Here is a 56,834-nt window from a genome sequence, read left to right on the forward strand (position 1 = left end):
AGGCCGCCGGCATCGACTGCACGGTCCACGGCGCAGGCGACGAACTGGACACCGCGCTTCCCGGAGACGTCCAGTCCGCCCTGGGATGGGTGGTGCGGGAAGCGACGACGAACGTACTGCGGCACGGTGATCCCCACAGCTGTGCCATCCGCCTCTCGACGGCGGAGCTGCCCGGGGGGACTCAGGAGGTGGTTCTGATGGTGCAGAACGACGGTGTGCCCGAACCGGCCGGCTCCCCGGACGCGGGCACCGGTTCCCGCCCGGCGCCAGGAACGGGGCTGGCCGGTCTGCGGGAGCGGCTGGCCGCGCACGACGGCACGCTGGAGGCGGGCCCGGTCCCCGGCTCGGACCGCTTCCGGCTCACGGCGCGGGTGCCGCTGCCGGACCGTGACCACTCCCCCGCTGGTCCCGCTGGTCCCGCTCGTCCCGCTGGTCCCACTCGTCCCGCCGGCCGTGAGGATGTCACCGCATGACCACCGGACGGGGCCCCGTGCGGGTCCTCCTCGCCGACGACGAGCACCTGATCCGCGGCGCGCTGGCCGCGCTGCTCGCCCTGGAGGACGACATCGTGCTGGTCGCCGAGGCCGCGACCGGGCCCGAGGCGCTCGCGATGGCCCTGACGCACCGGCCCGATGTGGCGGTCCTCGACCTGGAGATGCCCGGGGCGGACGGTGTGAAGGTCGCCACATCGCTGCGGACCGGACTGCCCGGCTGCCGGACCATGATCGTGACGAGTCACGGCAGGCCCGGCCACCTGAAGCGGGCCCTCGAAGCGGGCGTCCGGGCGTTCGTGCCGAAGACGCTCAGTGCCCGGCGGCTGGCCGAGATCATCCGTACCGTGCATGCGGGAAACCGCTATGTCGACCCGGAGTTGGCCGCCGACGCCATCTCCGCCGGGGACTCCCCGCTGACGGCCCGGGAGGCCGAGGTGCTGGAGCTGGCGGCGGACGGGGCGCCCGTGGCCGAGATCGCCGAGCGCGCCTCGCTGTCCCAGGGCACGGTGCGCAACTACCTGTCGGCTGCGGTCTCCAAACTGGGTGTGGAGAACCGTCATGCGGCAGTGCGTCTCGCACGGGAGAGAGGTTGGGTATAGTAGGCATCGCGCTTCGGCGCAGTGCGAACGTAGCTCAGCTGGTAGAGCGCAACCTTGCCAAGGTTGAGGTCGCGAGTTCGAACCTCGTCGTTCGCTCCACTCAGGAAGGCCCCGGTCCCCAGGACCGGGGCCTTCCGCCGTCACACGCCCTGGGCCGGCCAGCCGGTGCCGGTCAGAAGCTCGTACGCGTCCAGGTACTTGGCCCGGGTCGCGTCGACGATCTCCTGCGGGAGCGCCGGGGGCGGCTGCTCGCTGTGGCGGTCCCAGCCGGAGGCCGCCGAGGTCAGCCAGTCACGCACGAACTGCTTGTCGTACGAGGGCTGCTGCTTGCCCGGCTCCCAGGTCTCGGCCGGCCAGAAGCGCGAGGAGTCCGGGGTCAGCACCTCGTCCGCGATGATCAGCTCCTCGCCGCCGTCGGCGGTGGGCGCGAAGCCGAACTCGAACTTCGTGTCGGCCAGGATGATCCCGCGCTCACGGGCGATGTCCCGGGCCCGCCCGTAGACGTCCAGCGTCGTCCGGCGCAGCAGGGCCGCGGTCTCGGGGCCGACCTCACGGGCGACCTCCTCGTACGACACGTTCTCGTCGTGATCGCCGACCGCGGCCTTGGTGGCCGGGGTGAAGATCGGTGCCGGGAGCTCGGAGCCGTCGAGAAGGCCCTCGGGGAGAGCGAGGCCGCAGACCGTGCGGCTCGCGTCGTACTCGATCAGGCCGGAGCCGGTCAGATAACCGCGCGCCACACACTCGACCTGGACCATCCGCAGCGAACGGCAGATCAGGGTGCGGCCCGCCCAGTCGGCGGGCGCACCGGCCGGAAGCTCGGTCGACAGCACGTGGTTGGGGACGAGATCGGCGAGCTGGTCGAACCACCACAGCGACAGCTGGGTGAGCACGCGGCCCTTGTCCGGGATCTCGGTCGGCAGGACCCAGTCGTACGCGGAGATGCGGTCGCTGGCGACCATCACGAGGTCGCCCGCCTCGTTCCTGTACAGGTCGCGCACCTTGCCGGTGTGCAGATGGGTGAGCCCCGGCACCTGCACAGGCTCGGGCTTTTCTACGAAACCGGACACGCTGCCTCCGCGTAGGTTGATCCAGGAGTCGTTCCGATTGTCCCGCATGCGAAGAGGCCGCGCCGACAGGGGTCGCCAGGTGGACAGGCCGGGCGGGCCCGGAGACCCGCACGGACGGCGAGCCGCCCGTGCGTCTCGCGGTTCCGCTTGTCGGTATTCGGCGGGCTCGCGATCCGGCGGCGTGGGCTCTCGGGCACCGCTCGCCGGTCCTGGGCACCCCGGAGTCTCGGCCCCGCGCGCGGATCAGGGGCGGGCTCTTCAGTCCCGCTCGCAGATCCGGGGCCGGGCTCTTCAGTCCCGCACGCAGATCCGGTGCCGGGTTCCTCAGTCCCGCTTGCAGATCCGGGGCCGGCTCCTCAGTCCCGCTTGCAGATCCGGTCGAGCAGATTGGCCGTGGCCCGCTGGATACGGGCGTCGACATGGCCGGGCCGGTCCAGCGCCGGGGACCAGGCGAAAGTGCCCGAGGCGAAGACGAGCGCGCCCGACGGGGCGCGGTAGAGGGAGGTCTCCTGGTGCCGGGTGGCCCCGTCGCCGTCCGCGTACGGGGAGTGCGCGAGCAGCATGCGGTTCTCGTGCTCGGGCAGCGTCGTGCGCGGGAAGTAGCGGTCGGCCTCGCCGGCGACCAGCCCGTCGATCTCATCGCCCTCGCCGGCTCCGGTGGCCTCCCAGAGCCAGTGCCCGGCGTTCCGCACGACCAGGGGGTGGGGCTCGGGGACCCGCCCGGCGTACTGGATGCCCAGCAGCTGCTGCTCGGCCCGGTCGATCTCGCGCCACAGGGCGGGCTTTCCGGGGCCCCGGCGCTTGCGGCAGGTGAGCAGACGGTCGGGGACGCCCGAGGGCGACGGGCCGAGCCCGACCTGCCAGTACATGGTGTTGGCCGATAGGAAGACCAGCGAGGTGCCGGTGTCCCGGGCGAGCTCCGCGGTGCGGCGCATGGGCACCGACCAGTACTCGTCGTGGCCGGGGAAGACCAGGCCCCTGTAGCGGCTCGGGTCGACGCGGCCGGCGTGCAGGTCGCGGGCGTCGGCGTACGCGAGGTCGTAGCCGTAGCGCTCGGCCCAGCGGATGAAGTCGTAGGCGTGGCCGACGTGGAGGGGGAGGCCGGCGCCGGCGTAGGGACGGTCGAAGGAGATGGTGGCGGCGGCGTCCTCCTCGCCCAGCAGCCGGCCCTGCTCGTCCCAGGCGTGGTAGAGGCTGGCCCCCGTACGGCCGTCCTCCGGGTAGAGGTTGTACGCCTGCCAGGTGATGTCCGGGAGCAGGAGCAGCAGGTCCGCCGGGTGGTCGTCCCGCACCGTGAAGGGGACGTGCGAGCGGTATCCGTCGGCGGTGGTCAGGACGGCCACATACGCTCCGACCGACCAGTAGGTGGGAATCTGCAAGCGCCAGGAGAGCCACCAGTGGTGGCAGGAGACCGTCCGCTCGGCGGTCAGCGGCGGCGGCTGGACGATGCCGGAGAGACGCGGGCTGGTTGTGATCTTCGCGGCGCCGTCGCCCCCGTAGTGCCCGATGCGGTACACGTCCACGGAGAACTGCTGAGGCGGGTCAACGGTGATGTGGAAGTCGATGGCCTCGCCGGGGGCCGCGGCGCCGGGCGAGGCGAAGCCCTTGATCTGCTGGCGCACATCGTCAGCCGTGCGCGTGCCGCCGCCCGTTCCGCTGCGGCCCAGCTCCGGGTCGGCGTACCAGGGGACGACCTGGCCGGTGTCGTCGAAGTAGTTCTCGCTGCCGCGCAGCCAGGGCAGCGGACCCTGCCCGAAGGGGTCGCTCACGGCGTGCGCGAGGGCACCGGATTCCCATCGCCGGATCTGATCCGCCCCCATCCCGCACCCCTCCCTCGTCCCCCGACAGCTGTAGGGCGTCGGATGCCGGCGCCCTTTCACAGCACATCACATAACGCACGCGCTCCGTTACCGTTCGTCGCGAATTGACGTGAGCGGAGCGAAATCTTCCGGGTATCGGGCGCGCATCCAGGACATTTCGCCGCCTGTATGGACGCACGGTCGTGCAACCGGCCGCTCGTCCGCCCTCACCCCAGGCGTACCGGTTTGTCCGTGCGCACGCCCACCGCGGTGAGCCAGGTCCGCAGCGGCTCCGCGTCGCCGTCCTCGACGAGGCTGAGCACGGGGGCGCCCAGGTCCGACCTGCGTCCGCCGTCGACCAGCAGGGCGGGGCCGTCGAGCCAGTCGAGGCCCGGGGCGGCGCCGGCCGTGTCCACGGCCGCACAGCAGACCATCGCCACCACATGGTCGGCGAGCAGCTCGGTGCCCGTGCGCGGCGGCTGGAGGGGGAAAAGCGGAAGCGGGACGGGGCCCCAGAGGTCGAGGGGGTCGGCGGCCACGGGCGCTCCGGCCGCCGGGGCGCCCTCGGAGCCACCGGCCCGGGGACGCGGCGCCTCCTTCGCCTCGTCGCGGGCGACGGCCGCGCCGATCCCGGCCGCGAGCGCCTCACTGTTGGCGCCCGGTGCGGCGAGGTGGTCTATGACCCGTGCCAGCGTGGGCACAGCGGAGCCGTCGGCAGCCTGGGCGGGCCCGCCCACGGAGACGCTCGCGGCCACCCCCAGGGCGTCGAGCACGCGGTGCAGACGGGCGGCCTCCGTACGCCACTTCCGGTCCACGACCTCTTCCGGATACTGCTGCCAGTCGACCGGGGACCAGCCGGGGCCCGCCTCGGCCGGGCCGCCGTGGAAGAGCCGCGCGGCGAGCAGCGAGGCCGCCTCGTCGGCCGCGCCGGGCTCCTCGATCAGATCGCAGGCGGGGCGCTCCCCCAGCCGGGAGGTGAAGCCGTCGGCCAGCCGGTCGCGCCGGGAGAGCTCGGTGAGCGCGGAGACGACGCCCGCGTCGAGCCGGGACGGCCAGCGGCCCATCCGCCAGGCGGGCAGGGCGACCCGGGTCAGCAGCCGGTCCCAGCCGGCGTACGCCAGGCCGACCTGTTCCTGGGCGACGATCCGCAGCCCGTAGTCCACCTCCTGGGCGCGCCCCGAAGCCGCGGCGGCGACGCAGCGCTCCATCTCGGCGGCGTGACCGCGACAGCCCCGCAGCATCAGCCGGGCGACCCACCCCACGAAGGCCGCGGGAATCCGGCGTATGCACCCCAGGCCCGGCTGGTCGGCGTCGGCGACGGCGGCGTCCAGACCGCGGACGAAGCGGCGGGCGGCGGCTATGTCGGGGTGCGCGGAGGGGCCGGTGCCCGCGACGACCGGGGCGAGCACCGCCCGCAGCTCGGCGACCCGCATCCACCACAGGAAGGGGGAGCCGATGACGAGCACGGGGGCTGCCGGGACACGACGGCCGCGCCTGGCACCGGTCAGCCCCCGGGCCAGGTCCTGGGCCTTCGGCTGGGTCGCGGGGTGCGTGCGGTCCTCCAGCCAGCTGTCGCAGTCCGGGGTCAGCGCTATGGCGGAGGGCGCCGGGACGTCGAGCCGGTCGGCGAGATCGCGGACCAGCCGGTAGAGATCGGGGGCCGCCGCCTCCGTGAGGGGCACGGTCGGGCTGACCGCGGGCCTCGCCCGCGCCACCGCGACGGCCACCCCCGCGGCGATCAGCAGGACCACGACGGCGCAGGCCGTGACGGCCCAGCTCACCGTCGACCACACACCCCCGCCGATACGGCCCTGCGCGTGGGCGACGAGCAGCACGACGGCCGCGCCCGCCGGCAGGATCGCCAGCGCGGTGGCTCTGCTGCGGATGCGCAGCAGAGCCATGGCCCTGGCCCGCGCTGCGTGCGCACCCAGCTCCTCAACCGAACCGGTACCGGACACGGCTGGACGTCACCCCCTCTGCCCCCGCGACGGTGTTGGTCACTCCCCCACTGTGGCACCCGGCACCGACATCGCAATGCCGGTGGGCCAAGTGCCGGAATGCTTGCGCCGCACCCTAGTTGGGGCCTCGGCGGGCGTCATCCGGATGGCCGAGTCGTCACCCGATGGAATGGCTTTGGGCAAAGCTGCTGACGCGCCGGTGAACCGTGGTCCGGTGATACGGGCCACGCGCCCCGGGTCCTTCGCGAGGGCTCCGGACGCGCCTGTGCCACGCCCCTGGGCCCCTCGCGCGGCCTCACACGCCTGTGCCCGGCACCTCCGGAGGGAGGGGGCCGGGCACGGGCGGGCGGGGCGGCGGGAGGCGTCAGGCCTCCTCGGCGGCCTTGCGCGCGATGTCCGTACGGTGCTGGGAGCCGTCGAGCCGGATCCGGCCGAGCGCCGTGTAGGCCCGGTCCCGGGCCTGCGCGAGGTTCTTGCCGGTCGCCGTGACCGAGAGCACACGGCCTCCGGCGCTGACGACGGTGTCGCCGTCCTGCCGGGTACCGGCGTGCAGGACGAACGCGTGGGGTTCATCCTTGGCCGCCACATCCGCGAGGCCCTCGATCGGGTCTCCCGTCCGGGGCGTGTCCGGGTAGTTGTGCGAGGCGATGACCACGGTGACCGCCGCGTCGTCGCGCCATTTCAGCGCGGGTACGACGTCCAGGGTGCCGTTGGCCGCACCGAGCAGGACCCCGGCCAGCGGGGTCTTGAGGCGGGCCAGGACGACCTGCGTCTCCGGGTCGCCGAAGCGGGCGTTGAACTCGATGACCCGTACACCGCGCGAGGTGATCGCGAGGCCCGCGTAGAGCAGCCCGGAGAACGGCGTGCCCCGGCGGCGGAGCTCGTCCACGGTCGGCTGCAGGACGGTCTGCATGACCTCGTCGACCAGCTTCGGGTCGGCCCACGGCAGCGGGGAGTACGCGCCCATGCCGCCGGTGTTCGGACCCTCGTCGCCGTCCAGGGCGCGCTTGAAGTCCTGGGCGGGCTGGAGGGGCAGCACCGTGGTGCCGTCGGTGATCGCGAAGAGGCTCACCTCGGGGCCGTCGAGGAACTCCTCGATGACCACCCGGTCGCAGGCCAGGGCGTGGGCGCGGGCGGCTTCGACGTCGTCCGTGACGACGACGCCCTTGCCGGCGGCGAGGCCGTCGTCCTTGACGACGTACGGAGCGCCGAAGGCGTCGAGTGCCTCGTCGATCTCGGCGGGCGTCGTGCAGACGTAGCTGCGGGCGGTCGGGACGTTGGCACCGGCCATGACGTCCTTGGCGAACGCCTTGGAACCCTCCAGCTGAGCGGCCTCACGGGAGGGGCCGAAGCAGGGGATGCCGACGGCGCGCACGGCGTCGGCAACACCGGCGACGAGCGGTGCCTCCGGGCCGACGACCACCAGCTCGGCGCCCAGCTCGGTGGCGAGGCGCGCGACGGCGTCACCGTCAAGTGCGTCGACCGGGTGCAGTTCGGCCACCTCCGCGATTCCGGCGTTGCCGGGAGCGCAGTACAGGGAGGTGACATCGGGGTCGAGGGAGAGAGAGCGGCACAGGGCGTGTTCGCGGGCGCCGCCGCCGATGACGAGGACCTTCACGGGGTGCAGCCTAGCCGCCGGGGGCCCGGGGCCTCGACGCGCGCCGATCCGTGGACAGCTGGGGGGGCCGGGCCGGGCTCATCGCTCCCTGCGCGCGAGCAGGGGCTCACACCCTGTCCGCCGGCCCTCGTCACTCATTGGTGAACTCCTCGACGACCGTGGCGCCCAGCTCGCGGACGATCAGGTCGTGCCCGGAGAGCGCGGAGTCGACCAGGTCGGGATCGTCCGCCTCAGCGGTGTCGTCCTCGGGCGCGACCGAACGAGGAGGCTCCGGGGCAGCCACCCTGTCGTACGAGGACTGCTCGGGCTGCCCGCCCTGCTGGGGCGAGGACTGTCCGGGCGGCGGAGCCTGCGGGGCCGGGGCGGGCCGGGGCTCGTACGACGGAGCCGGCGGGGCGGGCGCGGGCTGGTAGGGAGTGGCCGGGGGCCTGCCTCCACCGCCGCCGCCCGTCTGCGGGGGCGCTCCGCCGCCACCGGACGGGTCGACCACCGCGTCCACCCGCCAGGTGGCGTTGAACTGCTCGGCGAGTGCCTGCTTCAGCACCTCCTCGCTACCGCTGCTGGAGAAGGTGTCGCGGGCTCCGGCGTTGAGGAAGCCGAGCTGGAGTGTGCTGCCGTCGAAGCCGGTGACCTGGGCGTTCTGGCTGAGCAGGATCCAGGTGAACCGGCGGCGGTTCTTCACGGCCTCCAGGATGTCCGGCCACATGTTCCGCACCTGGGCCGCGCCCTGGGCCATGCCCTGCCCGCCGGGGGCGGGCTCCTGCGGGGCGGGGGCCGGGGCGGCCCGGACGGGGGGAGGAGCGGGCGCCTGGGCCTGCGGTGGCGCCTGCGGGCCGCTGCCGGGCGCGGAAGCGGTCGGCCAGCCACCGGGCCGCCGCGCGGGCTCGGCCGCGCCGCTGCCGGCTCCGGCCGCCGCGGGCCACGCCCCGGGACGCTGCCCGGCGGGCTGCTGGGCGGCGGGGGCCTGGGGGGCGGGGGGCTGAGCGGCGGGGGGCTGAGCGGCGGGCGGCGCGGCTGCCTCGGCTGCCATGGGTGCGGCCCTCGGTACGTCCTCGACGGGGGCCGCCACCGGGGGCGCCTCCCCCCGGGCCGCGGCACGGGCCACTGCGGGACCTCCGACAGCGCCTCCCACGGGGCCGGTGCCGGGCAGCCCGGCACCGGCCCCGTGGGCTTCCGGCCCCGGCACGTACCCCATGGCGGGGCCCGGCCCGGCCGTGGCGAAGGACGCGCCGCGCTCCAGCCGGTCGAGCCGGGCCTGGAGCGAACGCTCGTCGTCGAACGCGGCGGGCAGCAGCACCCGGGCACAGATCAGCTCCACCTGGAGCCGCGGCGAGGTGGCCCCGCGCATCTCGGTGAGGCCCTCGTTGACCAGATCGGCGGCCCGGCTCAGCTCGGCGGCGCCGAACACGGACGCCTGGGCCTGCATCCGCTCCACCACATCGGCGGGCGCATCGATGAGCCCCTTGTCCCCGGCGTCAGGCACCGCGGCCAGGATCACCAGGTCACGCAGCCGCTCCAACAGGTCGGCGACGAAGCGCCGCGGGTCGTTGCCGCCCTCGATCACCCGGTCCACGACCTCGAAGGCCGCGGCCCCGTCGCCCGCCGCGAAGGCATCGACGACGGAGTCCAGCAGAGACCCGTCCGTATATCCGAGGAGCGAGGTCGCCATGGCGTATGTCACACCGTCGTCGCCGGCTCCGGCGAGCAGCTGGTCCATGACGGACATCGAGTCACGCACGGATCCGGCGCCGGCCCGCACCACGAGCGGCAGCACCCCGTCCTCGACGAAGCTGTTCTCCTTGCCGCACACCTCCGCGAGATACCCGCGCAGCGTCCCGGGCGGGACCAGCCGGAAGGGGTAGTGGTGCGTACGCGAGCGGATCGTCCCGATGACCTTCTCGGGCTCGGTGGTCGCGAAGATGAACTTCAGGTGCTCCGGCGGCTCCTCGACCACCTTCAGCAGGGCGTTGAACCCTGCCGGGGTGACCATGTGCGCCTCGTCGATGATGTAGATCTTGTACCGGCTGGAAGCAGGCCCGAAGAAGGCCTTCTCCCGCAGGTCACGGGCGTCGTCCACACCACCGTGCGACGCGGCGTCGATCTCGATGACATCGATCGAACCCGGCCCGTTGCGCGCCAGGTCACGGCAGGACTGGCACTCCCCGCAAGGGGTCGGCGTGGGCCCCTGCTCGCAGTTCAGACAGCGCGCGAGGATGCGCGCACTGGTCGTCTTCCCGCAGCCGCGCGGCCCGCTGAACAGGTACGCGTGATTGACCCGGTTGTTCCGCAGGGCCTGCTGCAACGGGTCAGTGACATGCTCCTGACCGATGACCTCGGCGAAGGACTCGGGGCGATAGCGGCGGTACAGCGCAAGGGACGACACACATACGAGGTTATCGGGGCGCACCGACAACCGGTCCCGCCCTGGGAGCGAGCGCCCGGTGGGAAACCACACCCCGGACACGCAAGGGCCCCCCACGCACCCGCCAGAGCCAACCTACCCTTGCTGCCTTCCGGCCCTGGGGGAGTTCAGTCAGATAGCGCCACGTGAGGGGCTGACGCCCACCTTAACCGATCCCAGCCCCCCGCCGTCCACCCTCACCCCCGCTCCGACCCTCCGGGAGGACGGTCCGGAACGATCTACGGGGAACGTGTTCGCGAGCACCCTCCAACGTCTTGTATTGTTTGCGGCGGAGGATTCGCCTAGTGGCCTAGGGCGCACGCTTGGAAAGCGTGTTGGGGGCAACCCCTCACGAGTTCGAATCTCGTATCCTCCGCCATTGCTCTCACCGGGCAATACGTCGAAGGGCCCCACCGCTTGCGGTGGGGCCCTTCGACGTTGGTGGTCTCAGTTCTGGTCTCATTTATTTCCGACATAAGAGACATTTCATTCCGCCGACTTGCCGTCGCCAGGTCGAGTCACAGGGCATCGCCCTCACTCAGAAGCGGGTTTCTGCCGACTCAGGACACAGGCTTCCCCCGCGATCCGCCATTCTGGGTCTGTGCAGGACCGATTCCGGTCGGATACCACTGGCACTCGTCCTTGTGAGGTGTCCCCGTCGGCAAGACCAGCGGATCAACTCTGGCCACGTGGCTGAGTGATCTGGAAATCGACCGGCTTGAGCGGGTCCTGGCAGCCCGCCGGGATGCCGTGTCCCCGCCGGAACCACGATCGTTCGGCGAACTCGCGGACCGCCTTCAGCGCCCGGCGTCGGTGGCCTCGGTGCTGCCCGGACTCGCGCTGCCACACCTGCAGGTAGCCGAGGCACTGGCAGCATTGGGGCCCGTTCCATGTGCCGCCCTGGCCGATCTGCTGGATGCGACCGGAACGGAGAGCACTGGCGGGCTGGACGCGGCCTTGGAGGCGCTGGCCGACCGCGCACTCGTCTGGCCGGACGGCGAAGGGCTGCTGCGCATGGCGACGCCGTTACGGCAGGCGTGGGACTCGCCGCTGGGGCTGGACGCTCCGCTCACCCGGCTACTGGCGAACACGACCTCCGAGGAACTGCGCCGCATGCTGGTGGCCCTGGGCATTCCGTCGCCCGGCACCACCAAGAAGCATCGGCTGACCGCCCTGCTGGAACACCACAGCAATCCGGAGCGGGTGGCCGCAGTGATCACTTCGGCACCTGCGTCCACCCGGAAGCTGCTCGAGCGGCGAGCGTCTCACCAGGAGGAACAGGCTCAATCACCGGCGCGTTTGATCACGTTCAGGGCTCCGTCGGGCGACTCCGAGCCGGGTGCGCGCTGGGCACTGGAGCGGGGACTGCTGGTCCAGGACCGGGACTCCGGGTACGGATCCACACGCATGCCCGCCGAGGTGGCGCTCGCACTGCGCGGAGCCGGCTGGCGCGCCCCCTTCGAGCCCGTCCCGCCCGTCGTGCGGACGGTGTCCGTCACCTCGGCGGAGGTGGGCCGGGAGGCGGCGGCCGCCGCCACGGCGTTGGCCGCACATGCCGCGTCGGTTCTGGCGACGTGCTCCGCGGCTCCACCGGTCCTGCTGAAGTCCGGCGGGGTCGGAGCACGTGAGTTGTCCCGGATCAGCAAGGCGGCACAGTGCGACGACATCGTCGTACGCCTTGTTCTGGAGACGGCATACGACGCCGGGCTGCTGGCCCGGGACGACGACCAGGTCGCGGCAACGGACGGATACGACACCTGGGCGGAACGAGAACCGGCGGAGCAGCTCACCGCGCTTCTCCGCGCCTGGCGGACGCTTCCGCTGACTCCGACCCAGGCGCGCGGCGAGGACGACAAGGCGCTGCCCGCGCTCGCTGGAACACCACCCTGCGGCGGCTGTCTACAGGCCCGGGAGGGGCTCCTCGCCGCCGCGGCGCAGCTCCCGGCGGACCGGGGAGTGCACAGCCCCGCGGAACTGGGGCCGCTGGTCGCCTGGCATCGCCCGCTCGCCGAGCAGCTCCCCCAGGACACCACGCCCTTCGCCACCGCAATCCGGGAAGCGGAACTGCTCGGGGTCGTCGCCCGCGGCTGCCTGTCCCCCATCGGTGCCGCTCTGCGGGCCGACGACACCGAAGCCGCCGAAATGCTCGCCGCCGCCTGTGAGCTGCTGCTGCCGGCAGCCACCAGGGCAGCCCGTTTCGGCGCGGACCTCACCGCCGTGGTCACCGGCACACCGTCCACCCGCCTCGCCGCACTGCTGGACACCGTCGCGGACAAAGAAGTCGGTGGCACGGCATCGGTGTGGCGGTTCAGCCCCACAACCGTTCGCCGTGCCCTGGACACGGGCCGCACGGCGGATGCCATCGCGGCCGACCTGGCGGCCGTCGCGGTCGGCGCCCTCCCCCAGCCGCTGTTGTACCTGATCAACGACTCCGCACGCACTCACGGCCGTGTGCGTATCGCCCCCGCTGCCTGTGTGATCCATGGCGAAGAAGCCGCCCTCCTCGCCGAACTCGTCACTCACAGAAAGCTCGCCGCCCTCGGCCTACGCGTGTTGGCACCGACCGTGCTGGTCAGCCGGACCCCACTCGACAAGACCCTCGCCGCGCTCCGGGCCGCCGGCTACGCCCCCGTCAACGAGAGGGCCGACGGAACCGTACGCGTCGAGAAGACCCGGCGCCGACGTGCCGCCGCCCCGTGCCCGGTCCCCCCACTCCCGGGCCAGCGGCAGCGGTCCGTGCCGACGGTGACTCAGATGACTCCGGTGACCGTCGACCTGAGCACGCTGGCCGCCAGGCTGCGGGCCGCCCCGCCGACACTCCCGGCTCCCGACCCGTTCGGCACCGGGGTCCCCTACGGCACGGACACCGAGGAGATCGTCGCCGCGTACGCGAAGAACCTGGCGTACAGCGATGTCCGCCAGCTCGCCCATGCCGTCGACGCCGGCACAGCCATCACGGTCGAGTACGTCGCCGCCTCGGGCAACCGGACCGTACGTACCCTCAGCGAGCTCGTACTCGACCCGCCCTACTTGTATGCGTGGTGCCACCTGCGCGACGACGAACGGGTCTTCACACTCTCCCGCATCCACGGCGTCATGCCCGGGTAGCCGGGAGCCGCGTCGTGGCTCGGTGTTCGGCCGGCCACTGCGGCGATGCCCCACGACCAAGCGCTGTGACGAGCCGCCACTACGATCGCCGACCATGGACTGGGTCGAGCGCACCGCGCAGTTGAGGCAGTGGACAAGGGGCGGGACGCGGGCTCCGCACAAGCCGTTGCTGTTCCTGTACGCGCTCAGCCGGTTCCAGCAGGACGCCGATGACGAGCTGCGGTACAGCGCTGTGGAGGAGGACCTGCGGGGGCTTCTCGCCGAATACGGTCCTGGTAACCGGACGACGCCCGCCTATCCCTTCCATCACTTGGTGAGTGACGGCGTGTGGGAGGTGCGCACCGAGCGCGGGCCGGGCAGCCCCGGGACCGGGGTCAGGGAACTGCGCGCAACCGGCGCCGCTGGGCGGCTGACGCCGGAGCTAAGGGCGGCGCTGCGGCGGGAGCCGTCTCTTCTCGGCCGGATGACACGGGTGCTGCTCGATCTGAACTTCCCGCCCTCCCTCCACGGCGAGCTGTGCGAAGCCGTCGGCCTGGAGCTGGAGGAGGCCGAGACCGCACTGCTCTCGGCCGCGCGCAGGCAGCGGGACCGGCGGATGCGGGAGATGGTCCTGACGGCGTACGAGTACCAGTGCTCCTTCTGCGGGTACGACGGCAGGATCGGCGCGGTGCCGGTCGGGCTTGAGGCCGCCCATGTGCGCTGGTGGGCGTTCGACGGACCGGACGACGTCGAGAACGGGCTGTGCTTGTGCTCGCTGCACCACAAGCTGTTCGACAAAGGCGTACTCGGTCTCGGCGAAGGCCATGGCAAGGGCCATCGCATCCTGGTCTCGCAGAGCTTCGTCGGCCACAGCACCGCCGCCCGCGAGCACGTCATCACGCTCGCCGGCCGTCCGCTCATCGGCCCCCAGCCGGGCGTCCGCCCCATCGCCGCCGCCCACCGTTCCTGGCACACCAGCCAGGTCTTCCAGGGCAGCCCACGTCCCGCCACGACCGCCTGAACGCCGACCTGCTGTCACGCGACGCACTGGTACGGGGTGTGGCACCAAGAGTATGGTCTCTTGTATGGCCACGAAGAAGGTAACTGTGACGATTCCGGAGGATCTCCTGGACGAGATCCGCGCGGAGGCGGCAGAACGGGGATTGTCGGCGTACGTCGCCGAGGCGCTGCGCTTCAAGCGCGACCGGGACCGGCTGCGGGAACTGTCGGACTGGCTGCAGGAGGAGCACGGTCCTCTCACCGAGGAAGAGCGCAGCACTGCGTTCGAGGAGTTGGAGGACCTCGATGCCGAGCACGAGAGCCGACGCGCCACCGGAGCGCGCGGCGCCGGAGAGGCCCCGTGAAGAACCGGTCCGGTGAGCCCGGGCAGCGACCGCTGCGCGTCTTCGTGCTCGACTGCGAAGCCCTGTCCCTCGCCGTGCGCGGCGACCGGAAGATGATCGCGTGGCTCGACCTCGCAGCCCGGGGCGAAGCCGAGGTGGTCACGTCTCCGATGACGTTGGTCGAGGCGTACGACGGCAGAACCACCGAGCAGCGCTGGGACTGGCTGCTTTCCCGGCTCGAAGTCGCCGACATCGGGAAGGACGAGGCCCGGCAGGCCCGCCGCCTGCTGGCGGACGCCAAGCTGCACGGCCACAAGTACGCGATCGACGCGATACTCGCCGTCGTCGCGCGCCGGCAGAAGGGGCAGGTCACCGTCTTCACCTCGGACGTGGACGACCTGGAGAGGCTGGTCCCGGAGTCGATCGTCGTCAAGAAGGTATGACCCGGCACTCCGGTCTCAGTTCTGGTCTCATTCACGCCTGCCCAGTGCCGTTCACCATCCGTCCGATGCCCGGCTCCGTCCCAGGTCAGAACAGCCCCGCCCCACTCTGAACCCCCGGACGAACATTTGGAAAGCGTGTTGGGGGCAACCCTGCACGTCCTTCGACCTCATCCACGGCTGAACAGGCCGCCCCGCGCCGCGTTGCTTCCCGACACAGCGTCCGCGGGTTGCTCGGGCGCCAGGCCATGCTGGCCGGGGACTGACGCGCCGCGGCCACGCTCACGTGCCGGATCCACAGCTCGGTCCTCAAGATCACTCGCTCAGGACAGCTGCCCTGGCCGAAGCCTGCTTGTCGGCGTCGGAGAAGAGGAGAGTGGGACGCAGGATGTCGAGCCACTCGGCAACGGAGACAGCGACGCCGGCAGTCGAGGACGTGTCCTACGTACATCAGGAGAGCCCGAAGGGCCCCGCAGCGGGGCCCTTCGGCGTCGGTCACACAGCCGCTCGGCGACGGCCGGACGGCAGTCCTCAGGCGGCGAGGGTGACCTGCGTGCCCGGCTCGGCGCCCGGGTAGGCGTCGACGACCAGGTTGAGCTGGCGCTGCATGTACCAGACGTTCAGGCCGAAGACGAACATCAGCCACATGCTCGCGGCGGGGCTGCACGTCACCGGCAGGCCGGCCGCGCGCTGGGCGTTCGCTATGGCCTTGCCGGTGTTCTTGAAGGAGATCAGCGGGGCGATCACGGTCCAGCCCAGGAAGAGCAGGACCAGCAGGCTGCCGCCGGGGCTGAGGGGCCGGCGGCGGTCGAACTCCTGGAGCTCATTGTGGATCTTGAAGTACCAGACCAGCTGGTAGATCCCGAGCGTGATGATCGTCAGGCCGAGCCACACGGCGACGGGGCCGCGGCGCTTCATGGCCGCCCCTGACAACTGGACGGCACCGGCGTCGCCGGTCGCGACGACACCTCCGGCTGAGGCGGAAGTCGCTTCGCCGGAAGCGGTGTTGGGCTGAGTTTCGGCCATGTGACGTGCTCCATCTGCTGGTTCTGGTTTCAGCCGGAGCAGCATGACATCAAGTGAAGGTTCTGTGTGCTTAGTTGAGCCTTACAAGGTATACCGTCATCTTTTTGTGATCAAAATGTCCCTCGCTTCCTCAAAGCGATCGGCGGCATCAGTGCCCGGACGCCACCGAGCCCTCGGCATACCTCCTGTCCGGTGGCGACGTCCGACGCCACTCCGTGGTGACGAGCGTTGACGCAGCCTCACATGCCTGCTGCGCCATGCCTGTCACAGGCATCGGTACGGACGGCAAGTCTGGCCCCCCGGCCCCGGGACCGGAACCGGGACCGGGGCCGGAACCCGGACCGGAACCACGGCCGACGCCGGCTGAGGGCAGCCTCGCCCACCCCGCCCGCCCGCCGCGACACGGCGGGCGGGCGCGGGCGGCTCAGCTCACTTCCTGGATGCGGACCAGGTTGCCCGCGGGGTCGCGGAACGCGCAGTCGCGGATGCCGTAGGGCTGTTCGGTGGGCTCCTGGACGACCTCGGCGTCGCCCGCCTGCACCCTTTCGAAGGTGGCGTCCAGGTCCTTGGTGGCCAGGAGGATCCAGCCGTACGTGCCCTTGGCCATCATCTCGGCGACCGTACGGCGCTCCGCCTCGGTGACGCCGGGGTCGACGGCCGGCGGAGCCAGCAGGATGGATGTGTCGGGCTGGCCTGCCGGGCCGACCGTGATCCACCGCATCGCGCCGTTCCCGACGTCCTTGCGGACCTCGAAGCCGAGAGTGTCGCGGTAGAAGGCCAGGGCGGCGTCCGGGTCGTCGTGCGGGAGGACGCTGGTGTGAATGGTGATGTCCATGGCGGTCACGCTAGCGGCGGCTCGGGGGTGCGTGCTTCTCGATTCCTGACCGGTCTGGTGACCTGTTTCGCCACGCATGCGGGCACTCCCGCCGCCCCGCTCTCCACCTGTCGGCGGTAGGCGCTGGGCGGCATTCCGACCAGTTCCGTGAAGCGCGTGCTGAAGGTGCCGAGCGAGGAGCAGCCCACCTCGAAGCAGGCGTCGGTGACGCTGAGGTCCCCGCGGCGCAGCAGCGCCATCGCCCGTTCGATCCGCCGCGTCATCAGATAGCTGTACGGCGATTCGCCGTACGCGAGCCGGAACTGACGGCTGAGGTGGCCCGCCGACATGTTCACGCCGCGGGCGAGCGCCTCGACGTCCAGCGGCTGGGCGTACTCGCGGTCGATCCTGTCGCGCACACGGCGCAGCCGGGCCAGGTCGCGCAGGTGCTGGGTCTCGGCGGGTCTGCTCGTCACCCGCGCGATCGTGCCATGCCGCGCCGCGCCCGCGCAGCCGGATTCACCGCGCGTCCGCCTCCCAGGCGAAACCGTCCGGGTCGGTGAAGGGCCCGTTGTCGCCCGTGATCACGAGCCGGTGCGATCCGGTGCCCTCGGGGTCGACGCCGGCGTCCTTGGCGAGGGCGGCACGGCCGTAGAGGCCCAGCTTGACGGGGCTCGACTCCGTGTCGAAGTCGACGTACTTGCGGCCGAAGCTCTTGCCCACGGTGAGGCCGTGCTCGACGTAGAACTTCTTGCTCGCGAGTACGTCGTCGACGCCCAGCAGCAGCACGAACTGGTCGATCTCGCGGGTGGCCGGGCTCTTGTCCCGCTTGGCCGAGGTCGCGATCTTCCAGAGGGCGCCGTCCGGGTCCCGTACGACGCCGCCGTAGCCCCAGAACGACTTCGTGGCGGGCTTCACCGGTGTGGCACCGGCGTCGAGGGCGGAGGCGATGAAGCCGTCGACGGTGGCGGGGCCGGACACCGTGAGAGACAGGGTGAAGCCGCGGAAGCCGGCCGTCGGCGCCTCCGAGGCGCGGACGCGCAGCTCGGGGCCCAGTCCGAAGGCGGCGGTGTAGAAGTGCTCGGCGGCGGTGGGGTCGGCCACCTCGAGGGTGACGGATGCGATGGAAGCCATACGACGAAGCTATGCGCGGCCGCCCGGACGCGCTTCTCGATTCCTGACCGGTCCGGGCCCGGCCTCCCCGCACCCTGTTCAGCACGGATGCCCGGCGGGCCCGGCCCACGCGAAGGGCCCGGCACCGGTGTGCGGTGTCGGGCCCTACGGCGTGAGGCGGGCCTCACGCGTCACGCGTGCCTCAGGCGTGGGTACCGGCCTTGCGGCGGCGTACGACGAAGACCGCGCCCGCGCCGATCGCCAGGGCCGCGCCGCTCGCGAGGGCGAGCTGCGACGTGGCGGGGGACGAGCCCGTCGAGGCGAGGGTGCCGTTCACCGGGGAGGCCGACGTACCGGTCTGCGGCTGGAGGTCCGAGGTGTTCGGCTTCGTCGTGCTGGGCTTCGCGTCGTCGACATCGCCCGGGTCGGTGCCCGCGGCGGCGATCATGAACTCGTAGCCTTCGAGGTCGGGGGTCCCGCCGCAGCTGCCGTTGTCGTTGAAGTAGTCACCGGCGACGAAGGTGACGCCGTTGCCCGCGGGGGCCGACGCGTCGATGGTGAGGCGCATCTTGATGTCGGCGTGGGCACCGGCCTTCAGCGGGCTGATGGCGTCCATGTAGTGCTCGTTGTCGACGGTCTGCCACTTCGAGTTGGAGGCGGAGGACCACTGGAGGTGCACCAGGTCGTCGATGTCCTTGAGACCGCTCGTGTCGGTCGCGTGGACGTAGGCGAACGGGAAGACCTCGTCCATCGTCTTGTCGGTGCCGTTGGTCACCCGGAGGTTGAACTTGACCTTCGTGCCGGCGACGACGGTGGCCGGCAGCCCCGTCACGACGGTGGTGAGCTTGCTCTCGGGAACGCAGTCCTCGCCCTCCTCGCCGCCCTCCTCGGCCTCCTCCTCCTTGGCCTGGGCCAGCGCCTCGTCGGCGGCCTTCTTGTCGGCGAGGGCGGCCGCGGTGGCCTTCTTCGCCTGGTCGTACGTCCGGGCCGCCTCGACCCGCTCGTCGTCGCGCGCGTCCTGGGCCTCGGCGTTCTTGGCGTCGGCGTCGGTCTTGGCCTCGGCCGCGGTGGTGGCCGCGGCCTGCGCGTCGGTGAGGGCCGTCTCCGCGGCGGTCCTCTCCTCGTCGGTCGCCGTGTCGGTGAGGGCGTCGAGCGCCGCCTGGGCGTCGACGACCGCCTGGTCGGCGGCGGTCTTGGCGGTGGCGGCGTCCACCGCGACGGCATGGGCCGCAGCGGCGGCCAGGGCCAGCGGGGTGGTGTCGGACATGGCCGTCTCCAGGGCCGCGTAGGCGGCGCTCTGGGCGGCCACGGCGTCGTCGTACGCCGCCTGGGCCGCGGCTGCGGCCAGCTCCAGCTCCGCGATGGACGGCTTGTCCTGCGACTGTGCCGCCGGCTTGGTCTCGGCGAAGGCGGGGGTGACCGAGAGCAGGAGGACGGGCGTGGTCACCGCGGCGGCGACAGCGGTGGCGAGAATCCGGCGAATCTTCACAAGAGCCCTTCGGGGTCCGAAAAAGAGAAGAAGGGGTCGCAGCGGAATGGGACACGCAGATGCGACTCCAGGTGATCGTATGGCTGGGGCACCTATCTGCGGACACGAATTCTTCACCGGGGCCGGCCGGTGCCGGTCCACCCGTACAGACAGAAATGACGAAAGGGTGCAGTTGCTTTCTGCACCTGCGGCTTTGCTGTGACGAATGCCACAGAGGTGAAATACGGAGGCTCAGGGTCCGCAGCCGTCAGAGCCTGACCGAACGGGGCCCCCGGCGATGAGCGCGTGAGCGAACGGAGCCTGCGGCCCGTCAGAGCGTGTACGACAGGGCCCGAAGTCGTCAGCGCGTGAACGACAGGGCCCTGGAAACCCGGCCCGCCGAGGAGAGCAGCATGTCCAGGACCTGGGAGGTCCGGTACATCCTGTCGGCACGGAAGGAGATGCCGAGCGAGCCGAGCGTGTCCCCGCTGTAGACGGGCACCGCGATGCAGACCGTGCCGAGGGCGTACTCCTCGCGGTCCATCACGGACGGCGTCGGCAGGGTGTCCAGCTGCCGGACCAGTTCCTCGCGGTGGGTGATCGTGCGGGGAGTGAGGTCGACGAGGAAGTGCCGGGAGAGGTATTCGCCGCGCGCCTCCTCGTCCAGCTCGCGCAGCACGCACTTCCCGAGGGCGGTGGCGTGGCCGGCGTCCTCGAAACCCACCCAGAGGTCGACCCGGGGCGTCTGGGGCCCGTCGACGATCTCGGCGACACGGATCTCACCGTCCTCGTAGAAGGTGAGGTACGCGGCGGCCGACACGTCGTCCCGCAGCTGGGCCAGGGCGGGCCGGACCCCGGCGAGCCGCCCCTCCCCGGGGCCCTCTTTCCGCAGCTGGTCGAGCAGGTCACCGACGACATACCCGCCGTCGTCCAGCTTCCTGAGGTATCCGTCCCGGGCGAGCGTGCGCAGAATGTGGTGCGCGGTGTCCGGTTCGAGGCCCGCCTCGCGCGCCAGCCGGCCCTCCGGGGCTCCGTTCGTGTGAGCCCCGGCGGCCTCCATCAGGCGGAACGCCCGCTGCACGGACGTGAGGAGCTCGGGGCTCGGCTGATGACCCATTCCCCCAGACTGGACCTGGGGCGGGAAGGCAGCAACGCAGAGCCTCTCAGTCCTCGCCCTCCAGGTCGCCCTCGGTCTCCAGGAAGACCTTGCGCAGCGCGTCGAGCACCGCCGGGTCGGGCTCGGCCCACATGCCCCTCGACTCGGCTTCCAGAAGGCGTTCCGCGATGCCGTGAAGAGCCCAGGGATTGGCCTGCTGGAGGAATTCCCGGTTCGTCGGGTCCAGGACGTACGTCTCGGTCAGCTTGTCGTACATCCAGTCCGCGACCACACCCGTCGTCGCGTCGTAACCGAACAGGTAATCGACCGTCGCGGCGAGCTCGAAGGCGCCCTTGTAACCGTGGCGGCGCATCGCCTCGATCCACTTCGGGTTGACCACCCGGGCACGGAAGACCCGCGAGGTCTCCTCGACCAGCGTGCGGGTGCGGACCGTCTCCGGGCGGGTCGAGTCGCCGATGTACGCCTCGGGGGCGGTGCCCTTCAGCGCGCGTACGGTCGCGACCATGCCCCCGTGGTACTGGAAGTAGTCGTCCGAGTCCGCGATGTCGTGCTCGCGGGTGTCGGTGTTCTTCGCCGCCACCGCGATCCGCTTGTACGCGGTCTCCATCTCGTCCCTGGCCGGGCGCCCGTCCAGCTCGCGGCCGTAGGCGTAACCGCCCCACACGGTGTACACCTCGGCGAGGTCGGCGTCCGTACGCCAGTCGCGGGAGTCGATGAGCTGGAGCAGCCCGGCGCCGTACGTGCCGGGCCTGGAGCCGAAGATACGGGTCGTGGCGCGCCGCTCGTCGCCGTGTTCGGCCAGGTCGGCCTGGGTGTGGGCGCGGACGAAGTTCCGCTCGGCGGGCTCGTCGAGGGAGGCGGCGAGGCGTACGGCGTCGTCGAGCAGGCCGATGGTGTGCGGGAACGCGTCGCGGAAGAAGCCGGAGATGCGCAGCGTGACGTCGATACGGGGGCGGCCCAGCTCCTCGTACCCGATCGCCTCCAGGCCTGTGACCCGGCGCGAGGCGTCGTCCCAGACGGGGCGCACACCGAGCAGGGCGAACGCCTCGGCGATGTCGTCGCCCGCGGTGCGCATGGCGCTGGTGCCCCACAGGGAGAGGCCGACCGAGGTGGGCCACTCGCCGTTGTCCGCGCGGTAGCGCTCCAGGAGCGAGTCGGCGAGGGCCTGGCCGGTCTCCCAGGCCAGGCGGGACGGTACGGCCTTCGGGTCGACGGAGTAGAAGTTGCGGCCGGTCGGCAGGACGTTGACCAGGCCGCGCAGCGGGGAACCGGAGGGGCCCGCCGGGACGAAGCCGCCGTCCAGCGCGTGGACGGTGTGGGCGAGCTCGTCGGTCGTCGCGGCGAGGCGGGGCACGACCTCGGTGGCGGCGAAGGCGAGGATGTCGGCGACGGCCCGCGGGTGTCCCTCGGCGACACCGGCGACGGCCGCCGGATCCCAGTCCGCGTCCTCCATCGCCTGGACCAGGGCCCGGGCCTTCTCCTCGGTCTCGTCGGCCGCGGTGCGGGTGGCCGCCGACTCGTCCAGGCCGAGCGCCTCGCGCAGGCCCGGCAGCGAGGAGGTGCCGCCCCAGATCTGGCGGGCGCGCAGGACGGCGAGGACCAGGTTGACGCGGTCCTTCCCGGCCGGGGCGCCGCCCAGGACGTGCAGGCCGTCGCGGATCTGGACGTCCTTGATCTCACAGAGCCAGCCGTCGAGATGCATGATGAACTCGTCGAAGCCCTCGTCCTCCGGCCTGTCCTCCAGGCCCAGGTCGTGGTCGAGCTTCGCGGCCTGGATCAGGGTCCAGATCTGGGCGCGGACGGCGGGCAGCTTGGCCGGGTCCATCGCGGCGATCTGGGCGTGCTCGTCCAGGAGCTGTTCGAGGCGGGCGATGTCGCCGTAGCTGTCGGCCCGCGCCATCGGCGGCACGAGGTGGTCGACGAGCGTGGCGTGCACCCGGCGCTTGGCCTGGGTGCCCTCGCCCGGGTCGTTGACCAGGAACGGATAGACCAGCGGCAGATCGCCCAGCGCGGCGTCGGGGCCGCAGGCGGCGGAGAGGCCGGCGTTCTTGCCGGGCAGCCACTCCAGGTTGCCGTGCTTGCCGAGGTGGATCATCGCGTCCGCGCCGAAGCCGTTGTCGTCGGCGGAGGCGGCGATCCAGCGGTAGGCGGCCAAGTAGTGGTGCGAGGGCGGCAGATCGGGATCGTGGTAGATCGCGATCGGGTTCTCGCCGAAGCCGCGCGGCGGCTGGATGAGGATCAGCAGATTGCCGCGCCGCAGGGCGGCGAGCACGATGTCGCCCTCCGGATTGCGGGACCGGTCGACGAACATCTCGCCGGGCGCCGGGCCCCAGTGCTCCTCCACGGCCTCACGCAGCTCGGCGGGCAGCGTGGCGAACCAGCGGCGGTAGTCGGCGGCGGGGATGCGGACCGGGTTCTGGGCCAGCTGCTCCTCGGTCAGCCACTCCTGGTCGTGGCCGCCGGCCTCGATCAGCGCGTAGATCAGCTCGTCGCCGTCGCCGGAGACCAGGCCCGGGATCTCCTCCTCCGGGCCGAAGTCGTAGCCCTCCTCGCGCAGCCTGCGCAGCAGGGCGACGGCGCTCGCGGGGGTGTCGAGGCCGACCGCGTTGCCGATGCGGGAGTGCTTGGTCGGGTACGCCGACAGGACGAGCGCGATCCGCTTCTCGGCGGCAGGGATGTGGCGGAGCCTGGCGTGCCGTACGGCGATACCGGCGACCCGGGCGGCACGCTCGGGGTCGGCGACGTAGGCGGGCAGGCCGTCCTCGTCGATCTCCTTGAAGGAGAACGGCACGGTGATCAGGCGGCCGTCGAACTCCGGCACGGCGATCTGCGTGGCGGCGTCCAGCGGGGAGACGCCCTCGTCGTTCTCCTCCCACGCGGCGCGCGGGCTGGTGAGGCAGAGCGCCTGGAGGACCGGGACGTCGAGGCCGGTGAGCGCGCCCGCGTCCCAGGACTCGTCGTCGCCGCCGGCCGAGGCGGTGGCGGGCTTGGTGCCGCCCGCCGCGAGCACGGTGGTCACGATGGCGTCTGCGGCGCGGAGTTCGTCGATGAGCTCGGGTTCGGGCGTGCGGAGCGAGGCGACGTACAGCGGCAGGGGGCGGGCGCCCGCGTCCTCCACGGCGGTGCAGAGCGCCTCGACGAACGCGGTGTTCCCGCTCATGTGGTGGGCGCGGTAGTAGAGCACCGCCACGGTCGGGCCCGTGACGTCCCGGGCGTTCCGCTCCAGCGGGCCCCAGGCGGGGGCCGGGGCGGGCGGCTCGAAGCCGTGGCCGGTGAGGAGCACGGTGTCGGAGAGGAAGCGGGCGAGCTGCTCCAGGTTGGCCGGACCGCCGTGCGCGAGGTAGGCGTGCGCCTCGGCGGCGATGCCGATGGGCACAGTGGAGGCGGCCATCAGCTGCGCGTCGGGGGCCTGTTCACCGGTGAGCACGACAACGGGGCGGCCGGTGGCCAGCACCTGGTCGAGCCCGTCCTGCCAGGCGCGGACACCACCGAGGAGGCGTACGACGACGAGGTCCGTGCCGTCCAGCAGCTGGGGGAGGTCGTCGAGCGGAAGCCGGGAAGGGTTGGCGTAGCGGTAGCTGACCGGACCCTGCGAGGCGCGCGCGCTCAGCAGGTCGGTGTCGGACGTCGACAGGAGCAGGATCATGCGGCGTCAGCCCTTCCTCGGGGTGTCCACGCCCCGGGCGGTGTGTCGGACGGCTGGAGTTCCTGACTCGCACGGCCGGGGGCCGGGCTCACAGTGGCGGGACCGCGCCGGAATCTCACCGGGCTTCCTCCGTGTCGCCGTCTGGCGATGGCGGACCGAACGGACCGCCGCTAGGCATCCTAGGCCGGGGGTGGGGGGTCCTGACCAGACGGCCCCCGACCCCGGCCGGGGGCGGGCCGGGTGTCCCGTAGGTCACAGTGACCGTAGGGGCCTGCCCCGGTCACGGTGGGTATGCTCGCCGCCATGTCCGCCTCCCCCCTTCCGTCCCGGTCTCCGGGCGACGCATGCGCCCGGAGCAGCGGTGACGCCTGCCCCGGCGCACTGCGGCTGCACCGGGCGGACGACGGTGCGCTGGCGCGGATACGCATACCGGGCGGGGTGCTGACGCCCCGTCAGGCAGCGGTGCTGGGGCAGACCGCCGAGCGTTTCGGTGACGGTGAGTTGCACCTCACCTCCCGTGGGAACGTCCAGCTGCGGGGGCTCGCCCCGGACTGCGGCGCGGAGCTGGCCGGGGCCCTGGAAGAGGCCGGACTGCTGCCCTCCGCACGCCATGAACGGGTGCGCAACGTGGTCGCGTCCCCGCTCTCCGGGCTCGACGGCCTCGGGGCCACCGATGTCAGGCCCTGGCTGACCGGACTCGACCGCCTGCTGTGCGCGAGCGAGAGCGCGACGGCGCTCTCCGGACGCTTTCTGTTCGCCCTCGACGACGGCCGCGGCGACGTGGACGCCCTCGGGGCCGACCTCACACTTCTGGGCCTCGCCGACGGCGGCGGCCTGCTGCGCGTCGGGCACGGTGACGCCATGCGGCCTGTCGGGCACGGTGATGCCGTGCTGCCTGTCGGGCCCGGTGGTGCCATGCTGCGCGTCGGGCACGGTGATGCCGTGCTGCGCGTCCCGGCCGCCGACGGTCCCCGCGCGGCGCTCCTCGCCGCCGAAGCCTTCCTGGACACGGCGCGCGAGAGCGGCGCCTGGCGGGTGAAGGACCTGCCGGACGACGCCGCGACGGCGCTGCCCGGCGAGGTCGGGCGACGGCTCGCGCAGGCCGGGATCACCTGCGTACCGGAGGTCCTTCCGCGCCCCCTCGAAGCCCTGCCCCCGGCTCACTGCCGTATCCCGGACGGCGGCGGCGAGGCCGCGCTGTCGGTCGGTGTACCGCTCGGGCGGCTGGACCCGGGGCAGTGGCGGCTCCTGTCCGGCGCCGGGGAACTCCGGCTCACCCCCTGGCGCGGAGCGGTCGTCACCGGCATCGCGCCCCACCGCGCGGACGGACTGCTGCGGGAACTCTCCGAAGCCGGCCTGATCACCGGCCCCGGCTCCCCGTGGTCCGGTGTCGGGGCCTGCATCGGACAGCCCGGCTGCGCGAAGTCGCTGTCCGACGTGCGGGCCGACGCGGGGGCCGCCGTCGGCCCCGTCGGACTGCTCCCTGTGTACTGGTCCGGGTGCGAACGCCGGTGCGGCCATCCGCACGGGGAGTGGATCGACGTGGTCGCCACCCCCCGGGGGCACCGGATCTCCCATGTACGGGGAGAGCGGAGCACCGGGGCGGCAACGGTCCTGGACGACCCGGCCGCGCTCGCCGCGACGGTCGCCTCGGCCCGGGGCACGCGCACCTGACCACCGGCAGCAACCCCCTGTTCGGTATTCGATCTGTTCCATGTCCGACATTCGACGAAGAAGGCGACAGCACTGTGCATCAGTACGAGAAGGACGGACCGGCGATCTACCGCCAGTCCTTCGCCACCATCCGCGCGGAGGCGGATCTGGCAGGGCTGCCCGCCGACGTGAGCCAGGTCGCGGTCCGCATGATCCACGCCTGCGGCATGGTCGACCTCGTACGCGATCTCGCCTTCTCGCCGAACGCCGTGGCCGACGCCCGCGCGGCCCTGCGGGCCGGGGCGCCCATCCTCTGCGACGTGGCGATGGTCGCCAGCGGTGTCACCCGCAAGCGTCTGCCCGCGGACAACGACGTGGTCTGCACCCTGTCCGACCCCGCCGTCCCCGAACTGGCCGCGAAGCTCGGCACCACCCGCAGCGCCGCCGCCCTGGAACTGTGGCGGGACCGGATGGAGGGTGCGGTCGTCGCCGTCGGCAACGCGCCCACCGCGCTCTTCCGGCTGCTGGAGATGATCGAGGAGGGTGCCCCGCGCCCCGCCGCCGTCATCGGTGTGCCCGTCGGATTCATCGGTGCCGCCGAGTCCAAGGAGGCGCTGGCCGCGCATCCGTCCGGGCTGGAGCACCTCGTCGTGCGGGGCAGGCGCGGTGGCAGCGCCATCGCGGCCGCGGCCCTCAACGCGATCGCCAGCGAGGAGGAGTGAGCGTGCCGGAGCAGCAGCACACCGGGAACCCCGGGCCGGACGCGGGCGCGGGGCGGCTGTACGGGGTCGGGCTCGGCCCGGGCGACCCGGCCCTGATGACCGTGCGCGCGGTGCAGATCATCGGCGAAGCCGATGTCGTCGCCTACCACTCCGCCCGGCACGGCCGCTCCATCGCCCGCTCGATCGCCGCGCAGTACCTCCGCCCCGACCACATCGAGGAGGCGCTGGTCTACCCGGTCACCACGGAGACCACGGACCACCCCGGCGGCTACCGGGGCGCGTTGGACGACTTCTACACCGAGGCCGCCGCCCGTCTCGCGGCCCACCTCGACGCCGGGCGCACCGTTGCCGTGCTCGCCGAGGGCGACCCGCTCTTCTACGGCTCGTACCAGCACATGCACAAGCGCCTCGCGGACCGTTACGACACCGAGGTCATCCCCGGTGTCACCTCCGTCAGCGCCGCCGCCGCCCGGCTCGGCACCCCGCTCGTCGAGGCCGAGGAGGTGCTGACGATCCTTCCCGGCACCCTGCCGGAGGAGGAGCTGACGGCACGTCTCGCCGCCACGGACTCCGCTGTGGTGATGAAGCTGGGCCGCACCTTCCCCGCCGTGCGCCGCGCGTTCGAGGCGTCCGGGCGGCTGTCCGAGGCGCGGTACGTCGAGCGCGCGACGATGGCCGGGGAGCGGACCGGGGACCTCGCGGACACCGACGCGGACTCCGTGCCGTACTTCGCGGTGGCCGTCCTGCCCAGCAGGATCGACGCGCCCCGCCCCGCGCCCGGCCGGGAGACCGGTGAGGTCGTCGTGGTCGGCACCGGGCCGGCCGGACCGCTCTGGCTGACGCCCGAGACACGCGGCGCGCTGGCCGCCGCCGACGACGTGGTCGGCTACACGACGTATCTGGACCGGGTGCCGGTCCGGCCGGGCCAGCAGCGTCACGGCTCCGACAACAAGGTCGAGTCGGAGCGCGCCGAATTCGCGCTGGACCTGGCACGCCGCGGTCACCGCGTGGCCGTGGTGTCCGGTGGCGACCCCGGGGTCTTCGCGATGGCCACGGCCGTACTCGAAGTGGCCTCGCAGGAGCCGTACACCGACATTGCGGTCCGGGTGCTGCCCGGGGTGACCGCGGCCAACGCCGCAGCGGCCCGGGCGGGTGCGCCGCTGGGTCATGACTACGCCACCATCTCGCTGTCGGACCGGCTCAAGCCGTGGGAGGTCATCGCCGAGCGGCTGCGCGCGGCGGCCACGGCCGACCTGGTGATGGCGCTGTACAACCCCGGCTCCCGCAGCCGGACCTGGCAGGTGGGCAAGGCCCGCGACCTGCTGCTGGAGCACCGCTCGCCGGACACGCCCGTGGTGCTCGGCAGCGACGTCGGAGGGCCGTCGGAGAGCGTGCGAACGGTGCGGCTCGCCGATCTGGACCCGATGGAGGTGGACATGCGGACGATCCTCATCGTGGGCTCCTCGCAGACCCGGTGGGTGGACAGGGGTGACGGCCGGCAGATCGTCTGGACACCACGCCGCTACCCGGAGGCATGACGCCGGACGGGGCGGTCGCGGCGAGCGGGCTGTGACCGTCGGAGACGTGACGGGTCGGGGCGTGACGGGTCGGGGGGTGACGGGTCGGGGCGTGACCGGTCCGAGGCCTGACCGGTCGGGATAGCGACCGGTCGAAGGTGTGATGGATCGGGAGCCTGACCGCTCGGGGTCGTGACGGAGGCGTGACCGATCCGGTTCGTGACCAGTCGGAGGCGTACCGGTCGGAGGTCCGACCGGTCGGAGGCCTGACCGGCCGGGCGGTGACCGACCCGGACGGTAACCGACCGGCGCCCTGGTCTTTCGGCATGGTGACGGCCGGTCAGCGGTCCCGGACCCAGGCGGCCATCTTGTCCATCGACCGCGCGGCCTCGGCCAGACTGCGGGCCGCCTGGTCGAGCTCGGCCGCGAGCCGCGCCGCCTGTCCGGCCTCGGTCGCGAGCACGGCGTCGGTCCCCGCCCCATGATCGGCCTCGTCGACGGCCCCGGCGGCCGGGGCCGGTATGCGCGGCGCGTTGAGCGCCGTTCCCCGGTAGCCGATGGGGCCCTCGTTGTACCGCTGGTAGTAGCCGCTGAAGTCGGCGGGCGCGATGCCGGCGAACCGCACTCCGGAGAGCTGTATCTCGTCCGCGCCCCTGTTGCCCGTGATGTCCAGGCGGTAGCGGGTGAAGGGAGCAGCGTCGCCGGTGACCCGGAACGTCCTGGCCTGGAAGCGCCGCGCGAATTCCTCCCCCGCCCGGGCGTCGAGCTGGGTCCAGCTGTCGCCGTCCGAGGAGCCGTAGAGGAACCAGTCCCTGGGGTCGCGGTCCGGGAAGTCGTTGGCCGAGGCCAGGGTGTACGAGGTGAGGACGACGGGAGTGTCGAAGCCGAACTCCACCCAGGCCTGCCGGGCGCCCGCCAGCCACTTCGACCCCGACGCATAGAGCAGGTTGTCCGCGATCTCCCCCGCGGCCTTGAACTCACCGCTCGCATCGAGCACGCTCGCGGCCCCGGTGACGTCCGGCGCGGCCTGGGCGTCACCAGGGGCGATACGCAGCCCGGCCACACCGGAATTGCCCCGCTGGTCACGCCAGGTCACCCGCTCCACGGGGCCCGAGCCGTCGTCCACCAGGAGCCGCAGCTCGCCGGAGCCGTGCCAGCTGCCGCCCCAGCCCTCCTCCGTGCGGAACCTGTACACCTGCGCCTCCTCGGTCCCCTCCGGGAAGGCCCAGCGGCCGGTGATCCTGCCGCGGAACTCGGCGAGTGCGCCGTCGGCGGCACGGTGGTGCCCATGGAAGTCGGACATGTTCGACTGGAAGCTGATCGCCGACTCCGCGCCGTCCGCACCACGCCACCCCAGTTGCGCCGGCAGCGACTCCTCGCCCCGGTCGACGTGGAACAGCAGCCGGGGGCCCGGCTCCCACGACGACGTGAAGGGCGCGCGGCGCTCGGTCGTATAGGTGAAGACCGTGTCATGGGCCGCACGGGCTGCCAGCGCCCGCTCCGAACGGCCCCGCTCGTAGACGGAGTCGAGCATGACGCGGTAGAGCCAGAGATCGCTGCGCGCATCGGCCGCCGTCCGTATCTCCAGGGTGTTGGTGCCCGGCAGCAGGAGCCCGCCCGGTACGGCGAACACGTTGTCCTGGGGCAGATCTCCACCGCCCGGCACGGTGAGGCCGCTCACCAGCACCTTGCCGTTGACCGCCAGATCGACCGGCGCGTAGCCGGGGGAGCGGCCCAGCTTGGACACCAGCGCGGTCACATGGAGCGTGGCCTCGACGATCGTCTCCGCGCCGTCCACCTCGAAGTCCAGGGCCGCACTCGCGCCCGCGCCCATCACCAGATGCGAGGAGGCGGCACGGCACTGCTCGTACCTCGTCACACAGTTGGACACACGGGCCGGTACGGCGGAGAAATCCGCGAAAGTGGCAAGCATGAACGGCTCCTGACCTGGTGTCACGCCCCATGCGCGACGCCGGTGAGTGGGTAGGTGATCCACGTTAATCACGACCACTGACAACCGGTCAGGAACGGCCCCGGATGAGCCCGCGCTCGGCGACAGGCCGTGCGCGGCAGGCCCGGGCACCACGTCGCAGGAGGAGGCACCACGTCACGGGAGGAGGCCGCGCAGCAGGGTGATCGCCTCCTCCGGCGTCCTCGCCACCGGAACACCCGGCGGGACGGGTGGGCGCCGGACCACGACCACCGGGATGCCCGCCTCGCGGGCCGCGGTGAGCTTGGGAGCTGTCGCCTCACCACCGCTGTCCTTCGTGACGAGGACGTCGACGCGATGCCGCCGTATCAGCTCGCGCTCACCCTCCAGCGAGAACGGCCCCCGGTCGAGCAGGACCTCCATCCGGGCCGGACACGGGGCCTCGGGGGCGTCCACCGAGCGCATCAGGAACCAGAGCGAGTCCAGCGGGGCGAACGCCGCCAGACCCATCCGGCCGGTGGTGAGGAAGACGCGTCGGCCCAGCTCCGGCAGCAGTTCCGCCGCCCCCGCGAGAGACTCGGCGACATGCCACCGGTCACCCTCGACGGGCACCCAGCCGGGCCGCCGCAGAGCCAGCAGGGGAACATGGACAGCGGCGGCAGCCGAGGCCGCGTTGAAACTGATCGTTCCGGCGAAGGGATGGGTGGCGTCGATGACCGCATCCACATGGTGTGCGCGGAGCCACTCGGCCATGCCTTCGGCACCGCCGAAGCCGCCGACACGCACCTCGCCGGGCGGGAGCTTCGGCCGGGCGACTCGGCCCGCGAGTGAGCTGGTGACCTTGATCCCGTCCGCGGCCACCAGGGACTCCGCGAGCCGGCGGGCCTCCGTCGTGCCGCCGAGGACGAGTATGTGCAAGGGCATCGATCGGTCCATCCATGAGCAGTGAGGCGCAGGGCGGGCGCACCGCCCAACTCAAGCACACCGGTCTGCGTCCGGGATGGACGACCGGTGCCTGTGCGACGGCGGCGACCACGGCCGCGTACACGGCCCTGCTGACCGGCGAGTTTCCCGATCCGGTGACCATCACCCTGCCCCGGGGCCAGACCCCCGCCTTCGCCCTCGCGGTGGAGGAGCTCGCCGACGGACACGCCACGGCGGGGGTGGTCAAGGACGCGGGCGACGACCCCGATGTCACGCACGGCGCACTGGTGCGGTCCACCGTACGGCTGCTGCCCGCCGGGTCCGGAGTGGTGTTCCGGGCCGGTCCGGGAGTGGGGACGGTGACCCTGCCCGGTCTGCCGCTGGAGGTCGGGGAGCCCGCGATCAACCCCGTCCCCCGCCAGATGATGCGTGAACATGTCGCCCGGGTGGCGGAGAAGCACGGCGGCACGGGCGACGTCGAGATCACGGTCTCGGTGGACGACGGCGAGGAGATCGCACGTTTCACGTGGAACATTCGCCTGGGCATCCTCGGCGGGATCTCGATCCTGGGCACGACGGGCATCGTGGTGCCCTACTCCTGCTCGGCCTGGATCGACTCGATCCGCCGGGGCGTGGATGTGGCCCGGGCCGCCGGTCACCGGCATGTCGCGGGGTGCACGGGATCGACCTCGGAGAAGACGGTGGTGGCCGAGTACGGCCTGCCGGAGATCGCCCTGCTGGACATGGGTGACTTCGCGGGCGCGGTGCTGAAGTACGTACGCCGGCATCCGGTGGAGCGGCTGACCGTCTGTGGCGGTTTCGCCAAGCTGTCCAAGCTCGCCGCCGGGCATCTGGACCTGCACTCGGGCCGCTCCCAGGTCGACAAGCCGTTCCTGGCGAAACTGGCGCTCCAGGGTGGCGCGAGCGAGGCGCTGGCCGCGGAGATCGAGGCCGCCAACACCGGGCTGGCGGCACTGCAGTTGTGCATGGCGGCCGGTGTGCCGCTGGGCGATCTGGTGGCCGTGGCGGCACGGGACCAGGCGCTGTCGGTGCTGCGGGGCGCACCGGTGGCGGTGGACGTGATCTGCATCGACCGGGCGGGGACGGTCGTGGGGCGCAGCGAGGTGCGCTGACCCGCAAAGGCACCGGGAGCCGGGCACACCAGGGCGACCCGAACCGCCCGCCGCGCGAAGGCAGCGGGGCAGCGAACCACCCTCCCCACGAAGGCGCAGGAGGGCCGGTCCGCCCGCCCCGTCAGCAGCTGTGGCGGTCCCGGGCCGGGGAGTACAGGTGGCTGTCGCGGAACTGCTCCGCGCCCAGCGTCCGGCCGACCATGATCACCGCTGTTCGGATCACCCCTGCCGACTTCACCTGCTCCGCGATGTCGTCCAGTGTTCCGCGCAGGACGATCTCGTCGGGGCGCGAGGCCATCGCCACCACGGCAGCGGGGCAGTCAGCGCCGTAGTGCGGCAGCAGCTCCTCGACCACCCGGTCCACGTACCGCGCCGCGAGGTGCAGCACGATCAGCGCGCCGCTGCGGCCGAGCGTGGCCAGGTCCTCGCCCTCGGGCATCGCCGTGGCCCGCTGGGCGATGCGGGTGAGGATCACGGTCTGGCCGACCGTGGGCACGGTCAGCTCCCGCTTGAGCGCCGCCGCGGCGGCGGCGAACGCGGGCACCCCGGGCACCACTTCGTACGGCACGCCCGCTTCGTCGAGCCGCCGCATCTGCTCGTTCACCGCGCTGAAGACCGACGGGTCGCCGGAGTGCAACCGGGCGACGTCGTGGCCCTCCTCGTGGGCGCGCACCAGCTCGGCGGTGATCTGGTCGATGTCGAGCTGGGCCGTGTCCACCAGCCGGGCCTCCGGTGAGCATTCGGCGAGCAGTTCGCGCGGCACCAGGCTGCCCGCGTACAGGCAGACCGGGCTGGCGGCGAGGACGCGGGCACCGCGCACCGTGATCAGGTCGGCGGCGCCGGGGCCCGCGCCGATGAAGTACACGGTCATCTGTCGTCTCCTGGAGCGTGCGAGGGTTCGGAAGCCGATGAGGCATCGGGCGGTTCGGAAGCCGATGAGGCGTCGGACGGTACGGAAGCAGGCGGGGCCGCGGACGGTACGGAAGCGGACGGTACGGAAGCCTGCGAGACGTCCGACGGTACGGAAGCGGGCGGGGCGGCCGGCGGCTCCGGGGCGGGTTTCCGTACGGACCACTGTGTGACGGGCATCGCCTGACGCCAGCCCGTGAATCCCCCGACCGGCACCGCGTGGGCGACCGCGAGACGGACCAGGTCGCCGCCGTGCCGCCGGTACCACTCGGCGAGCCGTGCCTCCGACTCCAGCGTGACCGTGTTGGCGACCAGCCTGCCGCCCGCCGGAAGCGCGTCCCAGCAGGCTTCGAGCAGACCTGGCGCCGTGAGCCCGCCGCCGATGAACACGGCGTCGGGCACGGGCAGTCCGGACAGCGCGTCCGGCGCCCGGCCGGTGACCACACGCAGTCCGGGGACGCCGAGCCGGTCGGCGTTGCGGGCGATGCGCAGCGCCCGCACCGGGTCGCCCTCCACGGTGACCGCACGGCAGGACGGATGGGTCCGCATCCACTCCGCCGCGATCGATCCGGAACCCCCGCCGATGTCCCACAGCAACTCACCCGGAGCGGGCGCGAGCACGCCGAGCGTCGCCGCCCGCACATGGCGCTTGGTGAGCTGGCCGTCGTGCTCGTACGCCTCGTCGGGCAGCCCGGGCACCGCTCCAAGGCGCAGGGTCTCCGGGGTGCTCCGGCACTCCACCGCGATGACGTTCAGGGGGTCGCCCGGCGGGTGCTCCCAGGTGTCCGCCGTGCCGTCCGAGCAGTCCTCCGCGGTGCCGCCGAGCTGTTCGAGCACCCGCATCCGGCTGGGTCCGAAGCCGTGCTCCCGCAGCAGGGCGGCCACGGCGGCGGGCGTGGCCGCGTCCGCGGAGAGGACCAGCAGCCGGCGCCCTTCGTGGAGCGCGGCGGCCAGCCGGGCCGCCGGCCGGCCGACGAGCGTGACCGTCTCCGTGTCCTCCACCGGCCAGCCGAGCCGGGCGCAGGCGTACGACACCGAGGACGGGTGCGGCAGGACGCGGAGCGCCCCCGCGCCCAGCTCCTCGGTGAGCGCCCGGCCGATGCCGTAGAACATGGGGTCCCCGCTGGCCAGCACGGCGGTCCGGCTCCCCCCGTGCTCGGCGAGGAGACCGCGCACGGCCGGCCGCAGGGGTGAGGGCCAGGACACGCGCCGGCCGGCGCACTCCGGCGGCAGCAGCCCGAGCTGGCGCTCACCGCCGATCAGTACCTCGGCCTCCAGGAGCACCGCGCGCGCCGCCCCGGAAAGCCCGGCCCAGCCGTCGGCACCGATCCCCACGACGCTCACGGCGGACGGGGTCGCCGGGACGGCGGACAGGGGTGCTGCGGGGGCCACGGCCGGTACCTCGGGGTTGGTGGGACGACGCAGCCGAACTCTACGGGGGGCGTTTCCCCGCCTGTGCGGCGGAGTGATTCCGAAGAATTTCCCGCGTGGTGTCGAGAACCCGGCGCCGGCTCCGACGTCCCCTGTGAAAGCCACCCGCACGGGGCGGCGGCAGGAGACAGAGGAGCGACACCATGAAGTACCTGGTCATGATTCAGGGATCGCAGGCCGACTACGAGGCCATGTCGGGCAAGCCGTCGGCGGAGAGCCCGGCGTGGAGCGAGAAGGACATGCAGGCGATGTTCGCCTTCATGGAAGAGGTCAACAACGATCTGGCGGAGTCCGGCGAGGTCGTGGACGGCAACGGACTGGCCGAACCCGCCAGGACCCGCTGTGTGCTGCCCGGCGACGACGGCCGCCCGGTGGTCACGGACGGACCGTACGGCGAGACGAAAGAGCAACTCGCCGGGTATTGGGTGCTCGACTGCGAGAGCCTGGAGAGGGTCACCGAGATCGCCGCACGCATCGCGCTGTGTCCGCAGCCCGAGGGTGCGCCCGTCTACCCGGTGGTGATCCGGCCGATCATGGACGGCGCCGGCGGCTGACCCGCGGACCCGCCGCCTGAGGGAGCCGAACGAGAGGCGACAGGTGAACCGTGGACCGACCGGCATCGAGGACCTGCTGCGCCTTCACGCGCCGCAGGTCCTCGGCGCGCTCGTACGCCGCTACGGGCATTTCGACTCGGCGGAGGACGCCGTGCAGGAGGCGCTGCTCGCCGCCTCCCAGCAGTGGCCCGCCCAGGGGACTCCCGGCAATCCGCGTGGCTGGCTCATCAGGACCGCGGCCAGGCGGCTGACCGACCAGCTGCGCAGCGAGTCCGCCAGGGAGCGGCGCGAGGCGAGGGCCGCGGCGCTCACTCCCCGGGACGCGTTCACGGCGCCGCCGCCCGGGGAGAGCCGGGCTCCGGCCGCCGACGACACCCTGACCCTGCTCTTCCTGTGCTGCCATCCCGCGCTGTCCCCCGCCGCGCAGATCGCGCTCACCCTGCGTGCCGTCGGCGGGCTGACGACGGCCGAGATCGCCCGGGCCCATCTGGTGCCCGAGGCGACGATGGCCCAGAGGATCAGCCGGGCCAAGCACAAAGTGCGGGGTGTGCCGTTCCGCCAGCCGGGGCCGGACGACCGCGACCAGCGCCTCACGGCGGTGCTCCAGGTGCTCTACCTGATCTTCAACGAGGGGTACACCGCGACCTCGGGCAGCGATCTGCACCGCGCCGACCTGGCCCGCGAGGCGATCCGGCTGACCCGGTCGGTACGCGCGCTGCTGCCCCGGGACGGCCGGGTGACCGGACTGCTGGCCCTGATGCTGCTCACCGAGGCCCGCAGCGCGGCCCGCAGCGGACCGCACGGCGAGCTGATCCCCCTGGACGAGCAGGACCGCACCCGCTGGGACCGGGCGGCCATCGGCGAGGGAACCGCCCTGGTCGAGGAGGCCCTGTCCCGGGGACCCGCCGGGGCGTACCAGCTCCAGGCGGCGATCGCGGCGCTGCACGACGAGGCGGACCGCGCCGAGGACACCGACTGGCCGCAGATCCTCGCCCTGTACGACCTCCTCGTGCACCGTGTCCCCGAGCCGATGGCGGAGCTCAGCAGGGCCGTGGCACTCGCCATGGTGCAGGGCCCCCGGGCCGGTCTGGAGGCCGTGGAGGCCCTGGAGGAACGGCTCGCGGGCCACCACCGGCTGGACGCCGTACGAGCCCATCTGCTGGAGAGGGCCGGTGACCACGACGCGGCGCGCGCCGCGTACCAGCGGGCCGCGGGCCGCACGCTCAGCACGCCCGAGGCGCGCTACCTGCGGATGCGGGCGGCCAGGCTGCTGCCGGCATCCGACGCCGGCGGCGCCTGACACCCGGACGCCGGACCCCGGGTTCCCGATGGGGTGGCAGGAGTCGCGGCCCCGGGGTCCCCGGATCCGGTGGGACGGACCGCCGGTCCCCGGGGCTGCGGCCCCCGTGGGTTGCCCGGGCCACGCGAGGAACACGAGTCGCCGATCCCCATGACTCTCGCGATCATCGAAGACATGACCAAGAGCGACAACGGCAAGGCCCGCACCGTGAGGATCGCCCAGCAGCCCGAGGCGGACGAACTGCTCGGCCGCAGCCCGCTGGCCGCCCTCGTCGGCATGCTGCTGGACCAGCAGGTGCCGATGGAGTGGGCGTTCACCGGCCCGCTCACGCTGGCGCAGCGCATGGCTTCGGACGACCTGGACGCCCGGAGGATCGCCGCGTACGACCCGGAGGAGTTCACCGAACTGTTCACCGGGAAACCCGCCCTGCACCGCTATCCGGGCTCCATGGCCAAGCGGGTCCAGCAGCTGTGCCAGTACCTGGTGGCCGAGTACGACGGGCGGGCCGAAGCGGTCTGGGAGGACGCCGCCACCGGCGCCGAGCTGCTGAAACGGCTCAACGCGCTGCCCGGGTTCGGCACGCAGAAGGCGCAGATCTTCCTGGCCCTGCTGGGCAAGCAGTTCGACGTACGGCCGACGGGCTGGCGGGAGGCCGCCGGGGCCTACGGGGAGGAGGGCTCGCACCGGTCGGTGGCCGACATCACCGGACCGGAGTCGCTCACCGAGGTGCGGGCGTACAAGCAGCAGGCGAAGGCCGCGGCCAGGGCGGCGGCCAGATCCACATGACCAGGTGGCCGCGCTGAACCCCACGGGCGGCGGCCGGGCGCCCGAGCGGAAGGCAGCAGGCACCTGATCGGGAACGGACCAGGAACCTGATCGGGAAACGCCTCGCACTGTTCACAGACAGCAGCCGGATCGCTAGCTTTCCCCCACATCCGTTCACACCGGAAGGACTCCTGTGCACGCAACTCGTCGCAGAGCCATGGCTGTTGTGGCCGCCACCGCCCTGGCCGCACCACTCCTCCTCGGCGCGTCCCCCCACCCGGGGCACGCGTCGCACGACCCGGCCAAGGACGCCGCCAAGCTCTCGCGGAAGCTGGTCGAACGCTCCTCCGCGAAGGACGCGTACCGCCATCTGGAGCGGTTCCAGGCGATAGCCGACTCGGCGGAGGGCCATCGCGCGGCCGGCTCACTCGGGCACGCCGCCTCCGCCGCCTACGTCCACCAGCTGCTGAAGAAGGCCGGCTACCGCGTCGCCTACCAGGCGTTCGAATTCGTCTACACCGAGACGCTCGCCGAGAAGCTCTCCGTGGTCTCCCCCACGCCGCGCGACGTCGGCATCAGGGCGATGACGTACACGCCGTCCACCCCGGAGGGCGGCATCACGGCGGCCCTCACCGCCGTCCCCACGGACGACACCACCGGCTGCGAGGCGGCCGACTACACCGCCGCCGACTTCACCGGCAGGATCGCCCTGATCAAGCGGGGCGGTTGCTCGTTCGCGGAGAAGCAGGCGGCGGCAGCGGCGGCGGGAGCCGTGGGCGCGGCGATCTACAACAACACCGAAGGAGCCCTCTCCGGGACCCTGGGCGGCGCGGACGCGGGGAAGATCCCCACCGGCGGTCTCACCCAGGACGAGGGGAAGAAGCTCGTCGCGGACCTGGCCGGGGGCGAGGTGAAGGTCTCCTTCGAGATCCGCGAGCTCCAGGAGGAGCGCACCACCCGCAACGTCGTCGCCGAGACCCGCGGCGGGAACGCGTCGAACACGGTCATGCTCGGCGCGCACCTCGACTCGGTCACCGACGGCCCCGGCATCAACGACAACGCGTCCGGCTCGGCCGGGCTCCTCGAAGTCGCCCTGCAACTGGCCAAGTCCCACCGCACCCCCGCCAACAAGGTCCGCTTCGCCTGGTGGTCGGCGGAGGAGAACGGCCTGCTGGGCTCGGAGGCGTACGTCACGAAGCTCTCCGAGGCGCAGCGCGGGAACATCGCGCTCTATCTCAACTTCGACATGATCGCCTCGCCGAACGGGGTGCAGTTCGTCTTCGACGGCGACGACTCCGACGGTGTCGGCGAGGGGCCGGGCCCCGAGGGCTCCGCCCAACTGGAGAACGACATCAACGCGTTCCTGGACAGCAGGTCCCAGCCGCACTCCGGCGCCGACTTCACCGGGCGCTCCGACTACGGGCCGTTCATCGAGGTCGGCATCCCGTCGGGCGGTACGGACACGGGCGCCGAGGGCATCAAGACGGCCGCCGAGGCGAAGACGTACGGCGGCACGGCGGGCGTCGCCTACGACCCCTGCTACCACGCGGCCTGCGACGACCTGGACAACGTGGACATGGCGCACTTCGACACCAACATCGATGTGATCGCCAACGCGGTGGGCACCTACGCCTACGACCTGAGCTCCCTGACTCGCCCGGTCCCGGCCGCCGCGCCCCGCGCCGAGGGCGCGCTGCGCGAGGGCCACGCGCACGGCCTGACGAGCTAGGGCCCGTCCGCCGGCACGGCCCCGGGGCTCTCGTTCGGATGACGCCGCGCTCCGTGGGCGGTGAGCCACGCCCACCACCCGCGGAGCGACGCACCGGGCGCCCCCGGACGTCGGCCGACGCCGCCGGGACCCGCCCCCCGGAGCCGTCGGAAAGGTGACGGGAGCACGCGATGTTTTCATGCGTTTGCTCCAGCTTTGCCCGGCATTACGGTCCGGTTCCCTGGCTGCGCCCGGGGGCCCTTGCCCGGTAGGCTTTCCGTGTGATCTTCAAGCGCATCGGAAATGGGCGGCCATATCCCGACCACGGCCGGGAAAGCACCCGACAGTGGGCGGATGTCGCGCCGCGTCCGGTCCGCCTCGACCAGCTGGTGACCACCAAGGGCCAGCTGGACCTCGAGACCCTCCTCGCCGAGGACTCGACGTTCTACGGCGACCTGTTCGCCCACGTCGTGAAGTGGCAGGGCGATCTGTACCTCGAGGACGGACTGCACCGCGCCGTGCGCGCCGCCCTGCAGCAGCGCCAGGTGCTGCACGCGCGCGTGCTGGAGCTGGGCTGAACCCGCCACTCCCACCCGTGGAGCATTTCGGGCCTTTCGAGTGCTTTTATGCTCGTATGGGTGCCATAGGTTGATCGTTTAGTAGGAATCGCCACCGGGTCGCACTACGCTGCGCCCATGAGCATGCTGACTCCTCCCGGCATGGGCGGAAAGTACCGCGTCACGGGCAACACCTACCCGCGCATGCGCCGCCCCCGTCATCGCCGCAAGCTTGTCCTCTCGGCGGGCGCCGCCGTGGTGGCCCTCGGGCTGGCCGGTTGGGGCACACTCCAGCTCATCGACGTGTTCACCGGCGGTGACGGGACGGCCAACGCGGCGGACCGTCCGAAGGCATGCCCCTCCCCGACCGCCTCGACGCCCGTGAAGGCGCTCCCGAAGCCCGCGGCGATCAAGGTCAACATCTACAACGCGACGCCCCGCAGCGGGCTGGCCAAGGCCGCCGCGGACGAGCTCAAGAAGCGCGGCTTCGCCATCGGCAAGGTGGACAACGCCCCGGCCGCGTACGACAAGAAGGTCCCCGGCACCGGCATGCTGCTCGGCGGCCCGACGGCCATGAACGGCTCGTTCCCCGTGCTCGGCACCCAGCTGCCCGGCGCCACGACGAAGACCGACGCCCGCAGCACGGCGGACGTCGATCTGATCATCGGTACGAAGTTCAAGGCGTTCAGCACTCCCGCCGCCGCGGCGACGGCGCTCACCGCCCTGACGAAGCCTTCCCCGGCTCCGTCGGCCTGCTGACGCTCCGGGACGCCGCGGCACCGGGCGGGACGGCCCGGGTCAGTCGACGGTGCCGTACATCCGGTCGCCCGCGTCACCGAGCCCCGGCACGATGTAGCCGTTCTCGTTGAGGCGCTCGTCGACCGAGGCGGTGACGACCGTCACAGGCGTGCCGGCGAGCTCGCGCTCCATCACCTCGACGCCCTCGGGCGCCGCGAGCAGCACGACCGCGGTGACATCGTCCGCGCCGCGCTTGATCAGCTCCCGGATGGCCGCGACGAGTGTGCCTCCGGTGGCCAGCATCGGGTCCAGGACGTAGACCTGACGGCCGGAGAGGTCCTCGGGCATCCGCGTCGCGTACGTCTCCGCCTGGAGCGTCTCCTCGTTGCGGATCATGCCCAGGAAGCCGACCTCGGCGGTCGGGAGCAGCCGCACCATGCCGTCCAGCATGCCGAGACCCGCGCGCAGGATCGGCACGACCAGGGGGCGCGGGTGGGACAGCTTCACACCGGTCGTGGGCGTCACCGGGGTCTCGATGTCGACCTGCTCGGTCCGCACATCCCTGGTGGCCTCGTAGGCGAGAAGGGTGACGAGTTCGTCGGCGAGCCGCCGGAAGGTCGGGGAGTCGGTGCGCTTGTCGCGCAGCGTGGTGAGTTTGTGCGCCACCAGCGGGTGGTCGACGACGTGGATCCGCATGCCTTCCACAGTAGCCGGGCCACGAAGCGCCCTCTCGCAGGTCCGCACTGGCATCAAGCACCTGTTCGGGGGGAAGGTGGGGGCATACGGACCCAGGTTTGGGGTGGTGTGTCGATTGCCCGACGGGGAGCAGCGAAGAGAGCGGCAGGCCGGACGCGACGCGCGCGACCTGCCCGACGCGCAGGAGAACGTGACGGACGCGCAGGAGAGTGACGCGGCCCGCCGGAGGCGCCGCGCCCAGTTCCTCCGCGAGCTCCACGAGGCGAAGCAGCTCCGCGACCGGGTTCAGCCGCGCCGCGCCCGCGCGGCCCGTATGCGCCAACAGATGCGGATGCGTACGTTCCGCTGGTGACGGGCTTCCGAGGGGGCGCGGGAACCCCTCCCGAGGGCGCCGGCGGATGCCTTCCACCGGCGGACGCTCCAGGAACTGATGGCCGACGCAACGGTCGAAGAGGTCTCGCATCGCGCTCGTTTCTGCCACGATGCCGATTGGGCGGGGCCCAGAGCAGCCGGATGACCGTCTGCCCTCCCGTCGGACCGATTCCCTTATGACCAGTGGGAGAGTCACGGTGTACTTCGCCGCACTGCTCGCGCGCACCGAAGACGGGTGGGAAGCGAGCGATACGGAGCTCGACGATGTGGAAACCCTGTCCGACCTGACGGATCTGGCCCGTGATGCCTCGGTGGACGAGGACACGGTCCTCGTCTACATCGAGCAGGAGGACGCCTGGTTCGGCGTCGTCCGGGTGGACGGAGAGGAGGACCCCCGTATCTACGTCTCGGACGCGTCCGCCGCCGCCCGCTCCTCGTACGGGGAGATCCTGCTCACCGATGAACTGCTCGGCCGTGAACCGGGGGCCGAGGACGAGATCGCCGCACTCGAGGAGCTCGTGGACCTCGACGGTACGGAGGACGGCGAGCCGGACGAGGACGACAGCGCCGGAGGCCGGTCCGGCGCCGCTGTCACCGAAACCGATCTGGACGACGACCCCGACGCCGTACCGGCGGGGCCGCTCGGGGATCTCGGGGTGCTGGCCGACCTCGGGGTGTCCGAGAAGGATCTGCTGACCCTGCGCACCGACGCGCTGGTGGAGATCGCGGACGCGCTGGGAGCGTCCGAGGTCCTGGAGGCCGTCCGTTAGGGTCCGCGGGTGAACGTGCCACCGCCCACCCCCTCCTCACCGCCTCCCCCCGATCCCGTACGGGACCCGTGGCAGGCAGCCATGCGCCAAGCCCTTGACGAGGCCGCGCAGGCGGCGCCGGCCGGCGATGTGCCGGTCGGTGCCGTCGTCCTCGGCCCGGACGGCGCCCTGCTCGCCACCGGGCACAACGAGCGCGAGGCGACCGGCGACCCGACGGCGCACGCCGAGGTGCTCGCCCTGCGCCGCGCCGCCGCCGCCCTGGGCGGCTGGCGGCTGACCGACTGCACGCTGGTCGTCACCCTGGAGCCCTGCACGATGTGCGCGGGCGCACTCGTCCAGTCCCGGATCGGCCGGGTGGTCTACGGGGCGCGGGACGAGAAGGCCGGAGCCGCCGGTTCGCTCTGGGACGTCGTACGCGACCGCAGGCTCAACCACCGCCCCGAGGTGATCCACGGCGTCCTGGAGGACGTCTGCGCGGGCCTGCTGACCTCGTTCTTCCGGGACCGCTGACCCGGCGCGCCGCGCGCTCGGGCCGGTCGTCGCGTAACGGATTTCGAACCAGGGCCCGGGATGGTCTAAGCTCTCTCTCGGTAGCGTGTCCGAGCGGCCGAAGGAGCTCGCCTCGAAAGCGAGTGTGGGGAAACTCACCGAGGGTTCAAATCCCTCCGCTACCGCAGATGGATGAAGGGACCGACCCGCTTGGGCCGGTCCCTTCTCTGCGTTCCGGCCCTCATGAGAGCGCCGGCCGCGCCGCAGCGAGCATCCGGAGAGGCGGCCCGTGTCAGCCGGCCCGGAGCGTCCTGACGCCGTCGGTCTCGAAGTCGTAGATGTTCTGGTTGACGCGGAGACCGTCGACGGCGCCGATCCACATGTGGTCACGGCCCTTGCCCACCGCGGCCGTGAGGACGGTCGCCCCGGCACCACCGTCGGTCAGCGCGGCCTTCAGCTGGTCGAGGGAGCACCTGGCGGCCTGGTTGCAGGCGGGGACCTCGTTGCCCGTGAGGAACCAGTACCCCGTCGAGGTGGCATCGAGGAAACCGCTCCAACGGTTCGTCACCGGGGAGGCGTCCGGCACCCACACCATCGTGGAGTAGTTGTCGGCCGGCAGCGCGGTCAGGTTCGGATCGATCTCGAACCTGATGTTCGGCATGTTGCCGGCGCCCCCGTAGGACACGTTCTCCCCGGTCTGGAAGACATGGAAGCCGACGCTCCGCAGGCTCTGCACCGGGGCGCCGTAGAAGTCGACCTCGTTGCCGAAGTCGACCTTCTCGCTGGGAGGAGTGAGCGAGGTGGAGTCGTCCGCCACTTCGATGCCCAGGCTGCCCCGTCCGTAGGGCGGCCGGGACGCGGGGCCCGTCACGCCGAACGAACCGTACGGACCGTTCCTCAGGTCGGCCACGGGGGAGCCGATCGTGTTGCGGGCGATCACGCCCCAGTGGTCCGCGGGGCGCACGTGGTCCCCGCCGCCTCCGTCTCCGCCGCCGCCTCCGTCCCCGCCTGCGACGGCGGACGCCGGTCCGCCGAGCGCCGAAGCGATGATCGCGGCCAGTGCTGCGACCGCGAGGGCCTTGCCCCGGGTCGCACCCAAGCGAGTTCTCACACTCACTCCTTCTGAATGGTCGAGGGGCACCGGCATGCTCCGGGTGCCCGGATATAAAGCTCCGCACACCACTGCGGATGACTCCTAGTGACGACGTAATCACCATGGAGAGGCACGAACTGCCATCCCGCAACGCATGGTTCGGAGGTCTCGTCACTCTGCGTACCGAATCGGCGACCACAGACCATGGGGGCGCGTCGCGATGGGTTCGGCGAGGTCCACGGGACCCGCTACCGCAGACGGATGACGGGGGCCGGGAGACTCCGTGCGCGCGGCACCACCTCCGGGCGGCCGTCGCTCCTCCCAAATAATTTTGCAGGCCGTGCATCTTTGCCTACCATGCACGATGTGCCGAAGACGACGACCTCCGTACCCGGGCTGCGGGAGCGCAAGAAGCAGGCCACGCGCAACGCCATCGCGGAAGCGGCCGTGCGTCTCGCCGCCGAGCACGGGGTGGAGAACGTCACGGTCGAGGCCATCAGCGAGGCGGCCGGTGTATCGCCCAGGACGTTCTTCAACTACTTCCCGACCCATGACGACGCGTTCGTCCTGATCGACGGTGAGATCGGCGAGCGGATCAGGGAGTCCGTGCGCCGCGCCCCCGCCGACCGGACACCGCTCGACGCCGTTCGGGAGGCGTTCGTCGCCGAACTGGACGGCTTCGAGGACCGCCAGGAGCTGTGGGCCCTGCAGTCCAAGGTGCTGCAGCGGTCACCGCATCTCATCCAGCGCGGTCTCAACGCCCATGTGGCGGACGAGCAGGCCCTGGCGGCCACCCTCACCGAGTGGCTCGACGCCACCCGGCCCGCCGGCGCGGAAGGCGCCGGGGACGCGGGCATCTACCCCCGGCTCCTCGCCGCCGTCAGCCACACCGCCCTGCGGGTCGCCTTCGAGCACGGCTGCGACCACCCCGAGGACACCGTGCTCGCGGACGCCTTCCAGGAGGCCTTCGTCCATCTGGCACGCGGCCTCCCGCGGCCGACGGAGTAAGCCGGCCCCCACCGCCGGCCTCTTCCCCCACCCCCTACCCCTGTTCTGATCACGCACCGAAGAAGGACTCCGTGACCGCAACCGAGGCGCCCGGACAGGCGCCCACATCCATGACCAACCGGCAGATACTCCAGGCGATGTCCGGCCTGATGGCGGGCATGTTCGTCGCCATCCTCGCGGGTACCGTCGTCGCCAACGCCCTGCCGCGGATCATCGCCGACCTCGGTGCGAGCCAGTCCTCGTACACCTGGGTCGTGACCTCCGAGCTGCTCGCCATGACGGCCACCGTGCCGCTCTGGGGCAAGCTCGCCGACCTCTTCAACCAGAAGCTGCTGCTCCAGCTCTCGCTCGCCCTGTTCGTGGTCGGTTCGCTGGTGGCCGGCTTCTCCCAGGACGTCGTCACCCTCATCGTCAGCCGTGTCATCCAGGGCATCGGCGCCGGTGGTCTGACGGCACTGGCCCAGATCGTGATGGCCGCGATCATCCCGCCGCGCCGCCTCGGCAAGTACGCGGGAATCTTCGGCGCCGTCTTCGCCGTCGGAACCGTCGCCGGTCCGCTGATCGGCGGAGTCCTCGTGGACACCTCGTGGCTCGGCTGGCGCTGGTGCTTCTTCATCGGTGTGCCGTTCGCGCTGGCCGGGATCGTGCTGCTCCAGCGCACCCTGAAGCTGCCGACCGTACGCCGTGAGGTCAAGATCGACTGGCTGGGCGCCTTCCTGATCGTGGCCGGCGTCTGCGCGCTGCTGATCTGGACCTCGCTCGCCGGCAACAGCTTCGACTGGGCCTCCTGGCAGACGGCCGCCCTGGTGGCCACCGGCGTCGTGCTGCTCACCGCGGCGGTCTTCGTCGAGTCCAGGGCCGCCGAGCCGATCATCCCGCTGGACATCTTCCGCAACCGCACCGTCACGCTCACGACCCTGGCGAGCTTCTTCGTCGGTATCGCGATGTTCGCCGGAACCGTCTTCCTGTCCCAGTACTTCCAGATCTCGCTGGGCAAGACCCCGACCGTCGCGGGGCTCATGAGCCTCCCGATGATCGGCGGTCTGCTGGTGTCCTCGACGGTCGCCGGACAGATCATCTCCGCGACCGGCAAGTGGAAGGCCTACCTCGTCGCCGGAGCCGTCGTCATGATGGCCGGCCTCGGCCTGCTCGCGACGATCGACGCCGACACCCACTTCGGCCTGCTCAGCATCTACATGGCGCTGATGGGCATCGGCGTCGGCATGCTGATGCAGAACCTCGTGCTCGCCGCGCAGAACGACGTGCCCGCGCACGAGCTTGGCGCCGCGACCTCCGTGCTGTCGTTCTTCCGCAGCCTCGGCGGCACCATCGGTACGAGCGTCCTCGGCGCGATCCTCGCCAACCGGGTGGCCAGCGAGATGACCAAGGGCCTCTCGGAGAGCGGGCTCCCGGTGACCGGCGGCGGCCACAGCAGCGCGGTGCCCGACATGACCACGCTGCCCGAACCCCTGAAGAACATCGTCGAGCACGCCTACGGCGTCGCGACCGGCGACCTGTTCCTCATCGCCACGCCGTTCGCCTTCCTCGCCCTGCTCACGGTCCTCTTCGTCAAGGAGAAGCCCCTCAAGACGACGAGCGGCATGGAGCGGCTCGCGGCCGAGGAGGCGGCAGGGGAGGCCGCCGTGGCGGACGCCGTCATCGTGCCGTCGCCCCGGACCGGTGACGACTCCGGCGTCCAGGACACCGCCCCCGGCGGGGTCGGCCTGCGGAAGGACTGACCCGCACCCGGACGTACGACGACGAAGGGCCCGGCGCGTGCGCCGGGCCCTTCGGGCGTCAGGTCGGGGGAAGCGGCATCGGGGGGACAAGCCGCTTCCCCCGGTGAGAACGGTGACCGGAGGTCCTCGCCGCGGTCAGGGGGAAGTCGCGCGGTGCGGACCTCGTGGAGGTCCCGTTCCTCGGCCCGCGCATTCCTGCCGGTGCTACGGGCTCACTCCCCATCCTCCTCCTCGGCGTAAGCCGCACCGCAGGGCAAAGGGCCTGAATCGAAGGGCCCTTCGACCCTAAAAGCCACATCAGTGATCGGAAACAGCCAGCGGATACGGCCATACGTGCGGCTAGAATCACCCGACTGCACAGGTGATCGAGAGGGAGCGAAGAGGCCGTGGCGCAAGCGAAGAAGATCGCGCTCTACATGGTTGTGGTCTTCGTGCTGTACACGATCATCACGTCTCCCGAGCGGGCTGCCGACCTCGTCCAAGTAGGCTTCGAAGGTATTTCGAGCGCAGCCGAGGGCGTCGGAGACTTCATGTCCGAGCTCGTGAAGTAGGAGAACCTCATGATCCGCCACCTGGTCCTGTTCAAGCTGAACGACGGCGTCGAGCGGGACGATCCGCGGGTCCTCGCGGGCGAGAAGGCGTTCAGGGAGCTCGGCGGGAAGATCCCCGAGCTGGAGTTCTGGGAGTGCGCCTGGAACATCACGGACCGGCCGATCGCCTACGACTTCGCCATCAACTCCGCGGTCGCCGACGAGGACGCGCTCAAGCGGTACGTCGAGCACCCGGAGCACCAGGCGGCGGCCGGGCAGTGGCGCGCGTTCGCCACTTGGGTGATCGCCGACTACCCCTTCTGATTCATTCGGACATCCGGTCCCGCAGGCCCCTCCCTTTCAGGAGAGGGGCTTTTCGGCATGTTTAAACCAAAACGTGCCCAACACGACTCCATGCGGTGCTTGCACACAGTGGACATGTCTTGTGATGCTATGACCGCTTTTGACGGATGAGTTGACCGTAGTTGACCGCAAAGGGGTGGCGACACCGTGCCGGCCAGTACAGCGCCTCAAGTCCCGCCCCAGAACGTCCAGACGGACGACATCCAGACCGAGACGCCCGACCCCACCACGCCCGCCAGGACGCGGGGCGCGGACACCCGGGCCCTCACCCAGGTGCTCTTCGGGCGGCTCAAGGACCTCGAACCGGGGACCCCGGAGCACCACAGGGTGCGCACGGCCCTGATCGAGGCGAACCTGCCACTCGTGCGGTACGCGGCGGCCCGCTTCCGCAGCCGCAACGAGCCGATGGAGGACGTCGTCCAGGTCGGCACCATCGGCCTGATCAACGCCATCGACCGCTTCGACCCGGAACGCGGCGTCCAGTTCCCCACCTTCGCCATGCCCACCGTGGTCGGGGAGATCAAGCGCTACTTCCGGGACAACGTGCGGACCGTGCACGTCCCGCGCCGGCTGCACGAGCTCTGGGTGCAGGTCACCGGCGCGACGGAGGACCTGACGACCGCTCACGGGCGCTCGCCGACCACCGCCGAGATCGCCGAGCGGCTGAAGATCTCCGAGGACGAGGTGCTCGCCTGCATCGAGGCGGGCCGCTCCTACCACGCGACCTCGCTGGAGGCGGCCCAGGAAGGCGACGGGCTGCCCGGCCTGCTGGACCGGCTCGGCTACGAGGACCCGGCGCTCGCCGGGGTCGAACACCGCGACCTCGTACGGCATCTGCTCGTCCAGCTGCCCGAGCGCGAACAGCGCATCCTGCTGCTGCGCTACTACAACAACCTGACCCAGTCTCAGATCAGCGCCGAACTGGGAGTCTCCCAGATGCACGTGTCAAGGCTTCTGGCCAGAAGTTTCGCTCGACTGAGGTCCGCAAACAGGATCGAGGCGTAACCAGAACGGGTAGACCCCGAACGGGCCTGTTCCGGAGGCGTAAAAGCCGCACACCCCCTGTTTCCTGCGCAGTTTCGCCGCTGACTTGTCGACAAGTCACTACAGCGTGTTGCCGACATGTGACATTCTGCTGGAACCGCGTTTGCCGCAGCCCCACCTCCGGTATTCAGGTGGAGGCTGCGTTCCTCCGATGGTCGTGGCCACCGCGACCGTCCGCGACCTCAAGGGGGTGGCATGTCCGCAGAACAGGGCAGCTCGAAGGTGCTCACGCTCACGAAGAGCGTGCCGGCACCTGCCGTGCTCACCAGCTCGCCGGAAGCCATCGACACCCGCACCCTGTCCCGCTCCCTGTTCCTGCGGCTAGCCGCGCTGGGTCCCGCCTCGGGCCCCGACGGAACGGACAGCCCGGAGCGGGCCTATGTGCGGGACACACTCATCGAGCTCAACCTCCCGCTCGTGCGGTACGCGGCGGCACGGTTCCGGAGCCGTAACGAACCGATGGAGGACATCGTCCAGGTCGGGACGATCGGCCTGATCAAGGCGATCGACCGCTTCGACTGCGAACGCGGCGTGGAGTTCCCCACGTTCGCGATGCCGACCGTCGTGGGGGAGATCAAGCGCTTCTTCCGCGACACCTCGTGGTCGGTGCGGGTGCCGCGTCGGCTCCAGGAGCTGCGGCTCGCCCTCACCAAGACCAGTGACGAGCTCGCCCAGAAGCTCGACCGTTCGCCGACGGTGCCGGAGCTGGCCAAGGCGCTCGGGGTCTCCGAGGAGGACGTCGTCGACGGCCTGGCCGTGGGCAACGCCTACACCGCCTCCTCGCTGGACTCCCCGTCGCCCGAGGACGACGGCGGCGAGGGCTCGCTGGCGGACCGCCTGGGATACGAGGACACGGCGCTGGAAGGCGTGGAGTACCGCGAGTCCCTGAAGCCGCTGCTGGCCAAGCTCGCCCCGCGCGAGCGGCAGATCATCATGCTGCGCTTCTTCGCCAACATGACGCAGTCGCAGATCGGCGAGGAGGTCGGCATCTCGCAGATGCACGTCTCCCGGCTGCTGACCCGGACGCTCACCCAGCTCAGGGAAGGCCTCATCGCCGACTGATCCGCCCGGCCGGACCCCTCCGGACGGCGGGGCGACCGCCCGTCCGACCGGACCCCTCCGGACGGCGGGGCGACCGCCCGTCCGACCGGACCCCTCCGGACGGCGGGGCGACCGCCCGTCCGACCGGCGACCCGACCACTCCACCGTCCGGTCGGTCCCACCAGGGCCCGGTCGGCACTGATCGTGTCGGACAGGCCCGCGCGGGGCCGCACAGCACGGCTCACCGGCCGCCGGGGCACCGAGACCGCCCGCCCCGGCGGCCTCGCCGCGTCCGGGCACCGTGCGGGAAACGCAGACGCTCCCGGAGGCCGGCGGGCGGCGCGGGAGCGTCTGTGAAGGCGGCGTGCACGCTCAGGTGGACGCCGGGCAGGCCCTGGGACCCCGGAGAGGGGCGGCGGGCCCGCAGTGAAGGGGACGGAGGGGCCGGGTCAGCCGAGCGCGAGCCAGGCGACCGCACCGAGGACGACGATGACCGCGACGACGGCCACGATCACCCCGGTCTTCGAGCCTGACGAGGTCGCTGCGGGCTGCGGCCCGCGCTGCGGCTCGCCCTCGTCGACAAACGCGCGGAACATCTGCGTGCTGCCCGCCGGGTCGTGAGTGCCCTCGGGGCCCGGCTGCGGGGCGTGGGGGTTGTGTGCCATGGTCCAGGACCCTAGCGAACTCGGCACGCCCGCCCAACCCCCGGGCCGGGAAGGGGCGATGCCCCTCCTGGGCGTACACGCCGTCTTCACCCCTCCGCCGGAGCGCTCCGCACCGCCTCCACGCGCCCTCCGCGCGCCCGCTCCGACCCCTCGGCCTGTGGCGAGGAACACATCCGGCGTCGGCCACCCGCTGTGCGCTGCGGCCTTGACCCGGGGCCTACACAGGCTTTTGCGTTCCTTTACTTCTGCAAGGCACTTTTCGTTTGCCTGCGGCAACCAACCGCTTCTATCGTTGCCCTAAGCAACAAGATGACCTCGTGAGATGTCTGGAGGGCCGGTGGCAGCACGGAGCCAGTACGAAGAACTGGCCCGGCAGCTCAGCGCCGTCGGAGCCGTCAAACGGGGCCTCCTCCGCATCCTGCCCGCCGAGTGTCCCGGTGGCTCGGCCACCGTGCTGACGCTGCTGGCCAAGTACGGCGAGATGCGGATCACCCAGCTTGCCGAACTCCTGGCCGTGAACATGTCGGTGACCAGCCGTCATGTGGCCCACACGGCGGAGAACGGCTGGATCGAGCGCTCTCCGGACCCGGCGGACAAGCGGTCCCGCATCCTGCGGCTGACCCCCGCCGGAGAGGAAGTGCTCGCCGAACTGAACCGGCGGACGACCGAAATATTCGCCCACAACCTCGACGACTGGTCCGACGAAGAAGTCGGACAGCTCAACACGTTGTTGTCCCGCCTGCGCGACAGCTTCTCCTGCCGCGGCACCGGAGGGTGTACCCCCGGAAGGCACAGCGGCGACTGCCGCTCGGGGCTCTCGGACGATTCGCACACCCGTACACCCCTGTAACAGAAGCAAAGACAAGGAATGTAATGGCTACGACCACACCATCCGGTGTGCGGGGCGGCCACGCCAAGCACGGGGCTGCGGAAGCCCCCTCTGGCACGCCGATGACACACCGGCAGATCATGGAAGCGCTGACCGGGCTGCTGCTCGGCATGTTCGTCGCGATCCTGTCGTCGACGGTCGTCTCCAACGCCCTGCCCGAGATCATTTCCGACCTCGGCGGCGGTCAGAGCGCCTACACCTGGGTCGTCACGGCCTCGCTGCTGGCCATGACCGCCACCACCCCGCTCTGGGGCAAGCTCGCGGACCTCTTCAGCAAGAAGCTGCTGGTCCAGATCGCGCTGATCATCTACGTGGCCGGCTCCATAGTCGCCGGTCTCTCGACCAGCAGCGGCATGCTGATCGTCTGCCGCGTGGTGCAGGGCATCGGCGTCGGCGGTCTCTCCGCCCTCGCCCAGATCGTGATGGCCGCGATGATCTCCCCGCGCGAGCGCGGGCGCTACAGCGGCTACCTCGGCGCGGTCTTCGCCGTCGCCACCGTGGGCGGCCCGCTGCTCGGCGGTGTCATCACCGACACCAGCTGGATGGGCTGGCGCTGGTGCTTCTACGTGGGTGTGCCGTTCGCGGTCATCGCCCTGATCGTGCTCCAGAAGACCCTGAAGCTTCCCGTGATCAAGCGCGAGGGCGTCAAGATCGACTGGTCCGGCGCGTTCTTCATCAGCGCCGCTGTCTCGCTGCTGCTGCTCTGGGTCACCTTCGCGGGTGACAAGTACGACTGGATCTCCTGGCAGACCTGGACGATGCTGGGCGGCACCGTCGTCCTCGTCGCGCTGTTCCTCTTCATCGAGTCCAAGGCCCGCGAGCCGATCATCCCGCTGCGCCTCTTCCGCAACCGCACCATCACGCTGGCCTCCGTGGCCTCGCTGTTCGTCGGTATCGGGATGTTCGCGGGCACCGTCTTCTTCAGCCAGTACTTCCAGCTGGCGCGGGACAAGTCGCCGACGATGTCCGGCGTCATGACCATCCCGATGATCGCGGGGCTCTTCCTCTCCTCGACGATCTCCGGCCAGATCATCACCAAGACGGGCCGCTGGAAGGCCTGGCTGGTCAGCGGTGGCTTCCTGCTCACCGCCGGCCTCGGGCTGCTGGGCACCATCCGGTACGACACCGAGTACTGGCAGATCGCGGTCTTCATGCTCGTCATGGGTCTCGGCATCGGCATGATGATGCAGAACCTGGTGCTCGCCACGCAGAACCAGGTGGCTCCCGCCGACCTGGGCGCGGCCAGCTCCGTGGTGACGTTCTTCCGTTCCCTCGGTGGTGCGATCGGCGTCTCGGCGCTGGGCGCCGTCCTGGGCAACCGTGTCACCCACTACGTGAAGGAAGGCATCGCCGACCTCGGCCCCGAGGGCGCCGCCTTCGGCCACGGCGGTACCGGCGGCGGTGGCATCCCCGACCTGGACACGCTCCCCGCGCCGCTCCGTACGGTCATGGAGGTCGCCTACGGCCACGGTGTCGCCGACGTCTTCCTGTACGCCGCGCCCGCCGCGCTGGTGGCCTTCCTCCTGACGCTCTTCATCAAGGAGGTCGCGCTGAAGACCAAGGCCGGCAACGACGCCCCCGAGACCTCGGCCGCCACGGAGGCCGTCGAGGCCACCACCGGCACAGCACCCGCCGCCGGGGCCACGGCCGGGACCACCGCGGTCGACACCCTGGAGCGGACGGCCGTCACGAAGGAGCCGACCATTCAGGGAACCCCCGTCCGCGGTGTGGTGCGGGGCGCCGAGGGCGCACCCGTCGCCCGTGCCGCCGTCACACTGATCTCGCTGGGCGGCCGGCAGCTGGGGCGCTCCGTCGCCCAGGCCGACGGCGGCTACGTCCTGGACGCGCCGGGCTCCGGCAGCTACGTCCTGATCGCCTCCGCCGACGGCTACCAGCCGCAGGCGTCCACCGTGGTCGTCGGCGAGGAGCCGCTGGCCTACGACATCCTGCTCGCCGGTACGAGCGGTCTCTCCGGGACCGTGCGGAACGCCGAGGCCGGCACCCCGGTCCAGGGCGCCATGGTCGTGGTGACCGATGTACGCGGCGACGTACTGGCCACGGGTGTGTCGAGCGACGCGGGCGAGTTCACCTTCGGTGAGCTCATCCCCGGCTCGGTGACCGTCGCCGTCACGGCCGCGGGCTTCCGTCCGCTGGCCCTGCCGGTGGAGGTCGGCGGCCAGGGTGTCACCCGGGTCGACGTGGCCCTGCGGTCCGGTGCGCTCGTGCGGGGTGTCGTGAGGGCCGGCTCCGGCCGGGCACCGCTGAACGACGCCCGCGTCACGCTGATCGACGCGGCGGGCAACGTGGTCGCCACCTCGACGACCGGGGAGGACGGGGCGTACGCCTTCACCGACCTGGACGCCGGTGAGTACTCCGTGATCGCTACCGGCTACCCGCCGGTGGCCGGCGCGCTGACCGTGACCGGCGGCGGCGTCGACGGTCACGACATCGAGCTCGCCCACCCGGGCGAGTAAGAACCCACCGGAAGATTCACAAAGACCCCTGGCGGTACAGCACTTCGAGCGGAGAGGCTGTGGCCGCCGGCGGAAATGGGCCCCGTGGCGGGAACGGCAGGCAGGGGACGGCCTGCCGATCCCGCCCGGGGCCCGACTCATTGAGTCACGCTTCATGAGTGATTGAGCAAGGAGAGAACACGGGATGGGACTTCGCGCACAGGTACGTACGCGGGACGGCTGGGCGGTCCAGCACGCGGTCGTGACCGTGACCGACATGACGGGCACCCAGGTGCTCCGGGCCGACGCCGACGAGAACGGGGCGGTCCGCACCGACGATCACCTCCAGGCCGGCGCCTACACGGTGATCGTCACGGCGGTCGGTTACGCACCCGCCGCGTCCACCGCGCTCGTCACGGCCAGCGGCCGGGTCGAAGCCGGCACCGTGGTGCTCACCCGGCAGGGCGGAGTGGAACTCCCGCCCCCCGGCACCTGGTCGCTCGACCCGGTGCACTCCTCGGTGGCCGCCGTCGCCCAGCACCTGGGGATCTCCAGCGTGCACGGCAGGTTCACCGACTTCGGCGGCCGGATCGAGATCGCCGAGGACGTCCAGAACTCCCGGGTGGAAGCCTTCATCGCCTCCACCAGCATCGACACCGGCAACGGCATGCGGGACAAGCACCTGCGCTCGGCGGACTTCCTGGACGTGGAGGTGTACCCGGAGATCACCTACCGGTCCCGGGCGCTGACTCCGGCGGGCCCCGACCGCTGGACGGTGCACGGCCTGCTCACGATGCACGGCGTCTCCCGCGAGGTCGACCTCGACCTCAGCTACCTGGGCACGGGACCCGACCCGTGGGGCGGGGTCCGTGCGGCCTTCCACGCCACGGCGGAGCTGCGCCGCGACGACTTCGCGATGAACTACAACCAGGTCGTGCAGGCCGGTATCTCCGCGATCGGCACGACCCTGCGCGTGGAGCTCGACATCCAGGCCGTGCAGGGCGACTCCGTCCAGGCCTGAGGACTCCGCGAAGCCCTAGGGTTGGCCGTATGGCACCCAACATCGCGACCAACACCGCCGTGGAGCTCGGGGAACTGCTGGACTTCGTGCGGCCCAGGCACCGGGCGATCCTGCTGACCACCCGGTCCGACGGCCGCCCCCAGGGCTCCCCGCTCACCTGCGGCGTCGACGACGCGGGCAGGATCGTCGTCTCGACCTACCCCGAACGGGCCAAGACCCGAAACGCCAAGCGGGACGAGCGGGTGAGCGTCATCGTCCTGTCGGACGAGTGGAACGGGCCCTGGGTCCAGATCGACGGCTCGGCCGAGGTGATCGACTCACCGGAATCGGTCGAGCCCCTCGTCGAGTACTTCCGCAACATCTCCGGCGAGCACCCCGACTGGGACGAGTACCGGGCGGCGATGATCAAGCAGGGCAAGTCCCTCATCCGGATCACCCCGGAGCGCTGGAGCCCCGTCGCCACCGGCGGCTTCCCCGCCCGCCTCGCGGACGGCGGCTGACCACCCGCATGCGCCCGCCCCACCCCGCCCCGCTGGCGCGGGCCCGTCTGCTCACCTCCCCCTCCGTGGGCCCGGCCGTGGTCCGCGAGCTGGAGAGGATCACGGACCGGCCCGCGGAACCCGCGTACGCGAGCGCGCCCGACGGGCCGTTCGTGTACGTGGGGGGCGCGCTGCCCGAAGCACTGCGGAACCCCGGGCTGCTGTGGTTCCACAGCGTCAACGCCGGTACGGACGCGCTGCTCGCCGCCGGGCCCTGGCCCGAAGGGGCCCTGCTGACGCGGACGGTGGGACGGATGGGCGAGCGGATCGCCCAGTACGTGCTGGCCTGGGCCCTCTCCGAGTGCCAGTCCGTCCCCGAGCACACCGCCCAGCACGCGAGGGCCGAGTGGCGCCGCCTCCCCTCCGAACTCGTCGCGGGACGGACCGCCGTCGTCCACGGCACCGGACGCATCGGTTCCGCCGTCGCCGGTCTCCTGCGGGCGTGCGCCGTGCGCACGGTGGGCGTATGCCGCACGCCCCGTGCGGTGCCGCCCGGCTTCGACCGGGTGGTCCGGGCCGGCTCTGACGAGGAGTCCGCAGCCCTGGCGGACGCCCGGTGGGTGGTGTCCGCCCTGCCGCTGACCGCGGCCACCGAGCGCTACTTCGACGCCGCCCGGTTCAGCGCGATGCGCGGCGCCACCTTCATCAACGTCGGCCGGGGCGCGACCGTGGACATGGCCGCGCTGGAGGCCGCGCTGCACGGCGGCACGGTGCGCGGGGCCGTCCTCGACGTGCTGCCCGACGAACCGGCGGGCCCGGGCGACCCCGCATGGCGGCTGCCGCGCACGGTGATCACCTCGCACTCGGCGGGCATCACGGCCGAGGAGGACGTCGTCGGGGACTTCGCGGCCTGCTGGGCGGACGTGGCCAGGGGCCGGACGCCCGCACTGGCCGTGGACACCGGCCGCGGCTACTGATCCGGGACCGTACGGCCCGTCGGAGGCCCGGAGCGCGCGGGGCCCGTCGGAGGCCCGGAGCGCGCGGGGCCCATCGGAGGCCCGGAGCGCGGGCCGTCCGGCGCGCCGGAGCGCACCGGGCAGGTCCACCATGCGCGCCGGTCGGGTTCCGCTACGCGCGCCGTCCCGCCCCGGAGCGCGCGCCAGGCGGGTGCGCCCTGCGCGCCGGGCGCCGGAGCGCGCGCCGGGGGCCGCTACGCGCGCCGGTCCGCCGTCGCCGTCGCGCGGGTGGCCTCGATGCCCGCGATCAGCAGGTCCAGCGCGTAGACGAAGTCCCGCTCGCGCATCTCCTCCACCGTGTCACCGCCCCGCGCGTCCATCAGGTCCTCCGAGGGCCGCATGACCTGGTTGAGCTCCGGGTGCGCGCGGATCGTGCCCATCGCCCGCTCGAAGTACTCGTCCTGGGTGAGCCCCGCCTCCACGGTGCGCTGCACGAAGTGGCCCTCGGTGCTGCCGAATCCGTAGACGAACTGGAAGACGGCGGCCATCGCCCCCGTCTGCCGCTCCAGGGGCAGGCCCGTGGCCCGGATGACGTCCTGGACGGCGTACGAGAACAGCATCGAGTGCGGCCCGATGTTCAGGAAGCTGCCGATGAGCGCCGACACCCAGGGATGGCCGACCAGCATCTTCCGGTAGTCGGTGGCCAGTTCGCGCAGCCGGTCCTGCCAGTCGCCGGCCTCGGGCGCTGCCGGGATCTCGCCGAAGACGGTGTCCAGGGCGAGTTCCAGCAGGTCGTCCTTGGTGTCGACGTACCAGTAGAGGGACATCGCCGTGACATCCAGCTCCGCGGCGAGGCGGCGCATGGAGAACTTCGCCAGGCCGTCGGCGTCCAGCAGCCGCACGCTCGCCGCGGTGATCCTGTCGCGGTCGAGGCCGGCCGGCTGGTCCGTCCTCCGGGTGCGCGAGGGGGTCCGCCGGTCCAGCCACACGCTGACCCGCGCAGGGTTCCTCACACGGTCTGCCCCGGACCCCATGACACACGCTCCTCGTCTTGCGGGGCACTCCTCGCGTATCCGTGCCCCCCGTCCGATGCTATGCCCGCGCCCCGGGCTCCTGATCCGCCTCGGCGCGCTCCGCCCTCCTCAGCAGGGCAGCCGCCAGCAGCCCGCCGGCCAGGACCGCGACGGCGCCGACCAGCTGGCTGGCCTCCAGGCCGGAGGCGAAGGCGTCCGTGATCCGCTCCCGGTCGGCCGGACCGTCCGCCGCGCCGAGCACGGCCGGCAGCGAGGCGGTGCCGACGGCGCCCGGTACGAGCGCGGCGAACCGCGAGTTGAGTACGGCGCCGAGGACGGCGACCCCCAGCCCGTTGCCGAACTCGGCGAGCGTGCCGTTCAC

51 protein-coding genes, 3 tRNA genes, 1 other RNA gene and 1 riboswitch (2 of these 56 only partly in view) are annotated in these 56,834 nt (G+C 71.9%); of the genes, 33 read left to right on the forward strand and 22 right to left on the reverse strand.

All coding sequences use genetic code 11. The features are described 5' to 3' along the window. The 3 genes from ACWCQM_RS06070 to ACWCQM_RS06080 form a co-directional block, all read left to right on the forward strand. Positions 1-473 carry the 3' end of a sensor histidine kinase gene (locus tag ACWCQM_RS06070; RefSeq protein WP_450914125.1) on the forward strand. The gene continues 928 nt to the left of window position 1, outside the view, so the window shows 473 of its 1,401 coding nt (coding positions 929-1,401); its start codon lies beyond the left edge, outside the window; its stop codon occupies positions 471-473. Further along, positions 470-1,093 (forward strand): response regulator, encoded by a 624-nt coding sequence (locus ACWCQM_RS06075; protein ID WP_450914126.1) that lies wholly within the window; start codon positions 470-472, stop codon positions 1,091-1,093. Before ACWCQM_RS06070 ends, ACWCQM_RS06075 begins: the two co-directional genes overlap by 4 nt. A gap of 23 nt (positions 1,094-1,116) precedes the next feature. Next, positions 1,117-1,192: transfer RNA gene (locus tag ACWCQM_RS06080), tRNA-Gly, on the forward strand. A gap of 41 nt (positions 1,193-1,233) precedes the next feature. Here the strand turns inward: ACWCQM_RS06080 and ACWCQM_RS06085 are convergent. From ACWCQM_RS06085 to ffs, 6 genes are all read right to left on the reverse strand, one after another. Then, positions 1,234-2,160: a phosphoribosylaminoimidazolesuccinocarboxamide synthase gene (locus ACWCQM_RS06085; protein ID WP_450914127.1), complete on the reverse strand. Its 927-nt coding sequence runs from the start codon at positions 2,158-2,160 to the stop codon at positions 1,234-1,236. 356 nt (positions 2,161-2,516) lie between these two features. Then, entirely contained in the window at positions 2,517-3,980 is a 1,464-nt protein-coding gene (locus tag ACWCQM_RS06090; RefSeq protein WP_450914128.1) for a N,N-dimethylformamidase beta subunit family domain-containing protein, read from the reverse strand. Positions 3,981-4,186: 206 nt separating this feature from the next. Further along, positions 4,187-5,917, reverse strand: a complete 1,731-nt coding sequence (locus ACWCQM_RS06095; RefSeq protein ID WP_450914129.1) for a hypothetical protein — start codon at positions 5,915-5,917, stop codon at positions 4,187-4,189. A 364-nt stretch (positions 5,918-6,281) separates the two neighbouring features. Next, positions 6,282-7,535, reverse strand: coding sequence for a phosphoribosylamine--glycine ligase (purD, locus tag ACWCQM_RS06100; RefSeq protein WP_450914130.1), 1,254 nt, complete (start codon positions 7,533-7,535; stop codon positions 6,282-6,284). A gap of 130 nt (positions 7,536-7,665) precedes the next feature. Then, positions 7,666-9,918, reverse strand: coding sequence for a DNA polymerase III subunit gamma and tau (locus ACWCQM_RS06105; RefSeq protein WP_450914131.1), 2,253 nt, complete (start codon positions 9,916-9,918; stop codon positions 7,666-7,668). Positions 9,919-9,999: 81 nt separating this feature from the next. Further along, an RNA gene (gene ffs / locus ACWCQM_RS06110) (signal recognition particle sRNA small type) lies at positions 10,000-10,094 on the reverse strand. Positions 10,095-10,227: 133 nt separating this feature from the next. Here ffs and ACWCQM_RS06115 point away from each other — a divergent pair. The 5 genes from ACWCQM_RS06115 (at position 10,228) to ACWCQM_RS06135 (ending at position 14,809) form a co-directional block, all read left to right on the forward strand. Next, positions 10,228-10,315, forward strand: a tRNA-Ser gene (locus ACWCQM_RS06115). A 302-nt stretch (positions 10,316-10,617) separates the two neighbouring features. Further along, positions 10,618-13,044, forward strand: coding sequence for a helicase-associated domain-containing protein (locus ACWCQM_RS06120; RefSeq protein WP_450914488.1), 2,427 nt, complete (start codon positions 10,618-10,620; stop codon positions 13,042-13,044). Positions 13,045-13,138: 94 nt separating this feature from the next. Further along, entirely contained in the window at positions 13,139-14,044 is a 906-nt protein-coding gene (locus ACWCQM_RS06125) for a phosphorothioated DNA-binding restriction endonuclease (protein ID WP_450914132.1), read from the forward strand. 64 nt (positions 14,045-14,108) lie between these two features. Next, a complete protein-coding gene (locus ACWCQM_RS06130; RefSeq protein WP_450914133.1) occupies positions 14,109-14,387 on the forward strand; it encodes a CopG family transcriptional regulator in 279 nt (92 codons plus the stop codon). Next, positions 14,384-14,809, forward strand: coding sequence for a type II toxin-antitoxin system VapC family toxin (locus ACWCQM_RS06135; RefSeq protein ID WP_450914134.1), 426 nt, complete (start codon positions 14,384-14,386; stop codon positions 14,807-14,809). Before ACWCQM_RS06130 ends, ACWCQM_RS06135 begins: the two co-directional genes overlap by 4 nt. A 528-nt stretch (positions 14,810-15,337) precedes the next feature. Here ACWCQM_RS06135 and ACWCQM_RS06140 read toward each other — a convergent pair. The 7 genes from ACWCQM_RS06140 to cobN all read right to left on the reverse strand — a co-directional run bounded on the left by ACWCQM_RS06140 (position 15,338) and on the right by cobN (position 23,990). Continuing rightward, entirely contained in the window at positions 15,338-15,832 is a 495-nt protein-coding gene (locus ACWCQM_RS06140; protein ID WP_450914135.1) for a DUF4234 domain-containing protein, read from the reverse strand. Between the two features lie 424 nt (positions 15,833-16,256). Further along, the gene (locus ACWCQM_RS06145) at positions 16,257-16,667 is read right to left on the reverse strand and encodes a VOC family protein (RefSeq protein ID WP_450914136.1); all 411 of its coding nucleotides are present in this window, start codon (positions 16,665-16,667) and stop codon (positions 16,257-16,259) included. A gap of 5 nt (positions 16,668-16,672) precedes the next feature. Further along, positions 16,673-17,122 carry a helix-turn-helix transcriptional regulator gene (locus ACWCQM_RS06150; protein ID WP_450914137.1) on the reverse strand — a complete coding sequence of 150 codons (450 nt, stop codon included), beginning with the start codon at positions 17,120-17,122 and terminating at the stop codon, positions 16,673-16,675. A gap of 43 nt (positions 17,123-17,165) precedes the next feature. Further along, the gene (locus ACWCQM_RS06155) at positions 17,166-17,780 is read right to left on the reverse strand and encodes a glyoxalase (protein WP_450914138.1); all 615 of its coding nucleotides are present in this window, start codon (positions 17,778-17,780) and stop codon (positions 17,166-17,168) included. Positions 17,781-17,961: 181 nt separating this feature from the next. Continuing rightward, positions 17,962-19,248 (reverse strand): peptidase, encoded by a 1,287-nt coding sequence (locus tag ACWCQM_RS06160; protein ID WP_450914139.1) that lies wholly within the window; start codon positions 19,246-19,248, stop codon positions 17,962-17,964. A gap of 340 nt (positions 19,249-19,588) precedes the next feature. Further along, entirely contained in the window at positions 19,589-20,344 is a 756-nt protein-coding gene (locus tag ACWCQM_RS06165) for an IclR family transcriptional regulator (protein ID WP_450914140.1), read from the reverse strand. Between the two features lie 46 nt (positions 20,345-20,390). Next, the gene (gene cobN, locus ACWCQM_RS06170) at positions 20,391-23,990 is read right to left on the reverse strand and encodes a cobaltochelatase subunit CobN (RefSeq protein ID WP_450914141.1); all 3,600 of its coding nucleotides are present in this window, start codon (positions 23,988-23,990) and stop codon (positions 20,391-20,393) included. Positions 23,991-24,024: 34 nt separating this feature from the next. Beyond that, positions 24,025-24,165: riboswitch (cobalamin riboswitch) on the reverse strand. Positions 24,166-24,281: 116 nt separating this feature from the next. Between cobN and ACWCQM_RS06175 the strand changes: the two genes are divergently transcribed. The 3 genes from ACWCQM_RS06175 to ACWCQM_RS06185 all read left to right on the forward strand — a co-directional run bounded on the left by ACWCQM_RS06175 (position 24,282) and on the right by ACWCQM_RS06185 (position 27,903). After that, positions 24,282-25,664: a cobalamin biosynthesis protein CobG gene (locus tag ACWCQM_RS06175; protein ID WP_450914142.1), complete on the forward strand. Its 1,383-nt coding sequence runs from the start codon at positions 24,282-24,284 to the stop codon at positions 25,662-25,664. Between the two features lie 74 nt (positions 25,665-25,738). Continuing rightward, positions 25,739-26,365 (forward strand): precorrin-8X methylmutase, encoded by a 627-nt coding sequence (locus tag ACWCQM_RS06180; protein ID WP_450914143.1) that lies wholly within the window; start codon positions 25,739-25,741, stop codon positions 26,363-26,365. Next, entirely contained in the window at positions 26,362-27,903 is a 1,542-nt protein-coding gene (locus ACWCQM_RS06185) for a precorrin-2 C(20)-methyltransferase (protein ID WP_450914144.1), read from the forward strand. Before ACWCQM_RS06180 ends, ACWCQM_RS06185 begins: the two co-directional genes overlap by 4 nt. A gap of 319 nt (positions 27,904-28,222) precedes the next feature. Here ACWCQM_RS06185 and ACWCQM_RS06190 read toward each other — a convergent pair whose 3' ends face one another. Next, entirely contained in the window at positions 28,223-29,815 is a 1,593-nt protein-coding gene (locus ACWCQM_RS06190; RefSeq protein WP_450914145.1) for an alpha-1,2-mannosidase, read from the reverse strand. A 174-nt stretch (positions 29,816-29,989) separates the two neighbouring features. Further along, positions 29,990-30,736: a cobalt-precorrin-6A reductase gene (locus ACWCQM_RS06195; protein ID WP_450914146.1), complete on the reverse strand. Its 747-nt coding sequence runs from the start codon at positions 30,734-30,736 to the stop codon at positions 29,990-29,992. A gap of 14 nt (positions 30,737-30,750) precedes the next feature. Here ACWCQM_RS06195 and ACWCQM_RS06200 point away from each other — a divergent pair, with 14 nt between their 5' ends. After that, positions 30,751-31,869, forward strand: coding sequence for a cobalt-precorrin-5B (C(1))-methyltransferase (locus ACWCQM_RS06200; RefSeq protein WP_450914147.1), 1,119 nt, complete (start codon positions 30,751-30,753; stop codon positions 31,867-31,869). Positions 31,870-31,990: 121 nt separating this feature from the next. On the opposite strand, the gene cobM is transcribed toward ACWCQM_RS06200, so the two are convergent. Together cobM and cbiE are read right to left on the reverse strand one after the other, a co-directional pair. After that, the gene (gene cobM / locus ACWCQM_RS06205; RefSeq protein WP_450914148.1) at positions 31,991-32,740 is read right to left on the reverse strand and encodes a precorrin-4 C(11)-methyltransferase; all 750 of its coding nucleotides are present in this window, start codon (positions 32,738-32,740) and stop codon (positions 31,991-31,993) included. Next, positions 32,737-34,170, reverse strand: coding sequence for a precorrin-6y C5,15-methyltransferase (decarboxylating) subunit CbiE (cbiE, locus tag ACWCQM_RS06210; RefSeq protein WP_450914149.1), 1,434 nt, complete (start codon positions 34,168-34,170; stop codon positions 32,737-32,739). Before cbiE ends, cobM begins: the two co-directional genes overlap by 4 nt. A 182-nt stretch (positions 34,171-34,352) precedes the next feature. Between cbiE and ACWCQM_RS06215 the strand changes: the two genes are divergently transcribed. The 6 genes from ACWCQM_RS06215 (at position 34,353) to ACWCQM_RS06240 (ending at position 39,852) form a co-directional block, all read left to right on the forward strand. Next, positions 34,353-34,763 (forward strand): YciI family protein, encoded by a 411-nt coding sequence (locus ACWCQM_RS06215; RefSeq protein WP_450914150.1) that lies wholly within the window; start codon positions 34,353-34,355, stop codon positions 34,761-34,763. 43 nt (positions 34,764-34,806) lie between these two features. Further along, a complete protein-coding gene (locus tag ACWCQM_RS06220) occupies positions 34,807-36,063 on the forward strand; it encodes an RNA polymerase sigma factor (RefSeq protein WP_450914151.1) in 1,257 nt (418 codons plus the stop codon). A 174-nt stretch (positions 36,064-36,237) separates the two neighbouring features. Then, positions 36,238-36,849, forward strand: coding sequence for an HhH-GPD-type base excision DNA repair protein (locus ACWCQM_RS06225; RefSeq protein WP_450914152.1), 612 nt, complete (start codon positions 36,238-36,240; stop codon positions 36,847-36,849). 196 nt (positions 36,850-37,045) lie between these two features. Continuing rightward, entirely contained in the window at positions 37,046-38,557 is a 1,512-nt protein-coding gene (locus ACWCQM_RS06230) for a M20/M25/M40 family metallo-hydrolase (RefSeq protein ID WP_450914153.1), read from the forward strand. Between the two features lie 260 nt (positions 38,558-38,817). Continuing rightward, on the forward strand, positions 38,818-39,114 hold the full coding sequence (locus ACWCQM_RS06235) for a type II toxin-antitoxin system VapB family antitoxin (RefSeq protein ID WP_003955420.1): 297 nt from the start codon (positions 38,818-38,820) through the stop codon (positions 39,112-39,114). Positions 39,115-39,255: 141 nt separating this feature from the next. After that, positions 39,256-39,852, forward strand: a complete 597-nt coding sequence (locus tag ACWCQM_RS06240; protein ID WP_450914489.1) for a LytR C-terminal domain-containing protein — start codon at positions 39,256-39,258, stop codon at positions 39,850-39,852. 39 nt (positions 39,853-39,891) lie between these two features. Here the strand turns inward: ACWCQM_RS06240 and upp are convergent, their stop codons facing one another. Beyond that, positions 39,892-40,527 (reverse strand): uracil phosphoribosyltransferase, encoded by a 636-nt coding sequence (gene upp / locus ACWCQM_RS06245; RefSeq protein WP_073750868.1) that lies wholly within the window; start codon positions 40,525-40,527, stop codon positions 39,892-39,894. A 115-nt stretch (positions 40,528-40,642) separates the two neighbouring features. Here upp and ACWCQM_RS06250 point away from each other — a divergent pair, with 115 nt between their 5' ends. The 4 genes from ACWCQM_RS06250 to ACWCQM_RS06265 all read left to right on the forward strand — a co-directional run bounded on the left by ACWCQM_RS06250 (position 40,643) and on the right by ACWCQM_RS06265 (position 42,343). Beyond that, positions 40,643-40,879 carry a hypothetical protein gene (locus ACWCQM_RS06250; RefSeq protein WP_073751059.1) on the forward strand — a complete coding sequence of 79 codons (237 nt, stop codon included), beginning with the start codon at positions 40,643-40,645 and terminating at the stop codon, positions 40,877-40,879. Between the two features lie 217 nt (positions 40,880-41,096). Next, positions 41,097-41,669, forward strand: a complete 573-nt coding sequence (locus ACWCQM_RS06255) for a tRNA adenosine deaminase-associated protein (protein ID WP_450914490.1) — start codon at positions 41,097-41,099, stop codon at positions 41,667-41,669. Between the two features lie 81 nt (positions 41,670-41,750). Beyond that, positions 41,751-42,179, forward strand: a complete 429-nt coding sequence (gene tadA, locus ACWCQM_RS06260) for a tRNA adenosine(34) deaminase TadA (RefSeq protein WP_450914154.1) — start codon at positions 41,751-41,753, stop codon at positions 42,177-42,179. Between the two features lie 79 nt (positions 42,180-42,258). Further along, positions 42,259-42,343: transfer RNA gene (locus ACWCQM_RS06265), tRNA-Ser, on the forward strand. Between the two features lie 107 nt (positions 42,344-42,450). Here ACWCQM_RS06265 and ACWCQM_RS06270 read toward each other — a convergent pair. Further along, positions 42,451-43,269 (reverse strand): hypothetical protein, encoded by an 819-nt coding sequence (locus ACWCQM_RS06270; RefSeq protein WP_450914155.1) that lies wholly within the window; start codon positions 43,267-43,269, stop codon positions 42,451-42,453. 339 nt (positions 43,270-43,608) lie between these two features. On the opposite strand from ACWCQM_RS06270, the gene ACWCQM_RS06275 reads away from it, so the two are divergent. The 6 genes from ACWCQM_RS06275 to ACWCQM_RS06300 all read left to right on the forward strand — a co-directional run bounded on the left by ACWCQM_RS06275 (position 43,609) and on the right by ACWCQM_RS06300 (position 48,997). Continuing rightward, a complete protein-coding gene (locus tag ACWCQM_RS06275) occupies positions 43,609-44,259 on the forward strand; it encodes a TetR family transcriptional regulator (protein ID WP_450914156.1) in 651 nt (216 codons plus the stop codon). Positions 44,260-44,369: 110 nt separating this feature from the next. Beyond that, positions 44,370-45,998, forward strand: a complete 1,629-nt coding sequence (locus ACWCQM_RS06280; protein ID WP_450914491.1) for an MDR family MFS transporter — start codon at positions 44,370-44,372, stop codon at positions 45,996-45,998. Positions 45,999-46,384: 386 nt separating this feature from the next. After that, the gene (locus ACWCQM_RS06285; protein ID WP_167526209.1) at positions 46,385-46,549 is read left to right on the forward strand and encodes a hypothetical protein; all 165 of its coding nucleotides are present in this window, start codon (positions 46,385-46,387) and stop codon (positions 46,547-46,549) included. A 9-nt stretch (positions 46,550-46,558) separates the two neighbouring features. Next, entirely contained in the window at positions 46,559-46,852 is a 294-nt protein-coding gene (locus ACWCQM_RS06290; RefSeq protein WP_450914157.1) for a Dabb family protein, read from the forward strand. A gap of 186 nt (positions 46,853-47,038) precedes the next feature. Further along, positions 47,039-47,896: an RNA polymerase sigma factor SigF gene (locus ACWCQM_RS06295; RefSeq protein WP_073750855.1), complete on the forward strand. Its 858-nt coding sequence runs from the start codon at positions 47,039-47,041 to the stop codon at positions 47,894-47,896. Between the two features lie 234 nt (positions 47,897-48,130). Beyond that, complete coding sequence (locus tag ACWCQM_RS06300; protein ID WP_267074625.1) at positions 48,131-48,997, forward strand: RNA polymerase sigma factor SigF; 867 nt, start codon at positions 48,131-48,133, stop codon at positions 48,995-48,997. A 428-nt stretch (positions 48,998-49,425) separates the two neighbouring features. Here the strand turns inward: ACWCQM_RS06300 and ACWCQM_RS06305 are convergent, their stop codons facing one another. Next, a complete protein-coding gene (locus tag ACWCQM_RS06305) occupies positions 49,426-49,641 on the reverse strand; it encodes a hypothetical protein (protein WP_361579392.1) in 216 nt (71 codons plus the stop codon). A gap of 337 nt (positions 49,642-49,978) precedes the next feature. On the opposite strand from ACWCQM_RS06305, the gene ACWCQM_RS06310 reads away from it, so the two are divergent. The 5 genes from ACWCQM_RS06310 to ACWCQM_RS06330 all read left to right on the forward strand — a co-directional run bounded on the left by ACWCQM_RS06310 (position 49,979) and on the right by ACWCQM_RS06330 (position 55,460). Further along, the gene (locus tag ACWCQM_RS06310) at positions 49,979-50,491 is read left to right on the forward strand and encodes a MarR family winged helix-turn-helix transcriptional regulator (protein ID WP_450914158.1); all 513 of its coding nucleotides are present in this window, start codon (positions 49,979-49,981) and stop codon (positions 50,489-50,491) included. Between the two features lie 23 nt (positions 50,492-50,514). Further along, the gene (locus tag ACWCQM_RS06315; protein ID WP_450914159.1) at positions 50,515-53,004 is read left to right on the forward strand and encodes an MFS transporter; all 2,490 of its coding nucleotides are present in this window, start codon (positions 50,515-50,517) and stop codon (positions 53,002-53,004) included. 184 nt (positions 53,005-53,188) lie between these two features. After that, positions 53,189-54,004 carry a YceI family protein gene (locus ACWCQM_RS06320; protein WP_450914160.1) on the forward strand — a complete coding sequence of 272 codons (816 nt, stop codon included), beginning with the start codon at positions 53,189-53,191 and terminating at the stop codon, positions 54,002-54,004. Between the two features lie 29 nt (positions 54,005-54,033). Then, a complete protein-coding gene (locus ACWCQM_RS06325; RefSeq protein WP_450914161.1) occupies positions 54,034-54,504 on the forward strand; it encodes a PPOX class F420-dependent oxidoreductase in 471 nt (156 codons plus the stop codon). Positions 54,505-54,512: 8 nt separating this feature from the next. Further along, positions 54,513-55,460, forward strand: a complete 948-nt coding sequence (locus tag ACWCQM_RS06330; RefSeq protein WP_450914162.1) for a D-2-hydroxyacid dehydrogenase — start codon at positions 54,513-54,515, stop codon at positions 55,458-55,460. 233 nt (positions 55,461-55,693) lie between these two features. On the opposite strand, the gene ACWCQM_RS06335 is transcribed toward ACWCQM_RS06330, so the two are convergent. Both ACWCQM_RS06335 and ACWCQM_RS06340 read right to left on the reverse strand, forming a co-directional pair. Continuing rightward, on the reverse strand, positions 55,694-56,473 hold the full coding sequence (locus ACWCQM_RS06335) for a TetR/AcrR family transcriptional regulator (protein ID WP_450914163.1): 780 nt from the start codon (positions 56,471-56,473) through the stop codon (positions 55,694-55,696). 58 nt (positions 56,474-56,531) lie between these two features. Beyond that, positions 56,532-56,834 carry the end of an MFS transporter gene (locus tag ACWCQM_RS06340; RefSeq protein ID WP_450914164.1) on the reverse strand. 1,218 nt of this gene lie beyond the right edge of the window, so the window shows 303 of its 1,521 coding nt (coding positions 1,219-1,521); its start codon lies beyond the right edge, outside the window; the stop codon is at positions 56,532-56,534.

The sequence above is a fragment of the Streptomyces sp. NPDC002125 genome (assembly GCF_053593715.1).

Excerpts from the sequence above, each read along its gene's own strand:
- ACWCQM_RS06075 (WP_450914126.1), top strand. The coding sequence starts at position 470 with ATGACCACCGGACGGGGCCCCGTGCGGGTCCTCCTCGCCGACGACGAG.
- ACWCQM_RS06090 (WP_450914128.1), bottom strand. The coding sequence starts at position 3,980 with ATGGGGGCGGATCAGATCCGGCGATGGGAATCCGGTGCCCTCGCGCAC.
- ACWCQM_RS06125 (WP_450914132.1), top strand. The coding sequence starts at position 13,139 with ATGGACTGGGTCGAGCGCACCGCGCAGTTGAGGCAGTGGACAAGGGGC.
- ACWCQM_RS06130 (WP_450914133.1), top strand. The coding sequence starts at position 14,109 with ATGGCCACGAAGAAGGTAACTGTGACGATTCCGGAGGATCTCCTGGAC.
- ACWCQM_RS06140 (WP_450914135.1), bottom strand. The coding sequence starts at position 15,832 with ATGGCCGAAACTCAGCCCAACACCGCTTCCGGCGAAGCGACTTCCGCC.
- ACWCQM_RS06145 (WP_450914136.1), bottom strand. The coding sequence starts at position 16,667 with ATGGACATCACCATTCACACCAGCGTCCTCCCGCACGACGACCCGGAC.
- ACWCQM_RS06155 (WP_450914138.1), bottom strand. The coding sequence starts at position 17,780 with ATGGCTTCCATCGCATCCGTCACCCTCGAGGTGGCCGACCCCACCGCC.
- ACWCQM_RS06165 (WP_450914140.1), bottom strand. The coding sequence starts at position 20,344 with ATGGGTCATCAGCCGAGCCCCGAGCTCCTCACGTCCGTGCAGCGGGCG.
- cobN (WP_450914141.1), bottom strand. The coding sequence starts at position 23,990 with ATGATCCTGCTCCTGTCGACGTCCGACACCGACCTGCTGAGCGCGCGC.
- ACWCQM_RS06175 (WP_450914142.1), top strand. The coding sequence starts at position 24,282 with ATGCTCGCCGCCATGTCCGCCTCCCCCCTTCCGTCCCGGTCTCCGGGC.
- ACWCQM_RS06190 (WP_450914145.1), bottom strand. The coding sequence starts at position 29,815 with ATGCTTGCCACTTTCGCGGATTTCTCCGCCGTACCGGCCCGTGTGTCC.
- ACWCQM_RS06195 (WP_450914146.1), bottom strand. The coding sequence starts at position 30,736 with ATGCCCTTGCACATACTCGTCCTCGGCGGCACGACGGAGGCCCGCCGG.
- ACWCQM_RS06200 (WP_450914147.1), top strand. The coding sequence starts at position 30,751 with ATGAGCAGTGAGGCGCAGGGCGGGCGCACCGCCCAACTCAAGCACACC.
- cobM (WP_450914148.1), bottom strand. The coding sequence starts at position 32,740 with ATGACCGTGTACTTCATCGGCGCGGGCCCCGGCGCCGCCGACCTGATC.
- ACWCQM_RS06215 (WP_450914150.1), top strand. The coding sequence starts at position 34,353 with ATGAAGTACCTGGTCATGATTCAGGGATCGCAGGCCGACTACGAGGCC.
- ACWCQM_RS06225 (WP_450914152.1), top strand. The coding sequence starts at position 36,238 with ATGACCAAGAGCGACAACGGCAAGGCCCGCACCGTGAGGATCGCCCAG.
- ACWCQM_RS06230 (WP_450914153.1), top strand. The coding sequence starts at position 37,046 with ATGGCTGTTGTGGCCGCCACCGCCCTGGCCGCACCACTCCTCCTCGGC.
- ACWCQM_RS06240 (WP_450914489.1), top strand. The coding sequence starts at position 39,256 with ATGGGCGGAAAGTACCGCGTCACGGGCAACACCTACCCGCGCATGCGC.
- upp (WP_073750868.1), bottom strand. The coding sequence starts at position 40,527 with ATGCGGATCCACGTCGTCGACCACCCGCTGGTGGCGCACAAACTCACC.
- tadA (WP_450914154.1), top strand. The coding sequence starts at position 41,751 with ATGCGCCAAGCCCTTGACGAGGCCGCGCAGGCGGCGCCGGCCGGCGAT.
- ACWCQM_RS06275 (WP_450914156.1), top strand. The coding sequence starts at position 43,609 with ATGCACGATGTGCCGAAGACGACGACCTCCGTACCCGGGCTGCGGGAG.
- ACWCQM_RS06280 (WP_450914491.1), top strand. The coding sequence starts at position 44,370 with ATGACCAACCGGCAGATACTCCAGGCGATGTCCGGCCTGATGGCGGGC.
- ACWCQM_RS06290 (WP_450914157.1), top strand. The coding sequence starts at position 46,559 with ATGATCCGCCACCTGGTCCTGTTCAAGCTGAACGACGGCGTCGAGCGG.
- ACWCQM_RS06300 (WP_267074625.1), top strand. The coding sequence starts at position 48,131 with ATGTCCGCAGAACAGGGCAGCTCGAAGGTGCTCACGCTCACGAAGAGC.
- ACWCQM_RS06305 (WP_361579392.1), bottom strand. The coding sequence starts at position 49,641 with ATGGCACACAACCCCCACGCCCCGCAGCCGGGCCCCGAGGGCACTCAC.
- ACWCQM_RS06315 (WP_450914159.1), top strand. The coding sequence starts at position 50,515 with ATGGCTACGACCACACCATCCGGTGTGCGGGGCGGCCACGCCAAGCAC.
- ACWCQM_RS06320 (WP_450914160.1), top strand. The coding sequence starts at position 53,189 with ATGGGACTTCGCGCACAGGTACGTACGCGGGACGGCTGGGCGGTCCAG.
- ACWCQM_RS06325 (WP_450914161.1), top strand. The coding sequence starts at position 54,034 with ATGGCACCCAACATCGCGACCAACACCGCCGTGGAGCTCGGGGAACTG.
- ACWCQM_RS06330 (WP_450914162.1), top strand. The coding sequence starts at position 54,513 with ATGCGCCCGCCCCACCCCGCCCCGCTGGCGCGGGCCCGTCTGCTCACC.
- ACWCQM_RS06335 (WP_450914163.1), bottom strand. The coding sequence starts at position 56,473 with ATGGGGTCCGGGGCAGACCGTGTGAGGAACCCTGCGCGGGTCAGCGTG.